General features: G+C 70.4%; 50 protein-coding genes (2 of these 50 only partly in view). 16 read left to right on the top strand and 34 right to left on the bottom strand.

From position 1 onward, the window contains the following. A protein-coding gene (locus tag AB0F72_RS00785; protein WP_360422946.1) for a hypothetical protein crosses the window boundary here: on the top strand, positions 1-349 show its 3' end. The gene continues 737 nt to the left of window position 1, outside the view; the window shows 349 of its 1086 coding nt (coding positions 738-1086); the start codon falls outside the window, past its left edge; its stop codon occupies positions 347-349. A 79-nt stretch (positions 350-428) separates the two neighbouring features. Then, on the top strand, positions 429-1151 hold the full coding sequence (locus AB0F72_RS00780) for an SDR family oxidoreductase (RefSeq protein WP_360422943.1): 723 nt from the start codon (positions 429-431) through the stop codon (positions 1149-1151). Positions 1152-1195: 44 nt separating this feature from the next. On the opposite strand, the gene AB0F72_RS00775 is transcribed toward AB0F72_RS00780, so the two are convergent. Then, the gene (locus AB0F72_RS00775) at positions 1196-2923 is read right to left on the bottom strand and encodes an alpha/beta hydrolase (RefSeq protein ID WP_360422940.1); all 1728 of its coding nucleotides are present in this window, start codon (positions 2921-2923) and stop codon (positions 1196-1198) included. A gap of 115 nt (positions 2924-3038) precedes the next feature. Beyond that, positions 3039-3743 carry a SemiSWEET transporter gene (locus tag AB0F72_RS00770; RefSeq protein ID WP_360422937.1) on the bottom strand — a complete coding sequence of 235 codons (705 nt, stop codon included), beginning with the start codon at positions 3741-3743 and terminating at the stop codon, positions 3039-3041. A gap of 154 nt (positions 3744-3897) precedes the next feature. Here AB0F72_RS00770 and AB0F72_RS00765 point away from each other — a divergent pair, with 154 nt between their 5' ends. Continuing rightward, the gene (locus AB0F72_RS00765) at positions 3898-5061 is read left to right on the top strand and encodes a hypothetical protein (protein ID WP_360422934.1); all 1164 of its coding nucleotides are present in this window, start codon (positions 3898-3900) and stop codon (positions 5059-5061) included. Positions 5062-5369: 308 nt separating this feature from the next. Here the strand turns inward: AB0F72_RS00765 and AB0F72_RS00760 are convergent, their stop codons facing one another. The 10 genes from AB0F72_RS00760 to AB0F72_RS00715 all read right to left on the bottom strand — a co-directional run bounded on the left by AB0F72_RS00760 (position 5370) and on the right by AB0F72_RS00715 (position 19466). Beyond that, positions 5370-5918 carry a GNAT family N-acetyltransferase gene (locus tag AB0F72_RS00760; RefSeq protein WP_360423800.1) on the bottom strand — a complete coding sequence of 183 codons (549 nt, stop codon included), beginning with the start codon at positions 5916-5918 and terminating at the stop codon, positions 5370-5372. Then, a complete protein-coding gene (locus AB0F72_RS00755; RefSeq protein ID WP_360422931.1) occupies positions 5918-7903 on the bottom strand; it encodes a penicillin acylase family protein in 1986 nt (661 codons plus the stop codon). Before AB0F72_RS00755 ends, AB0F72_RS00760 begins: the two co-directional genes overlap by 1 nt. Continuing rightward, positions 7900-10107: a GNAT family N-acetyltransferase gene (locus AB0F72_RS00750; RefSeq protein ID WP_360422929.1), complete on the bottom strand. Its 2208-nt coding sequence runs from the start codon at positions 10105-10107 to the stop codon at positions 7900-7902. The genes AB0F72_RS00755 and AB0F72_RS00750 overlap by 4 nt, the downstream gene beginning before the upstream one ends. Then, a complete protein-coding gene (locus AB0F72_RS00745) occupies positions 10104-11393 on the bottom strand; it encodes a SidA/IucD/PvdA family monooxygenase (RefSeq protein ID WP_360422925.1) in 1290 nt (429 codons plus the stop codon). The genes AB0F72_RS00750 and AB0F72_RS00745 overlap by 4 nt, the downstream gene beginning before the upstream one ends. Further along, entirely contained in the window at positions 11393-12838 is a 1446-nt protein-coding gene (locus AB0F72_RS00740) for an aspartate aminotransferase family protein (RefSeq protein WP_360423797.1), read from the bottom strand. The genes AB0F72_RS00745 and AB0F72_RS00740 overlap by 1 nt, the downstream gene beginning before the upstream one ends. Positions 12839-13104: 266 nt before the next feature. After that, entirely contained in the window at positions 13105-14745 is a 1641-nt protein-coding gene (locus tag AB0F72_RS00735) for a beta-1,3-glucanase family protein (RefSeq protein ID WP_360422923.1), read from the bottom strand. A 129-nt stretch (positions 14746-14874) separates the two neighbouring features. Beyond that, positions 14875-16386 carry an alpha-N-arabinofuranosidase gene (locus tag AB0F72_RS00730; protein ID WP_360422920.1) on the bottom strand — a complete coding sequence of 504 codons (1512 nt, stop codon included), beginning with the start codon at positions 16384-16386 and terminating at the stop codon, positions 14875-14877. Between the two features lie 19 nt (positions 16387-16405). Continuing rightward, complete coding sequence (locus AB0F72_RS00725) at positions 16406-17251, bottom strand: carbohydrate ABC transporter permease (RefSeq protein ID WP_360422917.1); 846 nt, start codon at positions 17249-17251, stop codon at positions 16406-16408. Continuing rightward, entirely contained in the window at positions 17248-18171 is a 924-nt protein-coding gene (locus tag AB0F72_RS00720; protein WP_360422914.1) for a sugar ABC transporter permease, read from the bottom strand. The genes AB0F72_RS00725 and AB0F72_RS00720 overlap by 4 nt, the downstream gene beginning before the upstream one ends. Then, on the bottom strand, positions 18171-19466 hold the full coding sequence (locus tag AB0F72_RS00715) for an extracellular solute-binding protein (RefSeq protein WP_360422911.1): 1296 nt from the start codon (positions 19464-19466) through the stop codon (positions 18171-18173). Before AB0F72_RS00715 ends, AB0F72_RS00720 begins: the two co-directional genes overlap by 1 nt. Before the next feature lie 321 nt (positions 19467-19787). Here AB0F72_RS00715 and AB0F72_RS00710 point away from each other — a divergent pair, with 321 nt between their 5' ends. Then, entirely contained in the window at positions 19788-20816 is a 1029-nt protein-coding gene (locus tag AB0F72_RS00710; RefSeq protein ID WP_360422908.1) for a LacI family DNA-binding transcriptional regulator, read from the top strand. A gap of 82 nt (positions 20817-20898) precedes the next feature. Here AB0F72_RS00710 and AB0F72_RS00705 read toward each other — a convergent pair whose 3' ends face one another. The 4 genes from AB0F72_RS00705 to AB0F72_RS00690 are packed head-to-tail and all read right to left on the bottom strand — an operon-like array spanning position 20899 to position 26822. Next, a complete protein-coding gene (locus tag AB0F72_RS00705; protein ID WP_360422905.1) occupies positions 20899-22290 on the bottom strand; it encodes an OFA family MFS transporter in 1392 nt (463 codons plus the stop codon). A gap of 9 nt (positions 22291-22299) precedes the next feature. Continuing rightward, complete coding sequence (gene ligD, locus AB0F72_RS00700) at positions 22300-23256, bottom strand: non-homologous end-joining DNA ligase (protein ID WP_360422902.1); 957 nt, start codon at positions 23254-23256, stop codon at positions 22300-22302. A 10-nt stretch (positions 23257-23266) separates the two neighbouring features. After that, positions 23267-24985 carry an acyl-CoA dehydrogenase gene (locus AB0F72_RS00695; RefSeq protein ID WP_360423794.1) on the bottom strand — a complete coding sequence of 573 codons (1719 nt, stop codon included), beginning with the start codon at positions 24983-24985 and terminating at the stop codon, positions 23267-23269. Between the two features lie 43 nt (positions 24986-25028). After that, positions 25029-26822, bottom strand: a complete 1794-nt coding sequence (locus AB0F72_RS00690) for a sensor domain-containing diguanylate cyclase (protein WP_360422899.1) — start codon at positions 26820-26822, stop codon at positions 25029-25031. A 167-nt stretch (positions 26823-26989) separates the two neighbouring features. On the opposite strand from AB0F72_RS00690, the gene AB0F72_RS00685 reads away from it, so the two are divergent. After that, complete coding sequence (locus AB0F72_RS00685; protein ID WP_360422896.1) at positions 26990-28756, top strand: alpha/beta-hydrolase family protein; 1767 nt, start codon at positions 26990-26992, stop codon at positions 28754-28756. Here AB0F72_RS00685 and AB0F72_RS00680 read toward each other — a convergent pair. The 4 genes from AB0F72_RS00680 to AB0F72_RS00665 form a co-directional block, all read right to left on the bottom strand. Continuing rightward, positions 28753-29319, bottom strand: coding sequence for an antibiotic biosynthesis monooxygenase (locus AB0F72_RS00680; RefSeq protein ID WP_360422893.1), 567 nt, complete (start codon positions 29317-29319; stop codon positions 28753-28755). The genes AB0F72_RS00685 and AB0F72_RS00680 overlap by 4 nt on opposite strands. A gap of 317 nt (positions 29320-29636) precedes the next feature. Beyond that, positions 29637-30677, bottom strand: a complete 1041-nt coding sequence (locus AB0F72_RS00675) for an oxidoreductase (protein ID WP_360422890.1) — start codon at positions 30675-30677, stop codon at positions 29637-29639. A 23-nt stretch (positions 30678-30700) separates the two neighbouring features. Beyond that, on the bottom strand, positions 30701-31336 hold the full coding sequence (locus AB0F72_RS00670; protein WP_360422887.1) for a response regulator transcription factor: 636 nt from the start codon (positions 31334-31336) through the stop codon (positions 30701-30703). Next, positions 31288-32568, bottom strand: a complete 1281-nt coding sequence (locus AB0F72_RS00665) for a sensor domain-containing protein (protein WP_360422884.1) — start codon at positions 32566-32568, stop codon at positions 31288-31290. The genes AB0F72_RS00670 and AB0F72_RS00665 overlap by 49 nt, the downstream gene beginning before the upstream one ends. Before the next feature lie 108 nt (positions 32569-32676). Between AB0F72_RS00665 and AB0F72_RS00660 the strand changes: the two genes are divergently transcribed. Beyond that, positions 32677-33672 carry an acyl-CoA desaturase gene (locus AB0F72_RS00660; RefSeq protein ID WP_360422882.1) on the top strand — a complete coding sequence of 332 codons (996 nt, stop codon included), beginning with the start codon at positions 32677-32679 and terminating at the stop codon, positions 33670-33672. Here AB0F72_RS00660 and AB0F72_RS00655 read toward each other — a convergent pair. Then, complete coding sequence (locus AB0F72_RS00655; protein ID WP_360422879.1) at positions 33669-35408, bottom strand: pyruvate dehydrogenase; 1740 nt, start codon at positions 35406-35408, stop codon at positions 33669-33671. The genes AB0F72_RS00660 and AB0F72_RS00655 overlap by 4 nt on opposite strands. A 400-nt stretch (positions 35409-35808) precedes the next feature. On the opposite strand from AB0F72_RS00655, the gene AB0F72_RS00650 reads away from it, so the two are divergent. The 6 genes from AB0F72_RS00650 to AB0F72_RS00625 all read left to right on the top strand — a co-directional run bounded on the left by AB0F72_RS00650 (position 35809) and on the right by AB0F72_RS00625 (position 42310). Beyond that, positions 35809-36744: a CDP-alcohol phosphatidyltransferase family protein gene (locus tag AB0F72_RS00650; RefSeq protein ID WP_360422876.1), complete on the top strand. Its 936-nt coding sequence runs from the start codon at positions 35809-35811 to the stop codon at positions 36742-36744. Positions 36745-36948: 204 nt separating this feature from the next. After that, positions 36949-37338, top strand: coding sequence for a hypothetical protein (locus tag AB0F72_RS00645; protein WP_360422873.1), 390 nt, complete (start codon positions 36949-36951; stop codon positions 37336-37338). Between the two features lie 23 nt (positions 37339-37361). Further along, positions 37362-38966, top strand: a complete 1605-nt coding sequence (locus tag AB0F72_RS00640) for a phospholipid carrier-dependent glycosyltransferase (RefSeq protein ID WP_360422870.1) — start codon at positions 37362-37364, stop codon at positions 38964-38966. A gap of 52 nt (positions 38967-39018) precedes the next feature. After that, complete coding sequence (locus tag AB0F72_RS00635) at positions 39019-40644, top strand: GMC family oxidoreductase (protein WP_360422868.1); 1626 nt, start codon at positions 39019-39021, stop codon at positions 40642-40644. An 8-nt stretch (positions 40645-40652) separates the two neighbouring features. Then, positions 40653-41594, top strand: coding sequence for a helix-turn-helix domain-containing protein (locus AB0F72_RS00630; RefSeq protein ID WP_360422865.1), 942 nt, complete (start codon positions 40653-40655; stop codon positions 41592-41594). Continuing rightward, positions 41591-42310 carry an SDR family oxidoreductase gene (locus AB0F72_RS00625; protein WP_360422862.1) on the top strand — a complete coding sequence of 240 codons (720 nt, stop codon included), beginning with the start codon at positions 41591-41593 and terminating at the stop codon, positions 42308-42310. Before AB0F72_RS00630 ends, AB0F72_RS00625 begins: the two co-directional genes overlap by 4 nt. 696 nt (positions 42311-43006) lie before the next feature. Here AB0F72_RS00625 and AB0F72_RS00620 read toward each other — a convergent pair. Further along, complete coding sequence (locus AB0F72_RS00620) at positions 43007-44113, bottom strand: MBL fold metallo-hydrolase (protein ID WP_360422859.1); 1107 nt, start codon at positions 44111-44113, stop codon at positions 43007-43009. A gap of 64 nt (positions 44114-44177) precedes the next feature. Between AB0F72_RS00620 and AB0F72_RS00615 the strand changes: the two genes are divergently transcribed. From AB0F72_RS00615 to AB0F72_RS00600, 4 genes are all read left to right on the top strand, one after another. Then, positions 44178-44756 (top strand): hypothetical protein, encoded by a 579-nt coding sequence (locus tag AB0F72_RS00615; RefSeq protein ID WP_360422856.1) that lies wholly within the window; start codon positions 44178-44180, stop codon positions 44754-44756. Between the two features lie 23 nt (positions 44757-44779). Beyond that, on the top strand, positions 44780-46246 hold the full coding sequence (dgt, locus tag AB0F72_RS00610) for a dGTP triphosphohydrolase (RefSeq protein ID WP_360422853.1): 1467 nt from the start codon (positions 44780-44782) through the stop codon (positions 46244-46246). A 111-nt stretch (positions 46247-46357) separates the two neighbouring features. Next, a complete protein-coding gene (locus tag AB0F72_RS00605; protein WP_360422850.1) occupies positions 46358-47047 on the top strand; it encodes a hypothetical protein in 690 nt (229 codons plus the stop codon). Beyond that, positions 47044-47385, top strand: coding sequence for a transcriptional regulator (locus tag AB0F72_RS00600; RefSeq protein ID WP_360422847.1), 342 nt, complete (start codon positions 47044-47046; stop codon positions 47383-47385). The genes AB0F72_RS00605 and AB0F72_RS00600 overlap by 4 nt, the downstream gene beginning before the upstream one ends. A gap of 73 nt (positions 47386-47458) precedes the next feature. Here AB0F72_RS00600 and AB0F72_RS00595 read toward each other — a convergent pair whose 3' ends face one another. The 12 genes from AB0F72_RS00595 to AB0F72_RS00540 all read right to left on the bottom strand — a co-directional run. Next, complete coding sequence (locus AB0F72_RS00595; RefSeq protein ID WP_360422844.1) at positions 47459-47734, bottom strand: hypothetical protein; 276 nt, start codon at positions 47732-47734, stop codon at positions 47459-47461. A gap of 131 nt (positions 47735-47865) precedes the next feature. Then, positions 47866-48789 (bottom strand): YegS/Rv2252/BmrU family lipid kinase, encoded by a 924-nt coding sequence (locus AB0F72_RS00590; RefSeq protein ID WP_360422841.1) that lies wholly within the window; start codon positions 48787-48789, stop codon positions 47866-47868. Positions 48790-48809: 20 nt separating this feature from the next. Beyond that, positions 48810-49007, bottom strand: a complete 198-nt coding sequence (locus AB0F72_RS00585) for a hypothetical protein (protein WP_360422838.1) — start codon at positions 49005-49007, stop codon at positions 48810-48812. A 26-nt stretch (positions 49008-49033) separates the two neighbouring features. Next, positions 49034-49606: a GAF domain-containing protein gene (locus AB0F72_RS00580; protein WP_360422835.1), complete on the bottom strand. Its 573-nt coding sequence runs from the start codon at positions 49604-49606 to the stop codon at positions 49034-49036. 49 nt (positions 49607-49655) lie between these two features. Continuing rightward, positions 49656-50540, bottom strand: coding sequence for a DNA-3-methyladenine glycosylase 2 family protein (locus AB0F72_RS00575; RefSeq protein WP_360423791.1), 885 nt, complete (start codon positions 50538-50540; stop codon positions 49656-49658). A gap of 287 nt (positions 50541-50827) precedes the next feature. Next, positions 50828-52036 (bottom strand): Pecanex-like protein 1, encoded by a 1209-nt coding sequence (locus tag AB0F72_RS00570; RefSeq protein WP_360422832.1) that lies wholly within the window; start codon positions 52034-52036, stop codon positions 50828-50830. Between the two features lie 39 nt (positions 52037-52075). After that, positions 52076-52852 (bottom strand): DUF4142 domain-containing protein, encoded by a 777-nt coding sequence (locus AB0F72_RS00565; protein WP_360422829.1) that lies wholly within the window; start codon positions 52850-52852, stop codon positions 52076-52078. A gap of 20 nt (positions 52853-52872) precedes the next feature. Continuing rightward, on the bottom strand, positions 52873-53583 hold the full coding sequence (locus AB0F72_RS00560; protein WP_360422826.1) for a hypothetical protein: 711 nt from the start codon (positions 53581-53583) through the stop codon (positions 52873-52875). 222 nt (positions 53584-53805) lie between these two features. Beyond that, a complete protein-coding gene (locus tag AB0F72_RS00555; RefSeq protein WP_360422823.1) occupies positions 53806-54579 on the bottom strand; it encodes a hypothetical protein in 774 nt (257 codons plus the stop codon). Further along, positions 54576-55259: a sigma-70 family RNA polymerase sigma factor gene (locus tag AB0F72_RS00550; protein WP_360422820.1), complete on the bottom strand. Its 684-nt coding sequence runs from the start codon at positions 55257-55259 to the stop codon at positions 54576-54578. Before AB0F72_RS00550 ends, AB0F72_RS00555 begins: the two co-directional genes overlap by 4 nt. 546 nt (positions 55260-55805) lie before the next feature. Further along, the gene (locus AB0F72_RS00545; RefSeq protein ID WP_360422817.1) at positions 55806-56786 is read right to left on the bottom strand and encodes a hypothetical protein; all 981 of its coding nucleotides are present in this window, start codon (positions 56784-56786) and stop codon (positions 55806-55808) included. Then, a protein-coding gene (locus AB0F72_RS00540) for an SMC family ATPase (protein ID WP_360422815.1) crosses the window boundary here: on the bottom strand, positions 56783-57671 show its 3' end. Its footprint extends 1601 nt past the window's final position; 889 of the gene's 2490 nt are visible here — the last part of the coding sequence; its start codon lies beyond the right edge, outside the window; it ends in the stop codon at positions 56783-56785. The genes AB0F72_RS00545 and AB0F72_RS00540 overlap by 4 nt, the downstream gene beginning before the upstream one ends.

Raw genomic sequence — 57671 nt, 5'->3', positions numbered from 1 at the left:
CTGGGTCGCCGACCGCCCGGACCGGGTCGGCTTCGCCCGGCTCGGCCAGGTCCACGACGCGGTGGTCCGTGCCGCCGGCCGCTATCGGCGGAGGCCCCGGCCGGTCCCGCCCTCGGTCCCGGCCGGCCTGCGACGGCTGCTCCGCGCCCGCGCCCGCCGGGTGGTCGACGGACCGGCCCGGATCGACGACCGGCAGCTCTACGCCACGCTCGGCCGGCGGCTCGAGGCCTGCGCCGCGGCCGCCCGGTCCGACCGTTCCCACCAGCGGCGGGCCGCCGCCACCGACCTGGAGTACGCGCTGGACTGGCTCGCCGGCGCCGAACTGGAGCTGCCCCGCGACCGCCGGTGACCGCCGTCACTGTCACACCCTCGTGCGCCGCCTCGTCCCTCTCCCGACACCGTGCGGAAGCGGCTACTAGGGAGCAGCGATGAAGGTTGTAGTGGTAGGCGGGACCGGGCAGACCGGGAAACTTCTTGTCGAGGCCCTGCGCGCCCGGGGTCACGAGGCGGTGCCGGCGTCGCCGTCGACCGGGGTCGACACCATCACCGGCGACGGGCTGGCCGAGGCGCTCGACGGCACGGACGTCGTGGTGGACGTGACGAACCCTGCCTCGCAGGAGGAGACCGCGGCGACCGAGTTCTTCCGGGTGTCGTCGGAGAACCTGATCGCCGCGGAGAGCAAGGCCGGCGTACGGCACCACGTGGCGCTCTCGATCGTCGGGTTGGAACGGGCCACCGACCTCGCCTACTTCCGGGCGAAACTCGCCCAGGAGGCGACGGTGAAGGCCGGCGGCGTGGACTGGACGATCGTGCGGGCCGCCCAGTTCTTCGAGTTCCTCGGCCCGATCCTCGGCGCGAACACCTCCGGCGACGAGATCCGGCTGGCGCCGGTCAAGGTCCAGCCGATCGCGCTGGCCGACCTGGTGGAGTTCCTGGTCGAGACCGTCGAGGCGGAGCCGGTGAACGGCACGGTCGAGGTGGCCGGCCCGGAGGTGATCGCGCTCGACGAGATCGGCCGCCGGCTGGCCGCTCCGGGTCAGCGGGTCACCTCGGACGGCAAGCCGTTCTTCGGGGCCGACATCCCGGTGGGCGCGCTGGTGGCCGGCCCGGGCGCACGGCTCGGAACGACCACCCTGGCGGCCTGGCGCTGAACCGCCACATGGGGGCGGCTTTTGGCGCCGCCCCCGTGCGGCCGTCAGCCGAACAGGCTCCCGGTCAGGACCGAGACCGGCTTGGGCGCGACGACCGGCGGCAACTGCTTGCCCGGCTCGACGGACATCGTGGACAGATCGCCGCTGTCCGTGTCGAGCGGCTTGGTGAACGGCTGGTGCCCGGCGCGGCAGATCGTGCCCTTGGCCGGCAGCTTTCCGGCCAGCAGGTACGAGTCGATCGCGGCCGTGACGCAGGCGCCCGAGCCGTACGCGGTGTGTCCCCAGTTGTCGCTGGTGAGCAGCCGCGAGTTGGGCAGCAGCTTGCTCGACGAGACGGAGGCGGCGTAGTTCGTGGCCGGGTCCCAGTAGTTGCCGACGACCAGCACCGGCTTGGCCGTCCGCTTGTTGAACGGCCCCCGGTACGCGTCCTCGTCCCGGACCTTCCAGGTGTTGCCGGCACACTGCACGTCCGTCCAGCCCCACGGGCGGCCGAAGTACGGCGCCTTCAGGTCACGGACGGCGGTCGCGGACGGCCAGGAGCTCGCGTACTTCGGGTGTGTGCCGTCGGTGCAGATCACCGCGCTCTGCGACTCGTAGCTGTTGTCGTACGGGAAGTCGTACCCCTTCGCCCGCGCGGTCTGGATCCGCAGTGCCACCGCCGCCTTGCCGGCCGCCGCCGCCGAGCCACCGCTCATCGCCGCGCTGATCTCGGCGGCGATCCCGGTGGCCTCCTCGCCGGCCCAGCCCGAGTAGAGCGAGCCGAGCACCCCGCCGATGAAGTCGGCGTAGGTGACCCGGTACGTGCCGAACTCGTCCTCGATCACCAGCGGCTTGGCCCGCAGCTTCTTCGCGATCGCCGCGAAGTTCTTGACCGGGTCGCCGGCCGCGAACGCGCAGTACTTCTCGCCGGCCTTGTCACAGCGCTTGAGCAGCTCGACGAGCGCCTTGTGCGCCCCCTCGGCGGACCGCATCCGGGCGTCCAGGATCTGGCCGCCGCTCTTGCCGGCGCCGACCCACTGCCGCGGGTCGATGTTGCCGTCGACGGCGATCGCCCGGAACCGGTCCGGGAACATGTTCGCGTAGTACTGCCCGAGCGCGGTCCCGTAGCTGAAGCCCAGGTAGGTCAGCTTCTTGTCACCGACGGCCCGGCGCATCAGCTCCATGTCGCGGGCCACCTCGGCGGTCGACACCGCGCCGGCGAGGGTCTTGCCGGTGGTCGAGCAGCCCTTGCCGAACGCCTTGGCCGCGTTGATGTACGTCGTCTCCTCCTTCTTGCCGAGCGGGAAGGCGACGTTCATTCCGGTGAGGACGGAGGTCTGCTCCTTCACCGACCGGAAGCATTTGATGTTGGCGCTGGCGCCGACGCCGCGCGGGTCCACGCCGACGATGTCGAAGCGCTCCAGCACCTGATCGCTGAGGAAGGCCGGGGCGGAGAGCGCGAACTCGGTAGACGAGCCGCCCGGGCCACCGGGGTTCAGGAAGAGACTGCCGATCTTTCGTTTCTGGTTCTTCGCCTTGATCCGCAGAACCGCGATCTCGGTCTTCGCGCCCTTCGGCTTGTCGTAGTCGAGCGGCACCTTCACGGTGGCGCACTCGGCGACGCCGTAGCACTTGTACCAGCCGAGTTTCGGCGTCTTCAGCCTGTCCAGCCGGGTCTTCTCGACCTTGCTGGTAGAGGCCGTCGTGGCCGCCGCGGCCGGGACGGACGCGCTCATGATCATTGCCAGGCCGACGAGGCCGGCGACCACCAAGCGCGATCGTGGAATCTGCATGCATTGCCCCCTTGATGTACGACGTCGGCATCGTAGGGGGACGATGCACGCCCGCGCCTCCCCCGATCGGGGACGCGAAAAGGGCCGGCTTTCGCCGGCCCTTCGGATGTCGCTGTCAGATCCCGGCGGTCGCCAGGCTGCGGGTGATCACGTCGTGCCGCCAGCACACGGTCGCCGCGGCGACCTCGCGGGTGCGGCGCGGGCGGCGGGCGAACAGCACGCCGTTGACGACCAGGGCGCTGGTCAGGCCGACGAGAGCCGACGCCCAGACCGCCGGCTGACCGGTGCCCAGGCCGTAGAGCAGCCACGACGCGCACGCCGCCGCGGCCAGCCGCCAGCGCAGCGGGGAGAGGCCGGAGAGGTCCTGGGTGCGGTCGCGCAGCAGCGACAGCGGCTGCGGGATCGCCGACACGAACGAGACGGCGGCCAGCACCGTGCCCAGCATCGCGGCCGCGGCCGGGCCGGTGACCTGCGGCAACGCGGCCAGCGCGGCGATGCCGAGGATGGCCAGCAGCACACCGCCGGCCATCGCGCCGCTGGTCGCCAGCGCCCGGCCGGAACGCAGCCGCGGCTGGGTGATCAGCAGCGCGACCAGGATCGCGAGGCCGGTCGAGGCGGCGACGACGTTCGTGACGATCTGGAACGGGTCACTGATCAGCAGACCGTACGTCACCCAGCCGACCGGCATCGTGACACCCAGCATGCATGCGGTGGCCGACAGACCGCTGGTGCGGCGACGCACGCAGGAGCGGTAGACCTGGGGCCAGGCGATGGACATGGACAGGGCCGCGCCGATGGCGCCGAAAGCGTGGGTAAGCATGATCCGTTTCTGGGTCGGGGTCAGTCGCACCGGTCCCTTCGGCCTGCTCCCGGCGCCCCTGACCGCCCGCACCCACACCGCACCCGGCGGCAACGAAGCCGCAACCGGTGAGGCGGGGTGACGGTCGCCCTCTCGCGTTTGGCACAGTGGACAGATGCTGACCGACGTGGACCTGCCCGCGCCCGGACTGCTCTGGACCCGCTGGGCGACGCTCGGCGCCGCGCTCACCGCCATCGGCCGCGCCACGGTGTGGCCGATCGACGACCGGGGCGCCGCACACGACGACGGCGACGGTGGCTGGGCCCGGTTCGCCCTGCTCGACGGCCGGCGTGCCGTTCTCTACGGCCACCACCGCGAGCACAGCGCCACCACGCACACCGATCCCCCGCTCGACCTGCTCACCGGCGCCCCCGACTGGCTGCCCTGGGCCGAGTTGTCCCCGCTCGCCGAGAACGATCGGCTGGGCTTCGTGATCTGGCACGAGAACGGCCGCTGGTCCCGGGTGCGGTACCGCGACGGCCTGCTCGACGGCATGACCGACCTGCTCGCGCCCCTGCTCACCGCGGAAAGAACGATCACCGCGCTGAGCGCGATGATCTCCGGAGGCACGCGCGAGGCCGCGTCACTCCTGCTGACCGCCGGGGTACGAGCGGAGCTGACCACCGCGGATTTCCAGGCACTTCTCGGTGACGTGGCCGACGGCGAAGCGGCGCTCGCGGTCGCGGCTCGGGCCGGGCTGCTCCCCGGCACCCGGGCGCCCCGGATCGCACCCGGCAAACGCCCGCCGATGCGCCGCGTCCGCCGGCTCAGCCAGGGCGAGCACGACCGTCTCGTCTGGGCCGCCATGCACGACGCCGCCGAGCTGCGCCGGCCCGCGCCGCCGACCACCGGCGAGCTGGACACCCTGGTCTCCTGGCTGCAGGACCGCGCGCCACAGGGCGACGGCCGCTGCACCCTGCTGGCCTACGCGGACGCCACCAGTTTCAGCTCACAACCCGGCGAGCGCCCACCGGCCGACCGTCCCGACGAGGAACGCTTCACCGCGTTCCGCCTGCTCACCGAGCTGGTCCGGACACTGCGGCGGGCCGAGTCCGACCCCCGTTACGGCCGCTGGCTCTTCCTGCGGGTGGAGACCAGCGCGACCGGGTTCAAGATCGAGCGACGGTACGACTCCTGGCCGCCCTGGTGGCACGACGACGGCGTCTCCGGCCCGTGGCGCACCAACCTCCAGGAGGAGATGGACGCCCGCCTGCCGCCCTACCGCCCCTCCTGGGTGACACTGCTGGATCCCGAGATCGCTTACCGGCCCACCCCGTGAGCCGGACCGCAGCGCGCTCAAGCCGCACCGCAAGCCCCGAACGAGCGCCGAGCCGTAGCCGAGGCCGGCAACCCGAGCGTTTTGCCTGCGTGAGCTACGGCCGCGTGGTCCGAGCCGTAGCCGACGCAGGCAAACCGAGCGTTTTGCCTGCGTGAACTACGGCCGCGCCGTCCGAGCCGTAGCCGAGGCCGGTAACCCGAGCGTTTTGCCTGCGTGAACTACGGCCGCGTGGTCCGGGCCGTAGCTGACGCCGGTAAACGGGGCTTGATCACAGGGCTGGGCTACGGCTCGGGGTCGGGGCGGGCAGGTCAGGTGTTCGCCTCGAAGTCGGCGCGGGTGAGGAAGGTCAGCCGGGCCTTCTTGTGACCCAGGTCGATCTCCGGGCCCAGCGTGAAGCCCTCGCGCTGGAGGCGGGCGATCATCTTCTCGTTGCGGATGTCGGGTTCGGCGATGATGCGCTGGTGCGCCGGGTCGGCGAAGAGGTGGCGCAGCAGGACCGGGAAGACGGCGCTCGTCAGGTGCGGCAGGTTCCGGTCGCCGGCGTCCAGCAGCAGGTGCAGGCCGAAGTCGCCGGGGCGGACCGGGTAGCACTCGCCGACCGGGTCGTGTTCCGGCTCGTATGTCTGGAAGATGCCGATCGGGCCGTCGTCCAGCAGCAGCAGGTACGCGTGGTGGGTCGCGAGACCGTCCACGAAGGCGTAGATCTCCTCGACGTCGGAGACCGCGTGCTCGGTCATGCCCCAGAAGCGGTTCCGGGGCTTCGTCACCCAGCTGTGGACCAGCTCCGCGTGCGCATGCGGGTCGAGCGGCACCATGATCAGTTCGCCCAGGCCGGGGAGTTTCTCGGAGCAGATGATCACGATTCCTCCTGCGGGACGAGACCAGGGACGAGATCAGGGACGAGCTCAGGAACGGGCTCAGGGACCAGCTCAGGGACCAGCTCAGGAACGGGCTCAGGGACGAGACGGTCCCAGTCGGTGATCAGCGGAACCAGGGCGCCGGACGTCCAGAGCGGCAACTGGTCCAGGAAATGGGGCGAGTCCGGATCGTCGGACGCGCCGAACGGCACCACCCACCGGCTGCGCTGCCGGTCGGCGACGTCCCAGACATAACGGGCGACCGGGCCGCGCAGGCACCTGTCGCTCACGCCGGTGACGCTCGACGTGTTCAGCACGCAGTCCCGGGACCCGGAGAGCCGGACCTCGGGGAAGTCCACCTCCTGCCCGGGCAGCTGGATCGGGTGGAGCAGATGCCGCTCGCCCCAGGGCGAAGCCTCGACCGAGGCCGGGTCGACGAGGGCGGCGGGGTCCAGGCCCAGGCCGAGCAGCACCCCGTCGAGCGAGTGGCCGATCCGCCCGTGCGGGTCGGTCCAGGGCGCGAAGATCCGGTCGTAACCGCACTCGGTGAAGAGCGGCTTCAGCTCCGGGCGATCCCAGAGGGCGCGGGCCACCGCGGAACGCCACGCCTCGTGCCGTCCCGCTTCGGCCGACTCGGCGGGCATCGACGTGTCCATGTGGATCAGTTCGTGCGGCACGCCTGCGTCGAGCAGGGTGCGGATCCGCCGGGCCCGGCCGGGCGGTGCGAAGTCGATGCCGTGGTCCTCGGTGTCCGGCCGCCGGTCGTTGGCGTTCACCGCGGTGTCCACGTCGAACCGGTCCATCGGCGCCCAGCCGGGCTTCCAGGAGTAGGCCGGGTCCCAGGCGGGCACCGGCACCCAGCGGTTGCGGTCGTCGCGCACCGGCACCCGGCCGGCGGCGAGTTGCACGACCCGGCCGGTGTCGTCGGTGATCAGGACGCTGTTGACCGGTTCGACCCAGCGGGACAGCGCGTCGGCCACCTGGTCGGCGGTGGTCGCCCGCAGCAGGGGAAGCAGCGCGTCGAAGCCGAGGTCGGAGGCGACCCGAGCGGGCGTCCGCAAGCTCAACGCCGGCCCGGAGGCGCCACCCCCCGGAGCACCACTCACCGAAACACCGTCACTCACTGAAGCGCCACTCACCGAAACACCGTCACCCGCGGCGTCGCCGAAGGAGATGACCGGCCCACGAGCGGTCTCCACGATGTCCACCGCGACCGGGTCGGCACCCCGTACCGAAATGGTCTCGTGCAGGGTGACCACCGGCTCCCAGCCGGTCGCGCCGCGCGCCTCGAGCCCCGCCGGCGTCGCGCGCAGTTCCTCGATGTAGAGATCCTGATAGTCGGCCATCGCGTTGGTGATGGCCCAGGCCACCGAGCCGGCGTGGCCGAAGTGCTGCACGCCGGGGACGCCCGGGAAGGTCAGGCCGGCCACGTCGAACTCCGGGCAGGCCAGCCGGATCTGCTGGTAGACGCCGGGCAGTTCGAGCAGCCGATGTGGATCACCGGCGATCTCGCCGGGGACCGCCCAGGCGTTGCTCCCGGAGCCGCCCGGCCCCTCGATCGCGAACCAGGAGAGAGCAGAGGATCCGAGGGTACGTTCGACGTGCGCGCGCCACATCTTGTTGGGAAAAGTCCCGAACAGGATGTGATGTACCTGGAAGACGCCGAGCGACGACCACGGCTGCCACTCGATCCCGCCGGCCCGCACCCCGTCGGCATAGGCGGAGAGGAACGCCTTCGTCTCGCCGGAGAGTTCCGCGAAGCACCGGCGCGCGGTGTCGTCGAGCCGCGCCCGGCGCGCGAAGACGTCCCACTCCACCTCGTCGGGGCCGGCCAGGGAAGCCAGCCGGCCCTCTGATCGGAGCCGCTCCACGAGAAGCTGGCGGCCCCGATCAATCGCGGTCACCCGCCCCTGGAGGTGGGCCAGTTCGAGAACCGAGCCGGCGCGCAGGTGCGGGATGCCGTAGTCGTCGCGATAGACAGTCATCCGGCGATCGGATTCTCCAGCTCACCCGCGTAGATCAGCGAGCTCTCCTGGTCGGCGAGGTCCACCATCTGCAGGGTGTTGCGGAGCTGGAGCCGGTTCAGGCAGGAGTGCGCGAACGTCGGCCGCAGCAGGTCGAGCCGCCCGGCGATCGCCGGGTGGTCCTTCGCGTGCTCGCGGACGCAGTCGCCGGCGAGCGCCCAGAACTCGGCCCAGGAGAGCACGCCGTCGCTGTCCAGGATGCCGGCGAGGTGCCGCAGGAACCCGTCGAAGACGTCGGTGAAGAGCGCCAGCTCCTTCAGCTCGACCGAGGTGATCATGCGGATCCGCTCGACCTCCGGCGGCAGCGGCTGATCGTTCATCACCGCCACCTCCTCGCCGATGTCCTTCATGAACACCCGGGTCGGCACGTGGTTCTCCAGCACCAGGATCAGGTTCTCGCCGTGCGGCATGAACGCCAGATCATGCTGGAGCAGGCAGTGCACGATCGGCCGCAGGTAGGCGCGGAAGTACGTCGCCACCCACTGCGACGCGCTGATCCCGGACTCCCGGATCAACGCGGTGACCAGCGCTTTCCCGTCCCGGTCGCGGTGCACCAGGCTGGCCATGGTGGCCAGGCGCTCGTTCTCGGCGAGCCGCGGAAGCGGGCTCTCCCGCCACAGCGCGGCGAGCATCTTCGTGTACGCGCTGGGCGTGCCGGTCCGGTGATAGGCGTCCCCGGTGTACCCGGCCGAGGCCAGCTCGCGCAGCACCTGGAAACCGCAGGCACGCAACTCCTCGTCGCCGTGCACGAGGTTCGCGACCCACTCGTTGATCGGCGGCGTGACCTGCATGTACTTCGGCGACAGCCCGCGCAGGAAGCCCATGTTCTGCACGGCGATCGCGGTCTTCACGTAGTGCCGGTCCGGCCGGTCGATGTTGAAGAACGTGCGGATCGACTGCTGTGCCCGATAACGATCGGCGCTCTCGTCGAGCGGGACGATCGCGCGGCGGGCCACCTCGGGGGCGAAGGTGATCGCGAGCTTGTGCTCCCACTGCCACGGGTGGACCGGCAGGTAGCGGTAGTCGGCCGGGTCCAGCCCGCGCGAGCGCAACTGGCGCTCGTAGTGGTCGAGCTGTTCCGCCCCGAACTCCGCGGCGAACAGCGAGCGCTCGTCACCCTCGTACACGAAGATGCTCTCGCTCTTGAGGACCGCCACCCAGCGCAGCCGCACCGGCCGGCCGGCCTCCGGAGCGAACGCCTCGTGGTCCTTCAGACCGAAACCGATCCGTCCGTTGTTCGCCACGAAACCGGGGTGGCCCTCGGTCATCGCCGCTTCGATGGTCTGGAAATCGGCGTGCACCAGGTCATCGGCGGTCTCCCGCCGGTGGGTCAGCTTCCAGGCGGTGCCGGCGAGCGTCGCGGAGATCTCTTCGAGGTACGTGCCGAGCAGCTGCTCCGGGATGCCGAGGGTCTCGCGCAGCCCGGAGATGAAGTCGAGCGCGTCGAGCGGACCGTCGAGGGAGGCCGGGTCGACGATCCAGTGCTCCATCGGAAGCCGGCGCGCGCTGAACCGGATATTTCCAAATTTGTACGTGCTCTCGCCGACCTGCTCCGGCTCGATCAGCCGCTCGTGGCTGAACTCCGCGAGCGCCTTCGCGATCAGCCGCCGGTTCGCGATCTCCATGGTCGCCGGGTTCAGGTGCGGGACGCTCATCTCGTACGCGGCGCGGGTGCAGAAGCTCAGCCGGGCCACCTTGTCGTGCAGCTGAATGTGCCGCTCCTCGACGAAACCGGCCTCGGCGTTCTTCCGGGCGATCGCCTCGTTGCGCACGTCCGGCTCCACCACGACCCGGTCGATCCGGGAGTCGGCGAAGCAGAAGTCCATCACCGCGCGGAACACCGCCGAGGTGAGACCGGACCGCTTCCGATCAGAGGAAGGCGGCGCCACCAGCACGTGCATGCCGATGTCGCCGGGCCGCACGTCGTAGTGCTCGGCCAGCTCGCTGTGCGCCGGATCGTAGGTCTCGGCCAGGAAGATCGGCGTTCCGTCGTCGTCCAGCCCGAGCCACGCGTGGTGGTGCGGGTTGTCGGCGATCTTCTGGTACTCCTCACGCACCCGTTCCGGGGTGGCGCCCTGCAGCCCCCAGAAGTGCGAGCGCGGGTGGGTCACCCACGCGTGCAGAAGGTCCAGGTCGCGATGGAGATCCAGGGGTACGAGGTTCATGACGTCACCAGTTGACGGGGGATGTCGGCGGTGGGGGCGCCGAACTGCTGGAAGGCGATCGACTGCTCGATCTTGTAGATCTCGCGGCCGGTGATGCCCTTGAGGATCACCGAGTTGCGGTACGGGCCCATGCCGAGGTCGGGGGCGTTGACGCTGTGCGTGTGCTCTTCGGCGTTCTGCACGAACACCTCGTTGCCGGCGACGTCGACCGCGTAGTCCACTGCCACGTCGAAGCGGCCCTTGGCGTCCCAGCGGATCCGGTCGCGGACCGGCTCCAGGAAGGACGGGACGCGCGGGGCGTACCCGGTGGCGAGCAGCAGGCCCTGCGTCGTCGCGGTGAACGAGCGGCCCTGCTCCGCGTGGTGCAGCGCCAGCGTGTAGCGCTGCTCCGCGGAGTCCCAGATCACGCCTTCGAGGGCGGTGTTGGTGAGCAGGGTGGTCGGCACCGGTCCGTGCAGGCTCTTCGCGTAGAGCGTGTCGTAGATGGTGTCGACCAGGTCGGCGCTGATCCCCTTGTAGAGGTTGCGCTGCTCACGGCCGAGCCGGTCGCGCGTCTCGATCGGCAGCGCCTGGTGGTAGCGGATGTACTCCGGCGAGGTCATCTCCAGGGTCAGCTTCGTGTACTCCATCGGGAAGTACCGGGGCGACCGGGTGATCCAGCTGAGGTGGTAGCCGTACGTCTCGATCTCGTTGAGCAGGTCGAGGTAGATCTCGGCGGCGCTCTGCCCGCTGCCGATCACCGTGATCGAGTCGAGGGCCTGCAGCTTCTCCTTGTTCGGCAGGTAGTCGGCGCTGTGCACGTACGGGCCCTGGTCGACGACGGCCGGGACGCGCGGGGCCGTGCCGATGCCGAGCACCAGCTTGCGCGTCCGGAACGTCTCACCGGTCGCGGTGTGCACGAGGTACGCCTCGCCGTCGTGGGTGACCGTGTCGACGCGGGTGTCCCAGTGGATCGACGGCAGCTGCTTCGCCACCCACTTGCAGTACTCGTTGTACTCCGCGCGCAGCGGGAACCAGTTCTCCCGGATGTAGAACGGGTAGAGCCGTCCCACCTGCTTGAGGTAGTTCAAAAAGGAGAACCGGGAGGTCGGGTCGGCCATCGTGACCAGGTCCGCCATGAACGGCACCTGGATCGTGACGCCGTCCAGCATCAGCCCGGGGTGCCAGTCGAACTCGGACCGCTGCTCCAGGAAGACGCCGTCCACATCGGGCAGGTCGGCGGTCAGCGCGGCGAGGCCGAGGTTGAACGGCCCGACGCCGATCGCGACGAAGTCATGGGTACGCATCAGGCCATCACCGCCGCAGTCGTGGTCTCGCCGGAGAGCCGGTGCCCGATCCCTCGGATCAGGTCCAGCACGTCTTTCAGGTTGCCCATCGTCGTGTTCGGGTTGAGCAGGGTGAACTTGAGCCAGTAGTGGCCGCCCACCGTGGTGCCGGCGACGATCGCCTGCCCGTCCCGGAACAGCTCCTGCCGCAGCCTCGGCATCAGCTCGTCGCAGGCCTCGACGCTCATCGGTTCCGGGCGGTACCGGAAGAGGATCGTGCTGAGCGTCGGCTCGGTCAGCACCTCGAAGTCCGGGTCGGTGCGCAGGTGCTCCCAGGCCTGGTGCGCCCGGTCGACCACGGTGTCGAACATGTCGCCGATCTGCTCGGAGCCCATCGTCCGCAGGGTCATCCAGAGCTTCAGCGCGTCGAAGCGGCGGGTGGTCTGCAGGCTCTTGTCGACCTGATTCGGCACCGTCGCGGTGCGCGGATTCAGGTAGTCGGCGTGCACCGCGATCCGGCGCATCGTCTCGCCCCGGCGGATCACGATCGCGCTGGAGCTGACCGGCTGGAAGAAGCTCTTGTGGAAGTCGACGGTCACCGAGTCCGCCTGCTCGATGCCGTCCAGCAGGTGCCGGCGGCGGGTGGAGACCAGAAGGCCACATCCGTACGCGGCGTCGACGTGGAACCAGATGCCCCGCTCGGCGCAGATCGGGGCGATCGCGGCGACCGGATCGATCCGCCCCAGGTCGGTCGTGCCGGCGGTGGCGACCACGGCCATCGGGAGCGCGCCGTCACGGCGTACCCCGTCGATTGCCGCCGCCAGCGCACCCGGATCCATCCGCCCGTCGCCGTCGGTCGCGACAGCGACCACGGCGTCCGCGGCCAGGCCGAGAATGCCGGCCGACTTGACCACGCTGAAGTGGCTCTCGGCGGTCGCGAAGATCCGCAGCCGGGACAGCACGGCGTCCCGCGGCTCGTCGATCCCGGCCAGCGTCTCCTCGCGGGCCAGGAGCAGCGCCTGCAGGTTCGACTGGGTGCCACCGCTGGTGAAGATGCCGTCGGCGCCCGGGCCGAAGCCGATGCGCCCCGCTGTCCAGTCGATCAACCGGCGCTCGATCAGGGTGCCCGTCGCGCTCTGGTCCCAGGTGTCCACCGAGGAGTTGACGGCGGAGATCAGGACCTCGGCGCTGAGGGCGGGGATGGCTACCGGGCAGTTCAGGTGCGCCACGTACGTCGGCTCGTGGAACCAGATGGCGTTGTCCAGATAGAGCCGGGCGACCTCGTGCAACGCGGCGCCGGTGTCACCGAGCGGACGATCGAGGTCGACGGCGTCGACCTGAGCCTGAAGATCGGTGACCGATGCACCGGAGTACGGCTGCCGCACTGCCTTCACCCGGTCCGCCAGCAGCGCCGATGCATGCCAGACCCCCGACGTGTAGCTGTCGAGAGTGGACCCGGAGAACAGATGCGGGGACGCGAACCCCTCCAACGTGGCCTCCACTAATAAGGTAAACCTTACCTAACTGAGGGGAGGCTAACCGGCCGGACTCGGGTTGGAAACTTGATCGGGTCGCGTCGGGGGGCGACGGCCGGGTTCGGCGCGGCCGGAACATGCCGCGACCAGCGGATCGACCCCGGCACAAGAATTCTGTGAGGGACGGGTGATTCATCCCATAATGCGGGTGTGGAGCCCACCGTGTAGGACAGTGGGCTCCATCGATAGCTGTCGGGTCAGAACGCGGTAAGCGTGATCCCCGCCGCCTGGGGATCGCCGTCGTGCACCAGCGACTCCTGGTTCTGCACGTCGTCGAAGGCGAACGCGTACGCCTTGCCGTCGACCATGTTCGCGTGGATCTCCCGGGCGTAGACGTTGGTGAGTTCGCCCTGGTAGAAGTCGGTGGCGGTGCCGCTCGGCTGGGTGTCGAGGCGGCCCAGGGTGGTGCGCTGGAGAGCCGCGCACAGCGTCCGGGCGATCGGGCCGACCACCGCGTCGTTCGGCGCCGCCAGAGCCCCGTCGCAACCCCAGACGTTCGCGGTGGAGGGCTTCGTGAACGACGCGACGGTCTTCCCCGCGGTGTCCGTGAAGCTCAGGACGTCACCGCTGGTGCGGCCCAGGTACTTCACGCCCGGCTGATCGGTGAACGGCACCACGGTGAGCGTCCTGTCGCGGTAGGCGGACCACGCGCTCGTGATGTACGGATCGAGGTAGGACGGGCTCATCAGTCCGGCGTCGGCCGCCTTGCCCGGTGCCAGCACGCGCAGCACGGTGCCGTCAGAACCGGTCACAACGCTCTTCGCGAACGCCGAATCGGCAGTGATCGCGTCGATCACCCGCTGCCGGCCGCCCGGCTTCACCTCGCCGGTCCGGATCGTCCGGGTCCCGTTGCTCACGCTCACCACGTGCGGGACCGCGAACATGTCGACCTGGGAGCTGTTCAGCCAGAGGCCGGAGTCGTTCAGGGTGAACTCGCTCCAGTCGAAGAGGATGTCGCGGTTCGGGTCGCCGCCCGCCCACGGGGCCGGCTGCACCAGGCCGCCGGCGGTCACCCGGAAGTCGAGCTTGCGGCCGAAGCTGAAGTAGATCCGGCCGGAGAGGTTCTCCGGGATCTGGATCGTGGTGGATCCGTTGATCCCGGGCCCGGGGATGGAGACGTCCGGAGCCGGAGCCGGGACGGCCCCGCCGCCGGTCCATGGAGTGAACGTCCCGGACTTCTCGGCATAGCCGAGCTTGCCGGTCGTCAGGTCGGTGCCGAGTACGTAGAGGTAGACGTCGTCGTCGCGGCCGCTGTCGTTGGTGACGGTCAGCGGGAGGAGCCCTTCGGCCTTTTCCGGATTCGTCGGATTCGCGCTGGCGGGGGTCGCGGCCGGCGCGGTCGCGGCCGGCGCCGTGGCCGACGCCGTGGGAGCTGTCGCGGCGGGGGCTGTCGCGGCGGGGGCTGTCGTCGCCGGGACTGTCGTCGCCGGGACCGTCGCGGCGGGGGCTCCGCCGCAGGGCGCTCCGTTCAGCCTGCAGTTCACCGGCTGGCCGCCGCTGCCGACGAACCCGAACGTCACCGTCCCGCCGACCGGAACAGCGCCGTTCCACGAGCGGTTCGTGAACGTCCGGTGGCTCCCGGAAGCGGCCATCTCCGCCTCCCAGAAACTGCCGATCGACGACCCGGCGGGCAGATCGAATTCCACCGTCCACGACGTCATCGCGGACGCGCCGGTATTGCTGATCGTCACCTCGTCCTGCCAGCCGCTCCCCCAGTCGGCGACCGTGCGGAGGCTCGCTGTCGGTGCGGCGGCCGAGGCCGGCAGGGCGATCCAGGTGGTGGCGAGGGCGGCCGTGGTGGCCGCGGCTGCCAGGACGAGACTTCGTTTTCTGGGCATGGGGGTGCCACCCTTCGAAGAATGAACAATCGGGGACGATCGCCATTATTCAAAGGGCGGCACCGGAAAATCGCGCTGTTTAAGGTCCCTTTAATGCGGACGTTTTTCCCACCGGCCGATAACAGTTTTTCAGGAGCGGGTCAGGCGGACCGCCGACCAGGAGACGCGCGGAAGGACCAGCGTCACCGAACCCGCGTCGGCGGTGACCGCGTCCAGCGGACGCAGCGTGACCCGCTCCGGCTCGTCCCGGGTGTTGCCGGCCCGCACGTCGTCGTCGGTCAGCGTCCACGACTCGGCCATCGTCAGGCCGGTCCCGAACGCGCTCAGGTCCACGGTGAACGCGACCGGCTGCTCCTGGTCCCGGTTCACCGCGAAGACCACCACGTCGCCGGTGGCCGGGTCGTGGGTGGCGACGGCGTCGATCACGGGTGCCTCGCCGTACCGCGCGGTCTCGTACACCGGGCTCTGGATCTCCAGGCGGAGCACGTTTCCCTTGGCGAGCGCGGCGGTCCGGGCGAACGGGTGGAAGATGGTCTGCCGCCAGGCCGGTCCGCCCGGCTCGGTCATGATCGGGGCGATCACGTTGACCAGCTGCGCCTGGCAGGCGGCGGTGACCCGGTCGCTGTGCCGGAGCAGCGAGATCAGCAGGTTGCCGACGACCACCGCGTCCGCGACGTTGTACTGGTCCTCGATCACCCGCGGGGCGATCTCCCACTCCTTCGGGAGCGGCGCGCTCTGGAAGCGGGACAGGTACCAGACGTTCCACTCGTCGAACGACAGGTTGATCTTCTTCGTGCTCTTGAGCCGGGCGCCGACCGCGTCCGCCGTGGCCACGATGCTGTTCACGAAGTGGTCCATGTCGACCGCGCTGGCCAGGAACGAGCCGAGGTCGCCGTCGTGCTCCTCGTAGTACGCGTGGCAGGACACGTAGTCGACCACCTCGTACGCGTGCTCCAGCACCGTCGACTCCCAGGAGCCGAACGTCGGCATCGCCGAGCTGGAACTGCCACACGCCACGAGCTCCAGATCGGGCTCGGCGGATCGCAGCGCCCGGGCCGTGGCGGCCGCCAGCAGCCCGTACTCCGCAGGGGTCTTGTGTCCGGTCTGCCAGGGCCCGTCCAGTTCGTTGCCGAGGCACCAGAGCTTGATCCCGTAGGGCTTCTCCGCGCCGTTGGCGCGACGCAGCTCGGAGAGATGCGTCCCCTCCGGATGGTTGACGTACTCGTGCACGTCGAGTGCCTCCTGCACGCCGCGGGTGCCGAGGTTGACCGCGTACATGATCTCGACGTCGGCCTTCTCGGCCCACTTGGCGAACTCGTCGATGCCGACCTCGTTCGTCTCGATGCTGCGCCAGGCGAGATCCCGGCGGCGGGGCCGCTGGTCGACCGGCCCGATGCCGTCCTCCCAGCGGTATCCGGAGACGAAGTTGCCGCCGGGGTAACGCACCATCGTGACGCCCAGCTCGCGGGCGAGGGCGAGCACATCGGTGCGGAAGCCGTCCTCGTCGGCGAGCGGGTGAGACGGCTCGTAGATCCCGGTGTAGACGCAGCGACCCATGTGCTCGACGAACGATCCGAAGGTACGGCGGCTGACGGGCGCCACCACCGAGACAGGGTTCAGTGCGACACGTGCCTGAAGCATGTTGTTCCTTAGAGGAGAGTCACTTGACGGCGCCGACGGTGAGGCCACCGCGCCAATGCCGCTGGAGCAGCAGGAAAGCCGCGATGAGGGGCACGATGGCCACCAGCGAACCGGCCACGATCACGTTGAAGAGCGCCGCTCCGCCGTTGCCGATGGTGGCCGACATGTACCAGGTCCGCAGGCCGACGGTGAGCGGGTAGAGCTGGTTGTCGCTGAGCATCACCAGCGGCAGGAAGAAGTTGTTCCACGACGCGACCATCGTGAAGAGCAGCACGGTGACCAGGGCCGGCCGCATCGCCGGCAGGGCCACGCTGCGGAAGACCCGGAACTCGCCGGCGCCGTCGATCCGGGCCGCCTCCAGCATCTCGTCCGGGATCGAGTCGTGGGTGTAGACCCGCAGCAGGTAGACGCCGAACGGGTTGAGCAGCGACGGCAGGATCACCGCCCAGATCGTGTCCACCAGGTCCAGCTGGGCCATCAGCAGGTACGTCGGCAGCACCAGCGCGGTGGCCGGCACCATGATCAGGCCGAGCAGCAGGGCGAAGAGCGCACCCCGGCCGGGGAAGCGCAGCTTGGCGAACGCATAACCGGCCAGCGCCGAGACGATCGTCGCGCCGATGCCGCTGAGCACCGCGTACATCGCCGAGTTGCGCAGCCAGGTCAGATAGATGCCGTTCTCCTGTGTGAAGACCAGCTTCAGGTTGTCGATCAGGTGGAAGTCGGCGAACCAGAGCGGCGCCGAGCCGAACAGGCCGTCGTTGTCCTTCGTCGCGGCGACCAGCAGCCACCAGAACGGCAGCAGGAAGTAGAGGGCCATCAGGCCCATCACGACGTGGGCCGCTACCGAGCCTCGGGAAGCCTTCATCGCAGCGCGCTCCGCTTCCGGGTGGCGAACAGGAAGATGTACGACCCGACGAAGACCACCGCACCGAGCAGGAACGAGATCGCGGCCGAGTAGTTGTACTGCTGGAACGAGAACGCCTGGTGGAAGGCGTACAGGTTCGGTGTGTAGTGCTGGGTGATCGCGCCCGGGTTGAGCGGCTGGAGGATCAGCGGCTCGGTGAAGAACTGCAGCGTCCCCATGATCGTGAAGAGGGTGGCGAGGATCAGCGCCGAGGCGATCATCGGCGTCTTGATCCGGAGCGCGATCTGCACCGCGCCGGCGCCGTCGATCCGGGCCGACTCGTAGACCTCCTTGGGCAGGCCCTGCAGCGCCGCGTACAGAACGATCATGTTGTAGCCGGCCCACTGCCAGGTCACGATGTTGCCGAGCGAGCCGAGCACCACGCCGCTGGAGAGGAAGTCGAAGCTGAGCGGCCCGGTCTCCTTGCTGTAGAGGAAACCCCACATCAAGGTGCCGATCACCACGGGTACGGCGTACGGCACGAACGCCGCCAGCCGGAACACGCGGGAGAACCGCGACGTCGCGCCGTCGATCAGCAGCGCCGCGACGAGCGCGATCCCGATCATCAGCGGGGTCTGCACCAGGCCGAAGAGCAGCACCCGGACCACGCCCTCGCGGACCAGCGGGTCGTCGAACGCCTGCTGGTAGTTGTCCAGGAAGGCGAAGACCTCGCCCTCGACCAGGGTGGACCGGTAGAGGCTGAGCTTGAGCGCGTACCCCATCGGTAGCAGCAGGAACGCGACGAGCAGCACCGCGAACGGGAGCACGAAGAGCCAGCCGGTGGCGGCCTCGCGCCAGTGCCGCCGCTTGTTCGCCGGTGCCGGGGCGGGGCCCGCGGCCGCCGGAGCGGCAGCCGCGGACTTCGTCTGGACCTCGGTCATTACTGAACCTTGAAGCCCTGCTGGGTGGCGTACTGGGCGATGTTGGCCTGCGCCGTGTCGATCGCCGCGGTCCAGGACGTCTTCTTCTCGATCGCCTGGCCCAGCCCGGTGGTCAGCTGGTTGAAGTTGTAGCTGTTGAACGGGCTCCAGGCGAACTCACCGATCGCGTTGTACGCCGGCACGAACACCTCGTTGACCTTCTGGCCGCCGAAGAACTCGTACTCCTTCTTCATGAACGCGTCCGACTCCAGGATCGGGGTGGCGGTCGGGAAGAGGTACGCCTCGTCGATGCCGATCTTCCAGGCGTCGGTGTTCGTGGCGCCGAAGATCTCCTTGGCCACGGTGGCGGCCTGCTCCGGGTGCTTGGTCTGGTCGGTCACGGCGAACGACGAGCCGCCCCAGTCGCCCTGCGCGTCGGCGCCGGCGGTCCACTGCGGCAGCGGTGCGGCACGCCACTTGCCCGAGGTCGTCTTGGCGACGCTCTGCAGGTAACCGGGGCCCCAGCCGGCCGCGATGTAGGTGGCGTACTTCCCGGACGCGAGTCCGTTGTAGAAGTCGGTCGTGCCGTACGCCGTGGTGTCGGCGAGGCCGGCGTTGACCATGCCCTCCCAGTACGTCAGGACCTTCTTGGTCTCCGCGTTGTTCACGGCGACCGAGATGGTGCCCGGGTCGGCGATGTCGTAGGTGTAGGGCTTGGCGCCGGCCTGCCACTGCAGCCCGGTCAGGAAGCCGCCGTCGCTCGCGCCGAAGTCGGTGATGAAGCTCTTGCCACCGGAGGCGGACTTCAGCTTCTCGGCCTGCGCCTTGTACTCGTCCCAGGTCGCAGGCACGGTCAGGCCGTACTTCTGGAAGATGTCCTCGCGGTAGAGCAGCGCCATCGGCCCGGCGTCGACCGGGATGGCGTAGACCGAGTCACCGGTGCTGACCTGCTTCCAGGCCCAGTCCACGTAGTTGGACTTGACGTCGTTGGCGCCGTACTTGCCGAGGTCGACGAGGTGCTTGGTGAGCTGGAAGGTGGGGATCTCCTGCAGCTCGAGCATCGCCACGTCGGGCGCGCCCTTGCCGGCCTTGAGCGCGGTCTGCAGCTTGGTGTACTGGTCCTGGCCGGCGCCGGCGTTCGTCCACTCGATCTTGATGTCGGTGTGCGTCTTGTTGAACAGGTCGACCACGCCCTGGAACGACGGGTACCACGCCCAGACCTTGATCGTGACCGGTCCGTCGGCCTTGGTCGCCTCGTCCGCGCCACCGCCGCAGGCGGCAAGGGTCACCGCGGTCAGCGTGGCGACCACCGTCACGGCCGACCGGCGCAGTTTCCGCCCTAGACTAGAGTTCCTGACGTTCACTGGGTCCTCACAGAGTCAGTCGATAAGCGTCGGGTCAAGGCCGGTTCGCGGTGCTGGCACACCGCGACCGGCCATCATTCACGTTCCATCGGTTCCGGTTGCATCGGTTCCGGTTGCGTCAGTTCACGTTTGCATTGATTCACGTTGCATGTATGAACGAGTTGCTACGCTTTTGCAGCGCTGCAAAACACAGCATGCACGGACGTCCAATCGACGGCAAGGGGTAACCTGCCGGAAACTTGGCGCACGCGGGAAGCCGCAAAGGGGGGCACATTGCGTCGGGAGGTTACTCTGCGTGACGTGGCGGAGCTGGCTGGTGTTTCCAGCCGGACCGTCTCGAACGTGGTCAACGGGTACGCGAACGTCACCGAGCGGACCCGTGTCCGCGTCCAGCGCGCCGTCGAGGAGCTCGGTTACCGGCCCAACGTGCTGGCCCGGAACCTGGCGCAGGGCCGGTCCGGCCAGATCGCCCTGGTGGTGCCGTACCTGGACACGCCCTACTTCGCCGAGCTGCTGCAGAGCGTGATCCGGGCGGCCCGCGCAGGCGGGTACAACGTGCTGATCGACCAGACCGACGGCGACCCGGAGCACGAGCGCGGCTTCATCGCCCACGGCTCGCGGCGGCTGCTCTTCGACGGGGTCGTCTTCAGCCCGCTCGGCCTCGACCAGCAGGCCCTGGCCGACCGGGACCCGGCCCTCCCGCTCGTCATCCTCGGCGAGCGGGCCAGCGACGGCACGTTCGACCACGTCGGCATCGACGACGTGGCGGCCTCCCGGCAGGCCACCGAGCATCTGCTCGACCTGGGCCGGCGCCGGGTGGCGGCGATAGGCGACCAGCCCTACGCGACGGGGGAGGCGGCGCAACTGCGTACCCGGGGATTCCGCCAGGCGCACGAGGGCCGCGGCCGCCCGGTGCACGAAGATCTGATCATCGGCACGCCGCGGTTCAACCGGCCGGACGGCGCTCGCGCCATGGCCGACCTGCTCGACCGGGAGAACCCGCCGGACGCGGTCTTCTGCTACAGCGACCTGGTCGCTCTCGGCGCGATCCACACGATCCTCGCGCGCGGGCTGCGGGTGCCCGAGGACGTCGCGGTGATCGGTTACGACGACATCGAGGACGGCCGGTACTCGAACCCGACCGTCACCACGATCTCGCCGGACAAGGAGTGGATAGCGACCACTGCGGTGGAGCGCCTGCTGCTGCGGATCGGCAGCGCCACCCCACCGCCCGGCCTGGAGCTGCGGGCCCCGCACAGACTGATCGTGCGGGAGTCGACTGCCGGCAGGGCCGGCTACTGAAACAGCTTCGACGCCGTGATGACCGTCTGGATGATCCCGTAACCGAGCAGCACGCTGACCAGCGCCCAGGAGACGAAGAGCCTCATGCCGCCTGCACCTCCTCTTTCATGGCGGGCTCGTGGTACTTCGAGGGCACCGGGCGCACCAGCAGGTTCGCGGCGAACCCGACGGCCAGCAGCGCGACCATGGTGAACAGCGCCGGCCGGTAGGCGTCCGCCGTCAGCGTCCCCGGCTTGCCCTGCGCGTCCAGGAACCCGTTGATGATCAGCGGTCCGGCCACCCCGGCCGCGGACCAGGCGGTCAGCAGCCGGCCGTGGATCGCCCCGACCTGATAGGTGCCGAACAGGTCCCGCAGATAGGCCGGAATCGTGGCGAACCCGCCGCCGTAGAACGACAGGATCACCCCGGCCAGCAGGACGAACAGCGCGGTCGCCGCGGGGCCGACGGTGGCCAGCAGCGCGTACAGGATCATGCCGCCGCCGAGGTAGAGCATGTAGATCGGCCTGCGGCCGATCAGGTCGGACGTCGACGACCAGACGAACCGGCCGGCCATGTTGAACAGTGACAGCACGCCGACGAAACCGGCCGCCGCGGAGACCGCGACGCTGGAGACGCCGTCCTCCCGGAAGAAGTCCTGGATCATCGGGCTGGCCTGTTCCAGGATGCCGATGCCGGCCGTGACGTTGCAGAACAGCACGATCCAGAGCAGCCAGAAGGCACGGGTCCGAATCGCGTTCGCCGCCGCGACCTGTGCGGTCGTGACCAGCGGCTTCTCCCGTACCGAAGCGGGGTCCCACCCTGCCGGGGACCAATCAGAAGCGGGCACCCGGATATTGATCACGCCGAACATCATGATCAGGAAGTAACCGATGCCCAGGGTGAGGAAGAGCGCGGTCAGCGCGCTGCCGTCGGCCACCGAGGTCGCGACGTTCGGGTCGTAGCCGCTGTCGTAGAACGACATGAGCTGCCGGGAGAGCGGCCCGGCGATCAGCGCGCCGCCGCCGAATCCCATGATCGCCAGACCGGTGGCGAGGCCGGGCCGGTCCGGGAACCACTTGATCAGCGTGGAGACCGGCGAGATGTACCCGATGCCCAGCCCGATCCCGCCGAGCACGCCGTACCCCAGGTAGAGCAGCCAGAGCTGGGTGGTCGCGATGCCGAGCGCGCCGATCAGGAAGCCGGACGCCCAGAACGAGGCGGACACGAACATCGCCTTGCGCGGGCCGTTCGCCTCCACCCAGGTTCCGCCGACCGCGGCCGAGAGGCCCAGCATCACGATCGCGATGCTGAAGATGACGCCGATCGCTGTCTGACTGGTGTCGAAGTGCTGGACCAGGGAGTTCTTGTAGACGCTTGTCGCGTACACCTGGCCGATGCACAGGTGAACCGAGAGCGCGGCGGGCGGGATGAGCCAGCGGCTGTACCCCGGCGGAGCAATGGTGTGCTCGCGGTCTAGCGCGGAGAGCAGGGCCATCGCAGCGCCCTACCCATCGTCATCAGTCGATAAACCTTCCCGGTCGGCCCACTCCAGCAGCGTGTCCAGGGAGAACGCTTGATCGTCGATCGTCGCGTGCAGGTCGCCGAGCTCGGCGAAGCGGGCCGGCACGGTCCGGATCGTCAGGTCCTGCGGCTCCACGTCCGGGATCTCGTCCCAGCGCACCGGGGTGGAGACGGTGGCCGAGGGGACGCCGCGCACCGAGTACGCGCTGGCGATGGTGTGGTCCCGCGCGTTCTGATTGTAGTCGATGAAGAGCGACGCCGGGTCCCGGTCCTTGCGCCACCAGGTGGTGGTCACCTCGTCCGGCACCCGTTTCTCCACCTCGCGGGCGAACGCGAGGGCCGCCCGGCGGACCTCCGAGAACCCCCAGCGCGGCTCGATCCGGACGTAGACGTGCAGCCCCTTGCCGCCGGACGTCTTCGGGTAACCGGTGATCCCCAGCTCGTCGAGCACCTCGTGGACCACCCCGGCCACCTTGCGGACCGTGCCGAACGGGCAGTCCGGCATCGGGTCCAGGTCGATCCGCCACTCGTCCGGTTTCTCGGTGTCCGCCCGCCGGGAGTTCCACGGATGGAACTCCACGGTGGACATCTGCACGGCCCAGATCACGTCGGCCGGCTTGGTCACGCAGAGCTCGTCGGCGTGCCGGTGGTAGCGCGGGAAGGTCACCCGGACCGTCTCCAGCCAGGGCGGCGCGCCGTTCGGCACCCGTTTCTGGTGCACCTTCTCCCCGGCCAGCCCGTCCGGGAAGCGGTGCAGCATGCAGGGCCGCTCGCGGAGCGCGCGGACGATCCCGTCGCTGACCGCCAGGTAGTACTCGACCAGGTCGAGCTTGGTGGCGCCGAGCTCCGGGAAGTAGATCCGGTCCGGGTTGGAGACCCGGACGTCGTAGTCGCCGACTTCGATGACAGTTGCTCTACCTACAGAGGCTTTACCGGCCATGTCATGAAACCTAGCCGAGCCAGGCCTCCTTCATGTCCAGAAGAAGAGTGTCGCCCGACTCCAGCAGGTCCAGCATCGGGGAGATCCGGGGCAGCTCATGGGTCACGAAATACCGCGCGGCCAGGCGTTTGCCCTCGTAGAAGTCGCCCTCCTTGCCGTCCGCGGCACGCCACTGCTCCAGCCAGATCCAGGCGACCACGAGATGCCCCGCGGCGTCGAGATACGCCGTCGCGTTCGCCAGCGCCCGCTCCGCGTCCCCCGAGGCCCACAGCTTCGCTGTGGTCCGTGCCAGGCGATCGGCTGCCTCCGCCACCGGCCTTCCCAGATCATTGGGTACGGCCGAAGCGGTCGCCCGGATCCGATCCAGCAGCAGGCCCAGTCCCGCCCCACCCTTCATGGTCACCTTGCGGCCCAGCAGGTCGAGCGCCTGGATCCCGTCGGTGCCCTCGTGGATCGAGTTGAGCCGGTTGTCCCGGTAGAACTGCTCGACCGGGTACTCGCGGGTGTAGCCGTACCCGCCGTGGACCTGGATGGCGTGATCGTCGGCGAGCCGGCACCACTGCGACGGCCACGCCTTGACGATCGGGGTGAGCACGTCGAGGAGCAGGTCGTTCTCCTCCGACGACTCGTCGACCAGCTTCGCGGCGTAGAGGATCAGCGCGAGACCGCCCTCGACGTACGACTTGGAGGCGAGCAGCATCCGCCGTACATCCGGGTGTTGAATGATCGGCACCGCGGGCGCCAGCGGGTCCTTGCCGGCGACCGGCCGGCCCTGGGTGCGCTCCTTGGCGTAGTCGAGCGCGTGCAGGTACCCGGTGTAGCCGAGGGCGACCGCGCCGGCCCCGACGCCGATCCGCGCCTCGTTCATCATGTGGAACATGTACTGGAGGCCGCGGCCCTCCTCGCCCACCAGGTACCCGGTCGCGTCGTCGAAGGCGAGCACCGTGTTGGTGGTCCCGCGGTATCCCATCTTGTGGTTGAGCCCGGCCAGGGTGACGCCGTTGCGCTCGCCGGTGTCCAGGTTCTTCTTCGGCACGATGAAGAGCGACAGGCCCTTCACGCCGGCCGGCGCGCCCGCGACCCGGGCCAGCACCAGGTGGATGATGTTCTCGCTGAGCTCGTGGTCGCCGGCCGAGATCCACATCTTGCTGCCGGTGATCCGGTAGTTCTCGCCGTCCCGGACCGCCTTCGTCGTCACGTCCGACAGCGACGATCCGGCCTGCGGCTCGGACAGGCACATGGTGCCGGTGAACCGGCCCTCCAGCATCGGATGGACGAACCGGGTGATCTGTTCCTCGGTGCCGTGCGCCAGCAGCAGATGCGCGTTCGCCGAGGTGAGCATCGCGTACGAGCTGGTGCCGGTGTTCGCGGCCTGGAACCAGAGGAAACAGGCCCGCTGCACCACGAGCGGCAGTTGCAGCCCGCCGTGCTCGGCGTCCACGGTCCCGGCGATCAGCCCGGACTCGGCGAAGACCTTCAGCGCCTTCGCCACCTCCGGGATGATCTCCACCCGCTCGCCGTCGAACGTCGGCTCGTTGAGGTCGTTCTTCCGGTTGTGCGGCGCGAAATCGCGCTCGGCGATCTGCTGGGAGACCTCCAGGAACGCGTCGAACGTCTCCCGGGAGTGGTCGGCGAACCGCTCCCGCGCGGTCAGCGACTCCACATCGAGCCATTCGTAGAGCAGGAACGCGAGATCTCGCTGGGAGAGCACCTTGGACACCGCTGCCACCACCGTTCGTCGGAAAACTCCTTGCACACAGTGTGCACTAAGTTCAGCCCGACGCGCGGTGCCTGCCCACCCGGCCGTGCTCGCCACCCACCCGGCGACCGCCGCCGGCGTGCTTGACCGCGTACATCGCGTGGTCCGCGGCGCGCAGCGCGGCATCCGGGTTCTCGGCCGCCGGCGCGAGGTGCACGCCGATGCTCGCGCCGATCCGGATCTCCTGTCCGGCGATCCGGAACGGCAGCTCCAGGACGTATCGGATCCGGCCGCTCATCGTCGCCGCGTCCTTCTCCGACAGCACGCCGGGCATCAGCACCACGAACTCGTCGCCGCCCACCCGGGAGAGCACATCGGTCTCCCGGACGCACGCGGCGAGCCGGTCCGCCACCTGACGCAGCAGTTCGTCGCCGACCTCGTGCCCGTACGCGTCGTTGACCGGCTTGAACCCGTCCAGGTCCACGAAGAGCACCGCGACCGGGGCGTCCGACAGCGACGAGCCCAGCGCGTCCTGCATCCGCCGCCGGTTCGGCAGGCCGGTGAGCGGGTCGTGCTGCGCCTCGTGCGCCAGCCGCTCGTGGAAGGCCTTGGTCTCGGACACGTCCCGTGCGTTGATCACCACGCCGTCCAGCGACGGATTGTGCAGCTGATTCGAGGCGGTGAAGTCGAACCACCGGTATTCGCCGTCGGCCGAGCGGATCCGGCACTGCAGCCGGATCGCGCCGTCCGGCTCGTCGAGCAGCCGGCTGAGCCGCTCGCGCATCTCCGGCTCGTCGTCCGGGTGAACCAGTTCGAAGACGCTGTGCCCGATCAGCGCGCCGGTCTTGAAGCCGAGCACGGCCTGCGAGCTCGGGCTGCTGAACACGATCCGGCCCCGGCCGTCGAGCACCGAGACCAGGTCCGGCGCGTGCTGGATGAGCGCCTGGAACCGCTCGTCGGCCCGGCGCCGCTGCACCTGGGTGCGGTAGCCGAGCACCGAGATGCCGGCCACCCCGATCAGCAGCATCGCGAGAAGCGTCAGGTTCAGGGTCTGACTGCGGGCGTGCACCACACCGTCGAACGAGGACTTGGTCTGCGTCCGCACGTAGGACCAGCCGCTGGGCAGGCCGCCGTAGACGATCGCGATCATGTCGGTCTTGCCCGACCTGTACTCGACGAACCGCACTCCGTCGGCGCCCAGCTCGGCGCGGACCGCCGGATCGATCCGGGTGCCGATCAGGGTCCTGTCGCTGGACGCCCCGACCACGCCGGCGCTGTCCACCACGACGGTCTGGTGCGCCTGGGTGGAGAGCCGAACGAGGTAGGTCTGCAGCGAGGTCTTCTCGACCTGGTTGAGGCCGATCAGGTAACCGATCACCGAGTCGTTGACCTGGACCGGCACGGCCACGGCGGCCAGCGCGGTCCCGTTCACGGTCATCACGCTGGAGAACCCGGCCTGCCCCTGCGCCAGCTGGGCCCTCATCGGCGCCCAGCCGGCGTCGCCGGCGGGCGGCAGCCCCGACTTGCGGCTCGCGGTGAGCACGTTGCCGTCCATGTCGGCGGTGAGCAGGCCGTACTGGAACGTCGTGCTCTTCGCGGCAGCGGCCGTGAGGGCGCCCCGATCCGCCGCGTTGTTCCGGCCCAGGTCCAGGGGGTGCGCGGCGAGGATCGAGGAGAGCTCGGCGGCCGAGTTCACCTGCAGCTGGCCGGTGAGCGTGCCGTTGTTCGTTCCGAGGGCACTGCTGTCCGCCCGGTGCACCGTGTCGGCCGCGCGCAGCGCCGACCGGTTCACCAGAAAGCCGATCACTCCGGCGGCGGCCAGCAGAAGCACGCTGACCACCACCGCGATCCAGTTACGCAGGCGCATTGGTGTCCCTCCTCGGCGCATCTGATCGGCAGACCGAACACGGACTGAACGAATCCCACCTAGGGGCTTCGCCAGGGGAGAACTCGGGGAAAAGGGGGCGGCGCTTCCGGTCATCGACCCACGATGATGGGGAGGCAACAGTGCGTCGTCGATGAACGGAGCACCGCATGCGCAGACAGGTGGTCGCGTCGCCTCCCGGGTGGCTCACCCCGCTCCGTGCCCGGATCCCGGCGCCCCGGCGATCACCGGAGGGCCAGGCGCCTCCGCCCGACGGGGGTGTGCCGAAGGTTCAGGGTGCGCCGAAGGTTCAGGGTGCGCCGAAGGGCCGGCGGATCGTCCGGACCGGCCTCACCCTCACCGGCGCCGCGTTCGCCGCCGTCTTCTTCTGCCTCGCCTTCACCCCTTCGCTGCTCCCCCGCGCCTGGTTCCTGCAGGGTGTGGTCGCCGGCATCACCGCGGCGACGGGTTACGCGCTGGGCACCGCGATCGGCGCGCTGGTCCGGGTGCGGCTGCGGTTCAGCGAACGGACGGTTCGCCTCGCGTGGCGGGCGCTGTTCTCCCTCGTACCCCTGCTGTTCCTGTTCTTTCTCTGGCTGGGCACCCGGTGGCAGCGCGAGCTGCGGGTGCGGCTCGGCATGCCGCAGGCGCAGGAGCACGACGTCTTCCGCACCCTCGGCGCCGGCCTGCTCACGTTCGCCGTGATCCTGCTCGTCGCGCGCAGCCTGCGGCTCGCCACCCACGGCTGTGCGCTGGTCTTCCGGCAGGTCGTCCCGAATCGCGCGGCCTACTGCGCGGGCACCGTGGTGGTCGCGCTGCTCAGCTACAGCGCGCTGGACGGCCTGGTGATGGCGCAGCTGTTCACGATGGCCGACCGGTCCGCGGCGGTGGTCAACAGCGGCACCGGCACCGGCGTCCTGGTGCCGACGTCGTCGCTGCGCTCCGGCGGCCCCCGGTCGCTGGTGGCCTGGGACTCGCTGGGCCGGCAGGGCCGGGCGTTCGTCGCCGGCGCGCCGAGCACCGCGGAGCTGACCGCGTTCGCCGGCCGGCCGGCGCGCGAGCCGATCCGGGTCTACGCCGGTCTGACCTCGGCGGACACCGTCGAGGAGCGGGCCGCGCTGGCGGTCCGCGAGATGGACCGCACCGGCGCGTTCGACCGTGCGGTGATCGCGATCGTCACGCCCACCGGCACCGGCTGGGTGGACAACAAGGTCACCCGCTCACTGGAGTACATGTACGCCGGCGACACCGCCCTGATCTCCATGCAGTACTCCTACATGCCGAGCTGGATCTCGTTCTGGGGCGACCGGTCGGACGTGGCCGGCAGCGCGACCGCGCTGATCGACGCGGTGCGCGGCAGGTGGGCCGCGATGCCCGCGACGACCCGGCCCAAGCTGCTGCTCTTCGGCGAGAGCCTGGGCACCTACGGCCTGGAGAAAGCGTTCGGCTCGGCGGCCGCCCTGGCCGGCGGCTCGGACGGCGCGCTCCTGCTCGGGCCGACCTTCGCGAACCCGGTGCACCGGCAGCTGACCGAGGAGCGTGCCGCCGGCAGCCCGGTCTGGGACCCGGTCTACCCGGACCTGCCGATCGAGTTCGCGGAGAACGCGGCGACCCTGCGCGCGCCCACCGGCACCCGGCCGAAAGTGGTCTACCTGCAGAACGCGACGGACCCGGTGGTCTGGTGGAGCTGGGATCTGTTCTGGAAGAAGCCGGAGTGGCTGACCGGCAAGCGCGGCCCGGACGTCACACCGGACATGCACTGGTACCCGGGCGTGACGTTCTGGCAGACCTCGTGCGACCTGCTCTTCGCGAACAAGGCGCCGACCGGCCACGGTCACGTCTACAAGTCCGAAACGGTCGACGGGTGGGCCGCGCTCGCCCCGCCGCCGGGCTGGACGGTTTCGGACACGCTGCGCCTGCGGGCCCTGCTCGGTTAGCGCTTGAGCCAGGATTGCAGCAACCGGGTCACCCTCGGCAGCACGAGATAGGTCATGATCGGTGTCAGCACCAGCGTGCTGACGAGCGTCTTCAGCACCGTGTTCAGCGCGCCCAGGTGCGGCGTCAGCAGGTACGCGGAGAGCAGGCTGACCGGGAAGAACCCGAGCCAGATGGTGACCGCCTGCTTCCAGCGCGGCGGTGCGGCCGGGGCCGGGCCCGGCTCGTCGATCGCCAGCTCACGCGGCGGGTCGAACCAGCCCTCGATCCCGGTCCGGCGCTCCACCCGGGTGTGCTCGACGAAGCCCTCGGCCGAGGAGAGCCACCAGCGGCGCTGCTCGGACTCCTCCCAGTCGTGCAGGGCCTCGGCGTCGGCGAAGCGGTAGAGCATGTGCCACTCGGACGAGCCGACCTCGGGCCGTACCCACCCGGTGCCGAGGAATCCGGGGAACGTCTCGGCCAGCGACGCGCCGGCCCGCACCCACGCTGCCATCTCGGCGGCCCGCGCCGGATCGACACGGCGGGTGATGGCGACGGTGACAGCGAGCTGCGGCGGAGACTGCATATCCCATATTGTGGTACGCCCGTGTTTCCGGCAGGCTTCATCCCGCCGATCAGTGCCGTGCCACACATCGCGGGCGCGCGTCCCCTTGACCCGAGATCCCCACGCAGGCCCAAACCCCACCCCGCGTGTGGAAATCGGGCGCGCTCCGCACCCCAACGCCACACGCAGCCGTGGGGACACCCCGCGTGTGGAAATCGGGCGCGCACCGCACCCCAACTCCACACAGCCGTGGGGACACCCCGCGTGTGGAAATCGGGCGCGCACCGCACCCCAACTCCACACGCAGGCGTGGCCCCCACGCCGGGCGGGGAGCGGGGTCAGCGCCTCAGACGGGCGATGCGGCCGGCTTCTCCGGAGGCCCAGCAGGAACCGTCCGGGGCGCAGGCGACCGCGTCGAAGCTGCCCGCGTCGAATCGCCGCCAGCTGACCCCGCCGTCGAACGAGACGTCGCTGCCGGTGGGGCCGACCGCCAGCGCGGCACCCCCGCGCCCGGTCCACGCGACGCCGGAGCGGTACTCGCCCGGCACCGTGCGGGACACGGTCCAGCGCCGGCCGCCGTCCCGGCTGACCGCCGAGCCGTCCGGGGCGGCCGCCGGGGTCACGTAGTCGCCGCCGACCGCGAGCCCCTGCCGCCCGTCGCGGAACGCCAGGCCGTAGACGCCGGCGCTCGGCCCGCCCGGGATCGGCGTCTCGCTGACCGACCAGCTGCGGCCGCCGTCATGGGAGGCGAAGACCCGCGAGACGGACGCGCCGCCGGTCGCGAACCAGGCGTGACGCCCCTGCGTGACCAGGCACGTGCCGCTGGCGGCGAACGCGAACTCGCCGGGCAGCGCGGCCGGCATGCCGCCGGTCGGCCGGACCTGCCAGGTACGGCCGCCGTCGCGGGTGGCGAGGATCCGGAACTTCCCGTCGACCGGGTCGGAGAGGGCCAGCCCGTTCCGGCGGCCGGAGAAGTCGAGGCAGTCGTAGAACGCGACCGGGTCGGTGTTGCGGAACGACTCGCTCCAGGTCCGGCCGCCGTCCGAGGTCCGGTACACCCGGGACTCCTCGCCGGCGCCGATGGTGAGGGCGACGGCGGTGCGCGCGTCGAACGCCTCGATGTCGCGGAACTGCAGCGCGGCCGCGTCCGCCGGGCCCACCGAGGACCAGGAGCGACCACCGTCGATCGTCCGCAGCACGGTTCCGGCCGAGCCCGCGGCCCAGGCGACAGTGGAGCTGACCGGGGCGAGCCCGCGGAACCGGGCGGTGGACCCGGTGTCGGTGAGCTGCCAGGAGAGACCCGGGCCCGGGGTGAAACCGGTGCTGCCGAGCATGACGAGAGCTAGGGCTGGGATCGACAACTTTCGCTGCAATGTCATGTCCGCAACCTACCGGAGCGGGCTCAGACGTTGAGGTACGCCAGCACCGCCAGCACCCGGCGGTGATCGTCGTCCGAGGGCGGCAGTCCCAGTTTCGTGAAGATGCTGCTGATGTGCTTGCTGACCGCTTTCTCCCCGATGAAGAGCTTCCCGGCGATCGCCCCGTTCGACCGGCCCTCGGCCATCAGCCCGAGCACCTCCCGCTCGCGGGCGGTCAGCGCGGCCAGCGGCTGGTGCCGGGCCAGCAGCTGGGACACCACCTCGGGGTCCATCGCTGTGCCACCGGCGGCCACCCGGCGCACCGCGTCGATGAACTGGGCCACGTGCGAGACCCGGTCCTTGAGCAGGTATCCGACCCCGCCCTTGCGGTCGCTCAGCAGCTCGCGGGCGTAGAGCGGCTCGACGTGCTGGGAGAGGACGAGCACCGGCAGGCCGGGCACCGCCACCCGGGCCGCGATCGCCGCCTGCAGGCCCTCGTCGGTGAAGGTGGGCGGCAGCCGCACGTCCACCACCGCCACGTCGGGTTTCTGCTCGACCAGGGCCGGCAGCAGCGACGGTCCGTTGTCGACCGCCGCCACCACCTCGAAGTCGTACGCCTCCAGCAGCCTGGTCAAGCCGTCTCGGAGGAGGGCGAGATCTTCGGCGATGACAACGCGCACGGCAGCTCCATGGTCACGACGGTCGGTCCGCCCGGAGGGCTGGACAGGCTCATCGTGCCATCGAAGGCAGCGAGACGGCGTTCGATACCCCGCAGGCCGGTCCCGGCGTCCGGGTCGGCACCGCCCAGGCCGTCGTCGCTGACCCGCATGGTGAGCATGCCGTCGCTGTGCCAGAGCTGCACCTGGACGCTGTGCGCCAGGCTGTGCCGGGTCGCGTTCGCCAGCACCTCGGCGACCGCGAAGTACGCGGCGGACTCCACCGGCGTGTCGAGCCGGCCGGCCACCGCCGCGCCGACGCTCGTCGGGATCGGCAGGGCCATCGCCAGCGCCCGGACCGCACCTTCCAGTCCCCGCTCGGCGAGCACCGGCGGGTGGATGCCGCGGACCAGGTGCCGCAGCTCGACCAGGGCGTCCGAGCTGGTCTCGCGGGCCTCGGCGAGCAGCTTGCGGGCCATCGCCGGATCCGCGTCGACCAGCTCCTCGGCCAGCCCGATGGTCATCCCGAGCGCGACGAGCCGGGCCTGCGCGCCGTCGTGCAGGTCCCGTTCGATCCGGCGCAGCTCGGCCGCCTGCGAGTCCAGGTTCTCGGCGCGGGTCGTGGTCAGGTGGCTGACGCGCAGGCGCAGCTCGGCGTTGCGGGTCGGCGCCAGGAAGAGCCGGGTCAGCCAGGCGTCGGCGCGCCGCAGGTAGGGGGCCATCGCCAGCCCGATCGCCAGGATCACGGTGCCCTGCGGCAGCGACAGGAACCCCTGGCCGACGGTCTCGATCGGCCAGACCACGCCGTAGCCGTACTCCCCGGTGCCGAGCCAGATCCAGAGCGGCAGCAGCACGATGCCCTCGATGCCGTAGAGCGGCACGGCGAGCGACAGCACGCCCAGCACCAGCCCGGCCACCGCGCCCGGGAGCAACCAGGCGAAGTCCCGCCAGGTCGCCGGGTCGGTGACGATCCACCGGTACCGGACGAGCAGGCCGCGTGACGGCGGCCCCGGCCGGTACGGGCGGGCGATCGGCATCCCGAACGTCGCCGCGAGCCGGCGCGACAGCCGGGCCCGGAACCGGATCAGCGCGGTCACCAGCGGCAGCAGCACCAGACCGATGCCGAGCACCGGGGTCAGCACCAGCGAGAGCACGAACAGCACGAAGAGCGGAATGTTCGTGATCGCCAGGGCCACGCTGAGCACACCGCCGGCCACGGCGCGGACGCCGTCCCGTATCCAGTCACGCGAGTCCATGTCCTCATCCTGGCCCGTGCCCGCCAGTGTGTCGGTAGTGCCAGCCCTACCACCGCAAGGGGTCTGGCACTCCTGACTATCCCGCGCGCGGGAGGGACGCTGAGATCCATGACGACGACAGCCGAGACACGAGCAACCGGCAGCGACTTCGCGGAGCTGAGCCGCCGGATCAACGCGGCCGGGCTGCTCCGGCGCCGACCGGCCTATTACGCCGTGCGCCTCACCGGCGTGTCCCTCGCCCTGGCCGGCGGCTGGGCCGCGTTCTTCCTGGTCGGCGCGTCCTGGTGGACGCTCGCCGTGGCCGTCCTCCTGGCCGTGGTCTTCGCGCAGACCGCACTGGTGGCGCACGACCTCGCGCACCGGCAGGTGTTCCGCACCAACAAGCCCAGCGCCCGGGCCGGCCTGATCGCCGGCAACCTGGCCATCGGCATGTCCTACGGCTACTGGATGGACAAGCACACCAAGCACCACGCCAACCCGAACCACGACGACCTCGATCCGGACGTCGGGCCGGGCGTGCTGGTCTGGAACGCCGAGAACGCGCAGGGCTTCGTCGCGAAGTACCAGGCGTACCTGTTCTTCCCGCTGCTCACCCTGCTCGGCCTGTCACTGAAGAAGGACAGTGTCCGCGCGCTCGTCAACGGCACGGTCAAGCGGCCGGTTCTGGAGGGCACGCTGCTGGCCGTTCACTTCGCCGCCTATCTCGCGGCCCTGGCGCTGGTGCTCAGCCCGCTGCAGGCCCTCGCGTTCCTGGTGGTGCACCAGGCGGTCTTCGGCGTCTACCTGGGCATGACGTTCGCCCCGAACCACAAGGGCATGCCGCACCCGGACGGCACCGAGGACTACTTCCGCAAGCAGGTGCTGACCTCCCGCAACGTCCGTGGCGGGTGGCTGGTCGACACGGCGCTCGGCGGGCTCAACTACCAGATCGAGCACCACCTGTTCCCGGCCATGCCGACGCCCAACCTGCGCAAGGCCCAGCCGGTGGTGCAGCGGTACTGCGCGGAGATCGGCGTGCCGTACGAGATCACGAGCCTCACCGATTCCTACGCGCAGGCGCTGCGCCACCTGCACGAGGTCGGCGCGGAGCTGCGGAGGAATTAGCGAGGGATGTTCCGCAGGTTGGTCCGGGCCAGCTTCAGCATCTGGCCCACCCCACCGCCCAGCACGGTCCGGCCGACCGCGAGCGCGAAGCCGGCCGCCTCCTCCTTGGTGACGTGCGGCGGCAGCTCCAGCGCGTTCGGGTCGGTCACCACGTCGAGCACGGCCGGCCCGTCGTGATCCAGGAATTCCCGCATCGCGCGGCGTAGTTCGGCCGGCTTCTCCACCCGTACCCCCAGAATGCCCGCACCCCGGGCGATGGCCGCGAAATCGACCGCGTCGTGGTCGGTCTCGAACGGCGGATCGCCGGCCACGAGCATCTCCAGGCGGACCATGCCCAGGCTGGAGTTGTTGAAGACCACCACCTTGACCGGGAGGTTGTGCAGTTTCGCGGTGAGCAGCTCGCCGAGGAGCATCGCCAGCCCGCCGTCGCCGGACATCGAGACGACCTGCCGCTCCGGGAAGACCTTCTGGGCGCCGAGCGCCTGCGGCAGCGCGTTCGCCATGGTGCCGTGCACCCAGGAGCCGAGCAGCCGGCGGCGCCCGTTCGGGGTGATGTAGCGGGCGATCCAGCTGCAGCACATGCCGGTGTCGGCCGTGAAGATCGCGTCGGAGGCGGCCTCCTCGTCGAGCACCGAGGCGACATATTCCGGATGGATCGGCGTGAGGTGCTCGACGTCGTGGGTGTACGCGCCGACCACCCGCTCCAGCTCCTCGCTGTGTTTCGCCAGCATCCGGTCCAGGAAGTCCCGCTTCTTGCGGTTCAGCTTCGGCAGCAACGCGCGGATCGTGGCGCCGACGTCACCGGCCACGCCCTGGTCGAGCGGGGTGCGCCGGCCCAGCCGGGACGGGTCGATGTCGATCTGGACGGTGTTCTTCCCGGGCAGGAACTGACGGTACGGGAAGTCGGTGCCGAGCAGGAGCAGCAGGTCCGCCTCGTGGCTCGCCTGGTAACACGCGCCGTACCCCAGCAGGCCGGACATGCCGACGTCGAAGGGGTTGTCGTACTGCAGCGACTCCTTGCCCCGCAGGGTGTGCCCGACCGGCGCGGACAGCACGTCGGCGAGCGCGAGGACGTCGTCGCGGGCCCCGGCCGCGCCGATGCCGCCGAAGATCGCCACCGTCTCGGCCTGGTTGATCCGCTCGGCCAGCTCCTCGATCACCTCGGGCGCCGGCGCGCCGATCACCGGGCCGGCCGCGCGGTGGGCCGTGCCGGTCTCGTTCACGGCGTGCTCGGCGAGCACGTCACCGGGCATCACCAGCACCGCGGCGCCGCGCTTGCCGATCGCCTCCTGGATCGCCACCCGGGCCATCCGGGGCATCTGCTCCGGCGACGACACCAGCTCGGTGAAGTGGCTGGCCTGCCCGAACAGCTGCTTCGGGTCGGTCTCCTGGAAGAAGCCGGTGCCGATCTCGGTGGAGATGATGTGCGAGGCGATCGCCAGCACCGGGGCGCCGGAGCGGTGCGCGTCGAAGACTCCCTGGATCAGGTGCGTGTTGCCCGGTCCGCAGCTGCCGGCGCAGACCGCGAGCCGGCCGGTGAGCTGTGCTTCCGCCGAGGCCGCGAACGCCGCCGCCTCCTCGTTGTGCATGTGCACCCACTCGATCGCTCCGCTGCGCCGGATGGCGTCGCTCAGCGAGTTGAGGCTGTCCCCCACGATCCCGTAGATCCGCTCGACCCCGGCCTGGACCAGCACCTCGACAAATTGGTCCGCAACCGTCTGCTTCGTCCCGAACATCCCCGTGCCTCCCGGCCCCGCTTCCTCTGGCGGATCTGCGAATACCCCCGCGCCGGGCGGCCCGAACGGGACGTGCGTCTCACTCCGGGCGTCAGCCTTCCGCTGCCTCTTTCGTACGCGGACCCGGCGCGCCGTTGTTGATGAGGGGGAAAAGGAGGCCTCCCGGGGCGGGTGGGCGTAAAGTCGATGGACCGGCCTGAGGGCCGGACGACGCACAGGGTTCATCCGGGTCACCGGGTGGGCGCGGGCGCCTCCGTTCGTCGGCGGCGACCGCAGACGAAAGTCGCCGGCACGGCGGCGATTACCGCAGGGCGAAAGCAGCGTCACTGCAGGTGATGGCCCTTGTGGTACCGGCGTTTTATTTGGTGTTCGCATAGGATTAAGGTCTAGAGTGCCGCGCGTGAAGGTGACCTTGCAGGAGATCCGGGAGCGGACCTACAAGCCGGTTGACGCGTGGTGGACCGTGCTTCTGGTCGACCCGCTGGCGTCCCGGTTGGTGCGTCTGGTCGCGCCATACCGATGGATCACGCCTAACGTTCTGACCCTGCTCGCGACCGTGATCGGCGTGGGCGCGATGGTCTTCTTCGCCATCGGCGACCGCTGGGCGCTGGCCGCCGGTGCCCTGATGTTCCACCTGAGCTTCGTCGTCGACTGCATGGACGGCAAGATCGCCCGGCTGAACGGGACCGGCACGATCTTCGGCCAGTGGCTCGACTTCGTGCTCGACCGGGTCCGGGTCTTCTTCTGCGCGGTCGCCCTCTTCGGCGGGCAGTACGTGCAGACGGACAACGTCGCCTACCTCTGGATGATGTCGGTCGCGGTCTTCCTCGACCTCTTCCGGTACCTGAACGGCCAGCAGATGGCGAAGGTCCGCCGGGTCATGCGGGAGCAGATCGAAGCCCTCCAGCCGCCGGTGGACCCGGCCGCCGTGACCGCCGGCATCGCCGCCGAGACCACCGCCGCCGAGACCACCGCCGCATCTGTCGCCGCACCGGCCGGCACGCCGTCGCTGCGCCGCCGGGTGGGCGACACCCTGCGCCGCAACCGGATCCGCACGCACCTGTTCAGCGGCATCGAGTACGAGATGTTCGTCTTCATCGTCGGTCCGCTGCTCGGCCTGGTCATCCCGGTGACCATCCTGGCCGGCGCGGGCCTGCTCGTCTTCGAGCTGTTCCTGATCCTGCGTCTGCTCCGCGCCTGCCAGCAGCACCCGGCCAAGCTGGCGGCGGCGGAGGCCGCGTTCGCGGCACGGCAGGCACCGGCCGAGACCGAGCTGATCGCGGCCGAGATGCCCGTCACCGGCGTCTCCCCGACGGGCGTGCCCACCACCGTCTGAGTCACCGCCTTCCAGGAGCACCCCCGGCGTCGTCAGCCGGGGGTGCTCCCGTTTTGCACCCGGCCGGCGATCCGCCGCCTCCGCGCCCTGCCGAACGGGAACGTGCGCGAACGGGAACGTGCGCGAACGGGAACGTGCGCGAACGGGAACGTGCGCGAACGGGAACGTGCGCGAACGGGAACGTGCGCTGACGAAGGGACTGCCATGAACCGGGAGAACGTGCCGCTCACCGTGAAGCTGCGCCTGATGAGCGCGAACTCCGGACGGCCCGTGCCGGGTTACCGGGTGAGCCTGTGGCACTGCGACAGCGCGTCCGGCGGCGAGCAGACCAGCGACAGGTCCGGCTGGGTGGCCTTTCCCAGCGCCTTCCCGGGCGAGTCCGCCGGGCACTGGCCGCACATGCACTTCGAGGTCTACCGGGACAGCCGGGCCGTGCACGCGGCCCAGCTGGTGCTGCCCGGCGACGGCCGGCATTCCGCCACGATGAGCCTGGCGTCCGACACCTGCTTCGCCGGCGGCTGGCCGCTGGAGATCCCGTCGATGACCGGCGACCCGAACCGCGGCCTGGTCGCCACCCGAACCGTGGATCTCTGAAGGCGGGCGGTTAGATTGGCGCGATGCCGCGCCGCCGCCTGCTCCACCTGCTGGCCGTCGTCGCGCTGCTCGGGCAGATGGCGTTCGCGATGGTCACCACCGCGGTGCAGCAGTCGCCGACGATCGACGAGCCGGTCTACGTCGCCACCGCCGAGGTCTACCGCCAGCAGCACAGCCTGCGCTACAACCCGGAGCACCCGCCGCTCGGCAAGCTGTTCCTGGCGGCCGGGCTGGCGTTCGCCGACGCGAAGCTGGACCCGGCGTACCAGGGCGACCAGACCCGGCTCGGCCGGCACCTGCTCTACGAGAGCGGCAACAACCCCTTCCGGGTGATGCTGCTGGCCCGGCTGCCGATCATCCTGCTGACGCTGCTGTTCGGACTCGTGGTGCTGGCGTTCGCCCGGGACCTGGCCGGCGGACTCGGCGGGCTGCTCGCCCTCGCCCTGTACGCCTTCTCCCCCGACGTGATCGCACACGGCTCGCTGGCCACGCTGGACGTGCCGGCCGCCGGTCTGCTGCTCGTCGCGTTCTGGACGGCATGGCGGGCACGCCGGCGGCCACTGGTGTATCTCCCGTTCGCGGGTGCGGCTCTGGGTGCGGCACTCGCTACCCGGATGAACGTGCTTCCCGTCGTACCCCTGCTGGTCCTGCTCGCCGGGGTCTCGATGTGGAAAGCGCAGGCGGACCGCCCGGAGCGACGCCGGCGGCTGCTGCTGGCCGGCGGCGCGGCGCTCGGGGTGGGCGTGATCGCGGTCGCAGTGGTCTGGCTCTGCTATCTGGCCGTCGATCCGCGGCTGCGCTGGACCACCCCGGCGAACCTCGCGCATCCCGGCGGGCTCACCGGCTTGGCGGTGGAACTGCTGCCGTTCCCGCAGGCCTACCGGGACGGGATGCTTCTCCAGTTCACGTTCGAGAACCGGCAGTTCAACGGATTCCTGCTCGGTGAGGCGTATCGAGGGTCGCGGTGGTACTACACCCCGGTGGCGCTGCTGATCAAGACACCGCTCGGGATGCTGGCGCTCTGGGCGGCCGGCGCGATCACCATGCTGGTGCTGCCGCGGCTGCGGGCGGCGGCTCTCTATCTGCTGCCGGTGTCGGCCGTCCTGCTGCTGGTCACGATGACCGGCGCCCGGAACTTCGGCACCCGGTACGTGATCTTCCTGCCGATGTTTCTCGCCGTGGCGGCGGGGACCCTGGCGCTGCTGCGGCCGCGATGGGCGCACCTCACGACCGGGGTGCTGGTGGCGACCGTCGCGGCCGGCTCGCTCATGACATTCCCGACTTATCTCCCTTATTCCAATATTGCGTTCGGTGGGACGTCGAATACCCACAACAACCTGCATGACGCGAACGTCGACTGGGGCCAGGACCTGCCCCGCCTCAGTGCCCGGCTGAAGACGGCGTACCCGGACGAGAAGGTCTGGCTCGTCTACAAGGGCGCCGGCGTCCCGTCCTACTACGGGATCGTGGCCGGCGACCCCTTCGACGTGCCCGAGCAACAGGTCCGCGGCCTGCTGGTGGTCTCCGACTCCCGGGTGGCCCTCGCCACCGGCCGCCTCAAGCGCCTGATCGAGTCGAGCACCCCCGTCGACGAGGTGGGTCATTCGATAACGATCTATCGGAGGTAGTTCCCCGGCTGCGGGCCTTCCGGTTACTCGCCGGTAATGCTTAGGTGAAGCGATGACGCATTACGACATCGTCGTCGTCGGCAGCGGCTTCGGCGGCAGCGTCAGCGCCCTGCGCCTGGCGGAAAAGGGATACCGGGTCGGTGTGCTCGAGGCCGGCCGCCGATTCACCCCCGAGACACTGCCCAAGACCTCCTGGGACCTGCGCAACTTCCTCTGGGCCCCGCGCCTCGGCATGCGGGGCATGCAGCGGATCACGTTGCTCAAGGACATCATGGTGCTCTCCGCGGCGGGTGTCGGCGGCGGCTCGCTGGTCTACGCGAACACGCTCTACCGGCCGCCGGCCCCGTTCTTCGCCGATCCGCACTGGGCCGGGATCACCGACTGGGCGGACGAGCTGGCGGTCTTCTACGACCAGGCGTCGCGCATGCTCGGCGTCACCGAACAGCCCACCATCACCCCGTCCGATGTGGTGATCAAGCAGGTGGCCGACGACATGGGCGTCGGGCACACGTTCCGGCGCACACCCGTCGGCGTCTACTTCGGTGAGCCCGGCAAGACCGTGCCCGACCCGTACTTCGGAGGCGCCGGACCCGAGCGCACCGGCTGCGTCGAGTGCGGCAACTGCATGATCGGCTGCAAGGTCGGCGCGAAGAACCGGCTCGACGTCAACTACCTCTACCTGGCCGAGCGGGCCGGCGCCGTGGTGCACCCGGACACCGAGGTGACAGCGCTACGCCCGGGCTGGCGCCTGGAGACCACCAACGGGTCCTTCACCGCCGATCAGGTGATCCTCGCGGCCGGGGCGCTCGGCACCCAGCGGCTGCTGCATGCCATGAAGGACACCGGGGTGCTGCCTCAGCTGTCGGACCGGCTGGGCGAGCTGACCCGTACCAATTCCGAGGCCCTGCTCGGCGCCGCCGTCAAGGACGTGCCCGCGGAGCCCTTCTCCCGGGGCATCGCGATCACGTCGTCGTTCCACCCCGACCCACACACCCACATCGAACCCGTCCGCTACGGCCCCGGCAGCAACGCGATGGGCCTGCTCTCCACCCTGCTCGTGGACGGCGGCGGGCGGATCCCACGGCCGCTGCGGTTCCTCGGGCAGGCGCTGCGGCACCCGGTGATACTCGCCCATTCGCTGTCGGTGCGGCGGTGGAGCGAGCGGACCATCATCGCGCTCGTCATGCAGTCGGTGGACAACTCGCTGACCGTACGGCGTACCCGTCGCGGGCGTCTCACCACCTCGCTCGGGCACGGCAAACCGAACCCGGTCTGGATCCCGGTCGGCCACGAAGCGGTGCGCCGTCTCGCCGACCGGATCGGCGGGTATCCGGGCGGCACCGTGGGAGACATCTTCAACATCCCGCTCACCGCGCACATCCTCGGCGGCGCCACGATCGGGGAGTCGGCGTCGTCCGGGGTCGTCGACGCGTACCACCGGGTCTGGGGCTACCCCGGGCTGCACGTGGTGGACGGCTCGGCGGTCCCGGCGAACCTCGGGGTCAACCCGTCGCTGACCATCACGGCCATGGCGGAGCGGGCGATGTCGCTCTGGCCCAACAAGGGGGACGAGGACCCGCGCCCGGCGCCCGGAGGCGAGTACCGCCGCCTGACGCCGGTGCCGCCCCGCTCCCCCGCCGTTCCGGCCCACGCGCCGGCCGCCCTGCGCCTGCGATGATCCACTCGGTGCCGCTCGAAGCGGTCGGCACGCCGTGCTTCACCGTCACCGGCCGGCCGCACCCCGGCCTGCGCGGACACGTGCTCTCCTACGGCGGGTTCCGCAGCGACGCGCCGATCGGGCACCGGGTGCTGCCGATCAACATCCCGGCGCTGATCATCGACATCACCGGCGCGGGGCGGGTGGTCACCGGGGCGCTCGGTGCGGCCGTCGTCTCCCGGCAGGTGCGCTGGGGGCACGGGGTCACGGTGGGGTTGAGCCCGGCCGGCGTGCGAGCGGTCCTCGGCGTGCCGATGCGGGAGATCGCGGGGCGGTCGGTGCCGCTCGTCGACGTGCTGGGCGACGGCGGGGAATCAGGCGACGGCGGGGAATCGCTGGCGGCGCGGCTGGCCTCGGTGCCGGACTGGGGTGGCCGCTTCGCCGTCCTGGACGAATGGTTGGGCCGACGGGTCTCCTCCTCGCGCATGTCGGATTTGTCGGACAGATGGGCCGCGGAAGCCTGGTACCGGTTACAGGGCGACCCGCGCCGGTTGGCGGGTGACTCGGCTGCGGCGGGAGCGGGGGCTGCGGAGGGAGCGGGGGCTGCGGCGGGAGCGGGAGCTGCGGCGGGAGCGGGGGCTGCGGCCGTGCGGGTAGGCGCTGTCGCGGCAGCGGCCGGCGTCGGGCGGCGCCGGCTGGAGACCGTCTTCCAGCGCTCGATCGGGCTCACCCCCGGCACGGTCGCCCGGATCGCGCGCTTCCAGCGCGCGATCACGATGGTTGCGGCAGGCACGGAACTGTGCCGGGTCGCCACCGATGGCGGGTACGCGGACCAGGCGCACTTCACCCGAGAGGTACGCGCGCGGTGCGGGGTCACGCCTACCGAACTCCGCGGGATCCTCCGATCCGCCCTGCCCGCGCGCATTCCTTCAAGACCGGGCGGCCACCGTCTCCGTACCGTCGGGTCATGACATCCCTCACCGGCAGGACGGCGCTGGTCACCGGCGGATCACGCGGCATCGGCCGTGCCGCGGTCAGGCGCCTCGTGAGCAGCGGCGCCCGGGTCGTCTTCACCTACCACGTGGCCGCCGCCGACGCCGAATCCCTCGCCGCCGAGACCGGCGCCGAACCGGTCCGCTGCGACCAGGCCGACCTGGACACCCTGCCGGGCATCTTCGCCCCGGTGCGGGACGGCCTGGACATCCTGGTCAACAACGCCGCCGTCAGCCAGTCCCGCCCGATCACCGAGCTGACACCCGCCGACTTCGACCGGATGATGACGATCAACACGAAGTTCCCGCTCTTCGCGATGCAGGCGGCGATCCCGCTGCTGCGCTCCCCTGGCCGGATCGTCAACATCTCCACGCTGAACACCGTGATCCCGGCGGCGGGAACCGCCCTCTACAGCGCCAGCAAGGCCGCGCTGGAACAGTTCACCGCCGTGGCCGCCCGCGAACTGGGCCCCCGCGGCATCACCGTGAACACCGTCTCCCCGGGCGCCACCGACACCGACATGCTGCGCGCCGCCAACCCACCCGAAGCGCTGCCGCAGACCGCCGCGGTCACCGCCCTCGGCCGCCTCGGCACCCCCGACGACGTGGCGGCGGTGGTCGCCTTCCTCACCACCCCCGACGCGGGCTGGCTGACCGGCCAGAACCTCCGAGCCACCGGCGGCCTCCTGATCTGACCCGAGCCCACCCGATGTCACAGCCGGTAACCGGCCACCGCGGAGCGCCGCTGCTTTGCGTCACTCTGTGGGGCCTGGGGCGTCCACGGGTTTCCGGTCAGCGCGGCAGTCACCTCGGTTGCCGGCACTCCGAGTGACAGGCACGCTCGCTGACGGGCCGTCGACCTCCCAAACCGACCCGAACTCCCCACGCGCCGCGGAACGGGACTGTGCCGCGGAAACACAGGCGCGCGTGAGGGCCATGCGGCATCGTTTCAGCGCGCGGCATCGCGGACGAGGACGGGTGAGGGCACACACAACGTCATCGTGAGCCCTCACCGATGCCAGGGCAGGGGCGTGGGCACACGCAGGGCTTCGGTGTGCCGCTGTCGCTGCGGCCCGAGCTTCGGTGTGCCGCTGTCGCTGCGGCGCGAGCTCCGGTGTGCTCTCGTCCCGGTGCCTGCACCGCATCGTGTGCCCCGACCCCGCTGCCGGACGGGCATCGGAGCCGGCGCGCGGCTTCCGTGTTCGGCCTGCGTCTGTGGTCGGTCCGGGGCGGGACTGACAGGAAAGGGGCGCGACCACTCACGCACGCCGCCCGGGGCGTGGCGCGCGTTTCGGACGCGCCAGCGGCCGGCGTGCCGCCCCGGGCACCTCGGCGGGAGCTGCGGTCCGCACGCACCACCCCGCTGCGAACGGAATGTGACGTTGATCTTTTCAGGCGATTTGCTGCCACCAGCCGTCGACGGGCGGGGGGTTGTCGACGTCGACCCGCTCGCCGGGCCGGGGGACGGCCAGGGTGACCCCGCGCGCCTTCGCCTCACGCCAGGTGCGGTCGGCGGGCTCGGACCAGTCGTGCAGGGCCAGGTTGAAGGTGGCCCAGTGCACCGGGATCATCAGGCCGCCGCGGACGTCGACATGCATGGCGACGCCGTCCTCGGGGAGCATGTGGATGTCGGGCCAGGCGTCACCGTAGGCGCCGACCTGGACCAGTGTGGCGTCGAACGGGCCGTGTTCGGCGCCGATGTCGGCGAATCCGGGGAAATAGCCGGTGTCGCCGGAATAGAACACCTTGCGCGTCGGACCGTTGATCACCCAGCTGGCCCAGAGCGTCTCGTCCCGGCTGAAGCCACGGCCGGAGAAGTGCCGGGCCGGCGTCGCCACCAGCTCGACCCCGTTGACCTTGGCTTTCTCGTTCCAGTCGAGCTCGATGATGCGGGTGGCCGGGACGCCCCACTTCTCCAGGTGGGCGCCGACGCCGAGCGGCACCAGGAACGGCGCGGCCTGCAGGTCGACCAGGTTCTGGATCGTGGTCATGTCGAGGTGGTCGTAGTGGTCGTGGGAGATCACCACGGCGTCCAGCGGGGGCAGCTCGCGCAGCGGCAGCGGCGGCTCGTGGAGGCGGCGCGGCCCGCCGAGGCGGGACGGGGAGCAGCGGTCGCTCCACACCGGGTCGAGCAGGATGCGCCGCCCCTCGATCTCGACGAGTGCCGACGAGTGGCCGTACCACGTCACGTGCAGCCCGGACGCGTCCTGCCCCGGCGCCGGCGTGACCAGCGGGATCGGCTGGTGCGGGTGGCGCGCCTCGCGGCCGGTCAGCGTCGCGGCGGCCACCTTCGGCATCGACGCGGCCGTGATCATGGTGGCCGGCACGGTGTTCCGGAACTTGCCGCCGGAGAACTGCGGGGACTCCTCGATCCGGGCGCGGCGCTCACCGCTGGCCCGGGCTCCGAGCTGCGCGGGGACGTCACGGGCGGCCCACACCGCCGCGGCGCCCAGAGCAGCCAGAGCCAACACGGTACGGGTACGCGCTCGCTTCGCCATGCCCACCAGTCTGACCGCCCCCTGCCCTGCCCGGCCACCGCGTCCGGCATGAAACACTCGCCGCGTGACGCTCGACACCCTTCAGGCTCAGCAGCAGCTCATCATCCGGCAGCGGATCCGCTTCATGGTCAACCAGTACGAGGTGCACGCCGTCTCCCCGGACGGCCGGGAGGCCGGCGTGCTGGCGTTCGCCCAGCAGAAACGGCTCGCGTTCAAGGAGCAGGTGACCCTCTACACCGACGACACCAAGCAGCAGCCCCTCCTCGGCTTCAAGGCGCGGCAGGTGATCGACCTGGGCGCGACGTACGACGTGACGGACGCGTACGGCCAGCCGATCGGCCTCTTCAAGAAGAGCTTCGCGGCGTCCCTGCTGCGCTCGACCTGGGTGCTGGAGCAGCCCGGATACGGCGAGATGGTCGGCCAGGAGCGCAGCATGCTGGTGGCGGTGCTCCGCCGCTTCATCGACTACCTGTCCTGGCTGCCGTACCACTTCGACTTCACCATCGCCGGCCGCCCGGCGTTCTCGGTGGTGCGCAAGTGGGGGCTCCGGGACCGGTTCGAGGTCTCGATCCACGACCCGCACCTGGACCGCCGCCTGATCGTGGCGATGGCCGTTGCCCTGGACGCGCTGCAGTCGCGCTAGCAGGCCCCGGTAACCTGCTGCGGATGGACGATCCCCGTGCTCAGCGCCTTTTCGGCGACAGTCTCGTCGCTCCCGGCGACCTCGCGTCGAGCCCTTTCCGGGTGGACCGGGACCGGATCGTCAGTTCGCCGTTCCTGGCCCGCCTGGCCGGCGTCACCCAGGTGATCAGTCCGGGCGGGGCGGGCCTGCTCGTGCACAACCGGCTCACCCACAGCCTCAAGGTGGCGCAGGTGGGGCGGGCCATCGCGGAGCGGGTCCGTGCGTCGGATCCCGATCTGACCGACAAGTTGGGCGGCTGCGACCCGGACGTCGTGGAAGCGGCGGCGCTCGCCCACGACCTGGGGCACCCGCCGTTCGGGCACCTGGGCGAGCGGGTGCTCGATCAGCTGGCCCGGCACCGGCTGCGCCTGCGGGACGGGTTCGAAGGCAACGCTCAGTCGTATCGGATCGTGACCAGCACCGAGGTGCGGGGGCAGGCGACGATCGGGTTGAACCTGACGAACGCCGTCCGGGCGGCGATCCTGAAATATCCGTGGACGAGGCGGGAGCACCCGGATCCGCATCCGCGTTTCATGGATCCGGCGCCGCGGGGCGCCGCGGCGGTCCCGGACGATCCGGACGGCGGGTCGCTGAAGTTCGGGGCGTATTCCACCGAGATCTCGGACATGCGGGCGGCGCGGACGCCGTTCGCCGGGCGGGTCGCCGACTGGCAGCAGACGGTCGAGGCCTCCGTCATGGACACGGCTGACGACATCGCGTACGCGATCCATGATCTGGAGGACGTCCACCGGGTCGGCGTGCTGCAGCAGGGCGCGGTCGCCACCGAGTTGATGGCCTGGCAGCGCTGGGGCGCCGAGACTGATCTGACCCGGGCAGGCGGCGCCATCGAGTCCCTTCGCCGGCAGCTTCATCGCAAGGACGGCTGGATCGCCGACGACGACGCTTTCGCCGGCGCCGTGGAACTGGTCCGCGCCGAGCTCGTCGACGGCTTGCTGGCCCGCCCGTTCGACGGCTCGATCGAGGCCGAGGCCAGGGTCGCCGCCTTCTCCGCGAACTGGACCAGCCGCCTCGTCGACGCCATCGAGCTGATCGGCCAGCCCGCGATCCGGAGCGGTCACGTCCAGCTGTCCCGCGCGCAGTGGCACGAGGTGCAGGTCCTCAAGTTCGTGCAGAACCGCTTCGTCCTGGAACGCCCCGATCTGGCCCTGCACCAGCGCGGCCAGGCACGCCTCCTCGCCTCGCTCGTGGAAGCCCTCCTCGCCTGGCTCACCGACCCGGACGAAGAGCAGCGTCTCCCCCGCCGCCTTCGCGACCTGGTCGAACTCGCCGAGGCCGAACTGCCCACCGGCACCCCGGAACGCCTCACCCGCGCCCGCGGCCGCGCCGTGATCGACTTCGTGGCGGGCCTCACCGACGGCCAGGCGGTCGGCCTGATGGAGGCCCTCTCCGGACGCTCCCGCCAGCTGTGGACCGACGCTTTCGTCCTCTAGAAGCCTCCAGAAGCCTCTAAAAGCCTCTAGAAGCCTCTAAAAGCGGCACCCGAGTGTGCCAACCTCTTTCAATCACTGGCGCCGATTGGTTGGCGATGGAAACCTATTGGCATGACAACTGATGCGGTACCTGCCGACGGTGACCCGCGCCGCCTGCTGGCCGATGTGCGCGCCCTCGCCCACCGGGTGCGCGTCGACCAGCGGATGACCTGGGCCGCGCTGCTCGTGCTGGGTGTGATGACGCTCCTCGCGATCCCGTTCGACTGGTTCGGCATGCGGGTCGACTGCGGCCCCGACGGCGGCTGCACGTTCGCCCGCCGGGGCATGCTGTACTACTGGCCGCCCGCGATGGTGCTGGCGTACGGGACCATCACCGTCTGCTACCTCCGGGCCGCCCGGGCGCGGGGACTGGGCGCCCGGGTGCTGCCCTACGCGATCACCGGCGCCGTGACGACCCTCGTGTTCCCCGCCGCGTGGCTGGCCGTGCATCTGTACTTCCAGAGTCACCCCTATCCGGACGGCCCCCTCCCGTACTGGTATTTCGTGCTGGACCGGCTGGTCATGCCGTGGGGCATGGTCGGGGTGGCGCTGCTGGTGCTGGCCTGGCTGGAACGCAACCGGGCGCTGGCGCTGTTCACCGTCGGTTACCTGGTGCTGGTGCTGCTGGTGTTGCCGATGAACTTCGGCTTCGGCCCGCCCCACTTCGGCATCCGCGCGGGAATGGCGGTGCCCCAGCTCATCGCCGGGATCGTGCTGCTGCTGGGCGCGTTCGGCTTCGCGCGCGCCGGCCGGCGGCGGTGAGCGCCGTGACCGACACACCCGGCCCGGACGCCGACCACCCCGTCCTCGGGCTGGACGACGTGGTGCACCAGCGGGTCCGGCTCGGCATCCTCACCATCGCGCACGAGGCACGCCGCGTCGAGTTCGGTTACCTGCGCACCCAGCTGGACCTGACCGCCGGAAACCTCTCCAAGCATCTGAGCGTGCTGGAGGCGGCCGGACTGATCGACGTGGAGAAGGGCTACGAGGGCCGCCGGGCCCGCACGTGGATCACCCTCACTCCGGCCGGCACGACCGCGCTGGCCGAGGAGATCAACCGCCTGAAGCTGCTGATCGCCCGGGTGGAGACCACCGGCTGACCGCCCCGGCGGGGTGCCGCCCCGGCGGGTGCCGGTTTCGGGCCGGCCGCGGCGGCACGACCCGCGGGGCGCGTCAGCGGGCCAGGTGGAAGCCGGCGGCCAGCAGGCCGATCAGGACTATCGCGGCGCCGGCGGCTAATCGGATGGTGTGCGCCCAGGCCACCCGGCGGTTGGCGCGGACCGCGTGCTTGGCGGCGGTGACCTCGTGCCACGCCGCATGGGTGCGCCCCAGACGGTAGGCGACCGCCAGCACGCCGCCCACCGTCAGCACGGCGCCCACGTAGGGCGCGGCGGGTGGCAACGGACGGCCCTCACTCAGCAGGAGCGAGGCGACGCTCGGGTATGACATGTGGACCTCCTCAGACGAAGCAGTGACAGCCAGTCTGGGCGCGGTCCGCAGGAACAATCCAGAGGATTCAGGGGCGAATACCGACAGGAACGAAACGCCCGTGCACGGACGGATACGAACCTATCTGTCGCCTATTGGTCACTTGAATCGTCAGTGCTTTCGGCAGGCACGCAGACCCGGACCGCTGCGGGCACGACCGAGGCCGTGAACTTGCGGGTCTTCGCGCGGGCGCCGCCGTCGAGTTCGTATTCGAGCTCGGATTCCAGCTTCACATCGACGCGCTGCGCCCGGGTCATCCGGACGAAGGGCGAGTTGTCGGAGCGGCCCACCGCCATCGTGCCCAGCGCCCGCGCCCACTGCAGGGCGCCCTGGGCGGTGGCCACGCCCACGTCCAGCCAGCCGTCGTCGGGCACCGCGTCGTCAAAGGCCCGGATGCCGCCGGTGATCGTGCCGACGTTGCCGATCAGGACGCAGCTGGCCTCGTCGTCGAACCAGTCGGCGCCGTCCACCTTGATCTTCGCTCGCGGGGCCTCGCCGTTGACGTGGCGGATGCCGGTCCAGACATAGGCGAGCTTGCCGAGGCGGTCCTTGAGCGCGCCGTCGGCGTCCTTGATCATTGCGCCGTCGAAGCCGACGCCGGCCATCACCGCGAAGTGCTCGCCACCGAGTCTGCCGAGGTCGAGGCTGCGCCGCGCACCGTGGAAAGCGATGTCGACGGCCTGTTCGAGATCGGTCGGGATGCCGAGGTTGCCGGCCAGCAGGTTTCCCGTGCCGGCCGGCATGATCGCCACCGGGATCTTGCTGCCGCCCTTCTCCGTGGCGAGCACGTCGAGGGAGCGCTGCACCATGCCGTCACCGCCCCAGACGATCAGCAGGTCGACTCCGGCGTCGATCGCCTTACGGACCTTCTTGGGGGCTTTGCGGCTCTTCGGCACTTCGAACCAGAGCAGTTCCTCGACGTCCTTGCCGGTGATTCGCCGGCGCAGTTCGTCGAGTCCGCCACCGAGATTCTTCCGCTGGTGGGCAACGACGGCGATTCTGCGGGGGGTACGCATGTCGCCGCCGTTACCCAGAATCAGCGGAAGCTGAAACGGCGGCGCTTCTTCCGGCCGAACGTGTTCTGCAGCGTGTCGGCGCCCTGGCGCAGCAGACGGGTGCCCCGGCTGGCGCCGCGACGCCGCTCGATGGTGTCGCTGAGCTTGCGGGCGCCGGCGGCGCCAAGGGGGACAAGGATGGCGGTCAGGATCAGTTTGCGGGCGAAGTTCCAGATCATGCCGGTGTAATACCCAGCTTTGAAGATCAGTTCACGGTGTCGCGCATGCGTTGTTCGGCGGCCGCGCTGCGGATCACCATGAGACGCAACTCCAGTTCGTCGGCGACGATCGACGCCAGGTGCTCCAGCGCCTTGAGCTGGCGCTGGCCGGCGTCCCGTGGGCGGCTGTCGATGACGTTGACGGTGCCGAGACGGTACCCGTCGTGGGTGCGGATCGGCGCGGCGGCGTAGAAGCGCAGGCCCAGCTCGCCCCGGACCAGCGGATGGTCCAGCGTGCGCGGGTCGACGGCCGCGTTGTTGATCACGTAGACGTCATCCTGGGCGATCACCGACGCGCACAGGCCGGGCTCCTTGCCGACCTCGCGGACACCGGGCAGGCCCTGGCACGCGGCCAGCCAGACCCGGTCCTGCTCGACAAGCGAGACCGTCGCGATCGGAGTCTCGAAGATGGCGCCGGCCACGAAGGCGATCCGGTCGTAGGCGTCCTCGACCGGCTGGTCCACCATGCGGTACCGGCGTACCGCCGCGAGACGGGCCTCCTCGCTGTCCCGGGGCCCGACGTTGTCGAGATATTCGTAGGCGTTAGACGACACTGTCATGGACGCCAGCCTATGTCCTCAGCACGCTGAACGTCGCACAGGAAGTCAGTCAGAAACGGGCGAACGACCTGATCGGCATCCGCGGTCCGAACTTCGGGGCGCCGATCCCGCCGAGGGAGAAAAGGTCACAGACCCGGCCCCGGTGCCCGCGGAACGGCTCCAGCAACTCGAGCATCCGCTCGTCGGTGCCGCGGGCCTCACCGGCGAGCGCCCAGGCCACCGTGTTCGGGATGTGGAAGTCGCCGACGCTCACCGCGTCGGCGTCACCGAACGCGTACCGCACCACCTCGGCGGCGGTCCACGGGCCGATGCCGGGCAGCGCTGTCATCCGGCGGGTCGCCTCGGCCGCGCCGGCGCACTCGTCGAGCCGGGCGGCGACAGTCGCGGCACGCAGCAGGGTCTGTGTGCGCCGCTGCTCCACGCCGAACGGGTGGAAGGTCCAGTAGGGCGTCGCCGCTATCGCGGCCGGATCAGGTGGGAGCACGAGATCTGCCGGGCCGGGCGCCGGCTCACCGAAATGACGGCAGATTGCGCGGTACGCCCGATGCGCCTCCTTGCCGGTGACCTTCTGCTCCAGGATCGCGCGCAGCAGCCTCGGGAAGACCTGACCGGTGGCCGCCAGACGCACTCCGGCGAACGTCCTGGCCAGGCGGTTGACGAGCGGGTTCGCGGCGGCCAGCTCGGCGAAGCCGGTGAGGTCGTCACGCAGCCCGGCGATCGCGTCGGCGCGGTCGACGATCCAGCCCGCGCCCGGACCGTGGCCGGTCGCGATCAGCTCGCCGGCGGCGCGGGCCAGATGCAGGGTGGCCGGCCCGTCCGGGGTGCGCGCGGCCATCCAGAACTCGCCGTCCCGCAGAACGCCGCACGGATCGTGTTTCGGCACCAGCAGCGGCCGCACCGATGCGCCGAAGTGGTAACGCTCGGGCGGCGTCATCCGGCGGGTCACGGTCACCGGGCCACTATGCCACTCCGGCCTGGATACGGGCAGGCCGATGGCCCTGACCTTGCTCCGGGGTCAGGGCCATCGGGCGGTGATCCGGACACCCGAGAAGGTCCGGTCACCGGAGTGCGGAGTGCCGCCCGGTGGTGGCCGGGCGGCCCGTCGCGTTTTCCGTCCGGCAGGGGAAAGGACGGCCGGCTGCGCCGAAGGGGGGTCCCGGACGCGAGGTCCGGTTCGGCGACGCCGTGCGGCGGTGTTCTCCGCGTCTGGTGGTCGTACGGTCAGCCGCGCACGCGGATCCGCACCGAGTCGAAGGCGGGGGTCTGGTTGGCGCGCTCCATCATCGGCGTACGGTGCGAGCCGTCACCGGCCCACGAGGAGCACTGGAACGTACCCGCCTCGGGCAGGCCCGGCACCTGGATGGAGACCGTGTCCGGGGTGGCGCCGCCGCGGCTGTCCTCGGTCGCGACGAAGAACGCCGGGACCGGGTCCGGTGCGGGCGCCTGGTTCTGGCTCTGCAGGATCCGGCACGCGGTGTGGAAGTGACCGCGGACCAGGCCGCCCTGCAGGACGCTGCTCTCCACGTAGTAACCGCCCTGGCCGGCCGCGAGGAAGCGGTCCCGGATCAGGTTGCGGGTGCTGACCTGGAGGGTGAACGGGGTGTTCACGTTGACCTGGCGGGGCGCCCGGGTGATCAGCAGCGTCGGGTTGTTGGCGGCCGCGCCGACCTCACCGAACTCGGTGGAGACGCACCGGTTGCCCTTCTGGAAGCCGTCGTGCGCCTCCAGGTCGCTGGTCTCGCAGCTGTTGGTCAGGATGCCGAGACCGGCGCCGGGCGGCGGAGTGGTCTGGCCCTGGGTCGGCTGCGGCGCGGGCTGCTCGGTCTCCTCCTCGGCCGGCGGCTGGGTCTCCTCAGCCGGCGGAGCGGTGGTCTCCTCCTCGGCCGGCGGCTGGGACTCCTCCCCGGCGGGCGGGGCGGTGGTCTCCTCCTCGGCCGGCTGGCTGGCCTCCTCCGACGGCACGGCGCTGGGGTTCCCCCCGTTGTTGTTGCCGCCGTTGTTCCCGCCGTTGTTGTTGCCGCCGTTGTTGTTTCCGCCGCCGTTGCCGCGGCGGCGGGCCTGGGTGGTCGCCTCGACGGCGCCCTCCTCGTTGGCGACGTTGTTCATCACCCACGTGCGGCACCGGGCCCGGACCTCGGCAGCGGTGGCCACGTCGCCGGCGCCGTCGTCGGCGTGCTGCGTGACCCGGCCGTTGTTCGTGGTGTACGTGCCCCGCCGGGTCTCCGTGGAGAGGTCGACCTGGTTCGGGGCGGCCAGGTCGTCACAGGCCGCCAGTGCCCTCTTCGTGGTGCGGTCGGTGCTGGCGTTCGAGACCTGGGTGACGGTCACGATGCCGCCGAACGCGACCAGCGTGGCCGCGACGGCGATGATGCGGCGCCGACCGCTGAACCACGTCGGGGAACTGGCGCGCCGGTACTTGGACCTTCGCATGGGTGACACCTTTCTTGGTCGCCGTGGGCGATTCGAGACCTAGCGCGCCCGGAAGATGCGCATGGTCGTGATAACCCCGACCACCAGTGCGGCGGCGAGGACGAGCAGGATGACGGTGTTGCTGAGGCCCGGAACGCTTCCGCCCTCGGTGGCCGCGACGAGCATCTGGTTGTCGACCGGAACCGGACCCTGACCCGCGGCGGCGGCCGGCGCCGGCGCGGTGGGGAGTGCCGCGTAGTCGACGATGCCGCTGCTCTCCAGCAGGGTCATGTGCGTCATCACGAACTGGTTCGTCTGCTGGGCCAGCTTGCGGACCGAGTCGTTGCGCGTGGTGGCGCGGATCGTGGCGATGGCGGGGAAGATCTTCCCGTGGGCCGCCCGGAGCCGGTCGATGAAGATCTGGTCGAACTGGGCCGGCGTGGGCGCCGTGCGCATCTCGTTCAGCCAGGCCTGCTGGTCGCCGTTCGGCTGGTTCGGCAGGCTGATGCCGAGCTTCTTGGCGACCGCGCGGTCCAGGTTGTCGAGCGCGACGTGCTGCTTGGCGATCTCCGCACCGATCTTGACGACGGCCGGGTTCTCCGACTTCTCCTGAGCCATGTTGCCGGCGGGGACCTCCCAGAGGCCGGCGAGCCGGACCTTGATGACGAAGTCCCGGTCGGCGGCGGTCACCACGCCGGCGCCCTTGTCGGTCAGTCCGGTGTTCGGGGGGATCGGGACCTCGTCGTCGGCGTGTGCCACCCCGGCCGGCGTGAGCAGGAACGCCAGGGAGAGAGCCACGGTGCCGACCAGCCATCGGGGGATGCGGCGGGCCTTCATTTCTCCTCCAACCTCGGCGATCAGTAGCTGTAGTCGCTGCCGGCGTCCGCGGGCTCCTCGGCGTCCGCGTCGGCGTCGGCCTCGTCGTCCGCGGGCGGCGCGACCGGCTTGGAGATCTTGGGAAGGCAGGTCAGGTTCTTGGTGCCTTCCGGGGTGATGACGAACCAGGTGCCGCTGACGTTCTGGCCCTTCCACTGGCCCGGCTTCTTGTCGCCGATGTAGCGGTAGAGCGGCCAGCCCTTGAGGGTCAGCTGCTTGGTGCCGTCCGCGCGGGTGACCGTGCCGACCAGCTTCTCGTCGACGCCGTCCAGCGCGGGCTCACCGTCGTTGGTGATCGCCGGCGGCCAGATCTCGGCGCAGTCGCCGTTGCAGTTCGACTTGGCCGGGTCGTCGGAGTCCTTGTCGAACCGGTACAGCACGAAGCCGTCCTCGTCCTGCACCGTCTCGCCCATCTTCGCCACCTTGGTGGCGGTCAGCTGCTGCGTGGCGAGCTCTTCGCTGATCTCCGGGGCGTTCGCCTCGCCGCCGCCGGGAGCGGCCTCGGCGGTGGACTCGGGGTCCGCCTCCGCGGTCGACTCCGGGTCGGCCTCGGCGGTCGCGCCCGGGGACGCGGCGACCTCGTTGGAGGCCGGCTCAGCCGCGTTGCCGTAGTCGGCAGCCGCGTTGCCGTATCCGGCCGGGGCGCAGCCGGGCAGTGCGACCACCGCCGCGAGTGCTGCACCGACAACCATCAACTTCCGCTTCTCCGGTACCACTGGCCCTCCAGCTGATTAATGGCGCTGCCATTTCCAGGCTGTAGTACGGAGTGGGTGCGGTGGCGGTTGAACATTCGGCTCGATCAAATCGGAGAAATTTCCTTTGAACCATCCGGACGCGGCATACGTAAACAGATGACCGATCCGCGAAAAAGGGCCCGGCCGCTGATGCGGCCGGGCCCTTTCGTGTTCGGACGGTCACGGAACGCGAACGAGAGTCTCCCCCGGGCCGTTCGCCGTGATCTCCTGCACCTGGAGGTGCGCGATGTCGTCACGGGCCGTGCCGGTGACCGCCTGCAGCAGCAGCGGCGACGGGTTCTCCGCGGTGCCCCAGCCTTTCGCGCCGATGTCCCAGCTGGCGAGCAGCTCGGCCGTGCCGTCGGTGCGGACCGCGTAGAGGCCGCACTTCTTCGGGCCGGTGATGTTGGAGACCGCGAAGGAGACCTGGGTGCCCCAGTCCTTCTTCTCCAGGCCGACCGCCATCGCCACACCGGTCCGGGCGTCGGTGCCGCTGAACGGCTCACCGGGCAGCGGGGTGCCACCCAGGCCGACGCCGTCCGAGTTCGGCAGCGGGTCGAGCTGGCTGCTGGAGCTCTGCGCGCCGGTCTCCGGAGCGGTGGCGTCGTCACCGAGCCACGCGCCACCCGCGAAGAGCGCGCCGATCGAGAGCATCGCGAAGATCACGACGGCGGCGGCCAGCGAGTAGAGCCGGCGACTGTTCGCCTTGCGCCGCTCGGTCCGCACCTCACGGAGCATGTTGTTGAGCAACTGGCCGTCGCGCTCGGACTGCTCGGCGGCGACGAGCGCCTCCGCGTCAACGGTCGCCAGCACGTCCGCCACCTGGACGAAGGACTCCAGCTCGTACGCACACTGCGGGCAGTCGATCAGGTGGTCCTCGAACTGGGCCGCACCACGGTCGTCGAGGATGCCGAGCGCGTACGACGCGACGTCGTAGTGCTGGTCCTGTGTCATTCCGTCACCCCCCGCTGCGCGAGAGCCGACCGCAGAGCCCGGAGAGCGTAGTAGACCCGTGACTTGGCCGTCCCGAGCGGGAGGTTCAGCGCCTCCGCCGCCTCGGGGACGGTCCGTCCGCGGAAGTACGTCTCGATCAGAATCTCCCGGTGCGAGTGGCTCAGCTGCCGGAGCGCGTCCGACACCGTCATCGACTGCAGGACCTTGTCGGTCTCGTCGGACGTGGTCGGGAAGCTCTCCAGCTCACGATCGTACGTCTCCGCGGGGCGGGCGTTGGCGCTGCGGTGCTCGTCGATGGCGATCCGCCGGGCGACAGTGACCAGCCAGGGCCGCAGGGACTGCTGGCCCTGCGCGCCGAGCCGGTGCGCGTTGCGCCAGGCCCGCAGCAGGGTCTCCTGCACGATGTCCTCGGCGCGCTGCCGGTCACCGCCGGTCAGCCGCAGCACGAACATCAGCAGCGGGCCGGCGTGCTCCTCGTAGAGCATCTTGACCAGCGTGTCCTCGTGGCTCGGACTGCCGCTCGGAGTGGCTCCGTGCCGCGGCGCCTGTCGCGGGATCACCGTGCCCTCGTCGCGTGAGTGACTGCCACCGTCGAGAGCCTGCCACCTACCACCGGAGTGTTGCCGTGCCATCACACGCACCCTCTCCGGCGCGAGCCGATCCTCGGCCACCGCATGCATCGATACCTCCGCCCGGACCTTTCCCCGTCGCCTGATGTACGGCTGGGGGGCCCTGCCGGGATCAAAGCCGGCGCGAGATTTTCCGGGGCACTCGGTCTCAACGGTCCTCCGCTGCGATCGTGATCGTGAAGGCGCACCGGTCGGAGATCACCCTCCGTATTGATCTACGACGATTCGGACGCCAGGTAAGGCGGAATGATACTCAGTGACAACCGAACGTAGACATGGTCCTGAGAATAATTCTCTCGGACGCGGGAGAGCGCGATCTCGTAGCGTGAACCTACGATTTCGTAGCGTCGATCGGATCGCGTAACAAGTGGTGAAAGGCGGGGTCCGAGAACCGTTCGGGTGACCCGCTAATGCCACTCGGCCCTATCCTGTGACCGCCCCACCGGGAGCGCTCCCATTTCCCGATGGCGCTGCTGGAGCGCTTCTCCGCTCCTATTCGGATCATCCTCCCGGACGCCCCGTATGGTCAACTTCGCGCGTTCTGGAAAGGCGACCGTGCACGATCACACAGGCGGTCCCACGTGCCGAGATCGAAGATCAAGAAGTGAGACGGGTCCGGGCGGTCTCCCGGGCGAGCGCGCGGTGCAGCACCCGGGCGTCACCGAGCATCGCGCGCAGCCGCCGCTCCAGCCCGGCGATCGGCACCAGGTTCTGCGGCGCCCGCGGATCCTTGTAGGCCGACGACGCGAGCCGCGGCAGTGTCGCGCCGGACAGGTCGGCCAGTTCGATCGCCTGATCCGGGCTGAGCTCCGGCGAGCACTCCACCCGCACCACGCCGGACCACGGCGCCCCGGACGAGCCGGGCAGCCGCAGGTACCACGACCAGCCGCCCCAGACTGTCTCGATCTTGAACACCGGGGTCCGCTGGGCCTGCCGGAGTCGTGGCACCACCGCCTGCTGCGCGGCCGGGAGGTACTGCTTCTGCTGGGTCTTGATGTACCCGATCGTGCGCGGCAGCTGACGCCGGCTCCGGAGTGGACCGTCGACGATCAGCAGATCGGCCCCGTCCGAGCCACCGTCCCGGGCCACCGTCGAGATCTCGATCTCCAGGGCGGTCAGCGGCGGCTGCACGGCGGCCGGCAACTTGCTCGCCTCGCCCGTGCCGCTGACCCGGTGCACCTCGTAGCGCACCGAGCCGGCGACCAGGTCGCTCACCGACGGACTGGCGGTGAAGAGGCCACGCGCCACTCGCGCACCGGCCAGTTCGGCGACGCCACGGCCCAGGTCGCAGCGGACCACGCCGGCCGCGTACGAGGCGGCGAGACCGGCGTAGGACGTGCCGTCCTCCTCGGCCGTCCACAACCCGGCGTCGTTGCGGCGCACGCCGTCGACCAGGAACACCACGTCCGGCGCACGGACCGACGAGGAGACGTCGATCGGCGCCCACTCGGCGGCGGGCACCTCCACGTCGACGTCGACCTGCTGCGAGCTGGAGGACGACGGGCCGTCGCCGCCGCCCTCGCCCTCGAACGACGAACCGTAGGAGGGATCCCACGCGTCCACGAACACCCTGGTCACATGCCCACCCTTTCGACGTGCGCGGTCCGCGCGTCCTTGTGCACCTCGAACCGGACCGGCACCCGCTCGGCGAGCGCCTGCACGTGGGTGACCAGGCCGACCATCCGGTCACCACGGGCCGCCAGGTTCTCCAGGGTCGCGGCCACCACGTCGAGGGTGGCCGCGTCCAGGGTGCCGAAGCCCTCGTCCAGCACGATCGACTCCAGGCTCGCCGCGGTCGTGCTCATCCCGGCCAGCTGCTCGGAGAGGGCGAGCGCGAGCGCCAGCGACGCCTGGAACGTCTCACCGCCGGACAGGGTGCGCACGCCGCGCTTGAGCCCGGCGTCGTGATGGTCCACCACGAAGAACTCGCCCTTGTCGTGGACCAGCTCGTACTGCCCGTTGGTGAGCTCGCGCAGGATCCCCGATGCGCCGTCGACCAGCAGGTCAAGGGCCTCCTCGAGGAGCCAGCGCTCGAAGTTGTTCGCCCGCAGGTGCCCGGCCAGCGATTTCGCGACCCGGCCCTGGAGCTGCAGCCGGTTGCGCTGCTCGGCGGCCTCGTCGGCCTGCTGCCGCCGCTCGGCCAGACGCTGCCAGGCCGCCTCGGCCCGCTCGGCGGCGACCGCGGCGGCCCGGATCAGCCCGGCCTCGGCGTCCACCGAGGACACCGTGAGGTCCGCCTCGGTGAACAGGTCGACGATCGCGCCGTGCGCGCGGACCGACGCGGCGTGCGCGGCCGTGACCGCGGTGTCCGCCTCGGCCCGGCCGGCCAGCCGGGTCTCGTACTCCCCGCGCGCCCAGCCGACCAGGGCCTGCCACGCGGCGGCGAGGTCGTCCCGGTCGGCCGGCGGCGGCACGAACCGGGCCAGGCCGTCCCGGGCCGCGTCGAACGTGCGCCACGCCGTC

This window comes from Actinoplanes sp. NPDC023936 (assembly GCF_040639325.1).
Lineage (GTDB): Bacteria > Actinomycetota > Actinomycetes > Mycobacteriales > Micromonosporaceae > Actinoplanes.
Note: the sequence above shows the minus strand (reverse complement) of the source record. Positions and strands in the feature narration are given on the sequence as shown.

Bases quoted from the DNA above. Each gene is read 5' to 3' on its own strand.
- AB0F72_RS00780 (WP_360422943.1), top strand. From the start codon at position 429: ATGAAGGTTGTAGTGGTAGGCGGGACCGGGCAGACCGGGAAACTTCTT.
- AB0F72_RS00775 (WP_360422940.1), bottom strand. From the start codon at position 2,923: ATGCAGATTCCACGATCGCGCTTGGTGGTCGCCGGCCTCGTCGGCCTG.
- AB0F72_RS00770 (WP_360422937.1), bottom strand. From the start codon at position 3,743: ATGCTTACCCACGCTTTCGGCGCCATCGGCGCGGCCCTGTCCATGTCC.
- AB0F72_RS00765 (WP_360422934.1), top strand. From the start codon at position 3,898: ATGCTGACCGACGTGGACCTGCCCGCGCCCGGACTGCTCTGGACCCGC.
- AB0F72_RS00755 (WP_360422931.1), bottom strand. From the start codon at position 7,903: ATGACTGTCTATCGCGACGACTACGGCATCCCGCACCTGCGCGCCGGC.
- AB0F72_RS00750 (WP_360422929.1), bottom strand. From the start codon at position 10,107: ATGAACCTCGTACCCCTGGATCTCCATCGCGACCTGGACCTTCTGCAC.
- AB0F72_RS00745 (WP_360422925.1), bottom strand. From the start codon at position 11,393: ATGCGTACCCATGACTTCGTCGCGATCGGCGTCGGGCCGTTCAACCTC.
- AB0F72_RS00735 (WP_360422923.1), bottom strand. From the start codon at position 14,745: ATGCCCAGAAAACGAAGTCTCGTCCTGGCAGCCGCGGCCACCACGGCC.
- AB0F72_RS00730 (WP_360422920.1), bottom strand. From the start codon at position 16,386: ATGCTTCAGGCACGTGTCGCACTGAACCCTGTCTCGGTGGTGGCGCCC.
- AB0F72_RS00725 (WP_360422917.1), bottom strand. From the start codon at position 17,251: ATGAAGGCTTCCCGAGGCTCGGTAGCGGCCCACGTCGTGATGGGCCTG.
- AB0F72_RS00720 (WP_360422914.1), bottom strand. From the start codon at position 18,171: ATGACCGAGGTCCAGACGAAGTCCGCGGCTGCCGCTCCGGCGGCCGCG.
- AB0F72_RS00705 (WP_360422905.1), bottom strand. From the start codon at position 22,290: ATGGCCCTGCTCTCCGCGCTAGACCGCGAGCACACCATTGCTCCGCCG.
- ligD (WP_360422902.1), bottom strand. From the start codon at position 23,256: ATGGCCGGTAAAGCCTCTGTAGGTAGAGCAACTGTCATCGAAGTCGGC.
- AB0F72_RS00690 (WP_360422899.1), bottom strand. From the start codon at position 26,822: ATGCGCCTGCGTAACTGGATCGCGGTGGTGGTCAGCGTGCTTCTGCTG.
- AB0F72_RS00685 (WP_360422896.1), top strand. From the start codon at position 26,990: ATGCGCAGACAGGTGGTCGCGTCGCCTCCCGGGTGGCTCACCCCGCTC.
- AB0F72_RS00680 (WP_360422893.1), bottom strand. From the start codon at position 29,319: ATGCAGTCTCCGCCGCAGCTCGCTGTCACCGTCGCCATCACCCGCCGT.
- AB0F72_RS00675 (WP_360422890.1), bottom strand. From the start codon at position 30,677: ATGACATTGCAGCGAAAGTTGTCGATCCCAGCCCTAGCTCTCGTCATG.
- AB0F72_RS00665 (WP_360422884.1), bottom strand. From the start codon at position 32,568: ATGGACTCGCGTGACTGGATACGGGACGGCGTCCGCGCCGTGGCCGGC.
- AB0F72_RS00660 (WP_360422882.1), top strand. From the start codon at position 32,677: ATGACGACGACAGCCGAGACACGAGCAACCGGCAGCGACTTCGCGGAG.
- AB0F72_RS00655 (WP_360422879.1), bottom strand. From the start codon at position 35,408: ATGTTCGGGACGAAGCAGACGGTTGCGGACCAATTTGTCGAGGTGCTG.
- AB0F72_RS00645 (WP_360422873.1), top strand. From the start codon at position 36,949: ATGAACCGGGAGAACGTGCCGCTCACCGTGAAGCTGCGCCTGATGAGC.
- AB0F72_RS00640 (WP_360422870.1), top strand. From the start codon at position 37,362: ATGCCGCGCCGCCGCCTGCTCCACCTGCTGGCCGTCGTCGCGCTGCTC.
- AB0F72_RS00635 (WP_360422868.1), top strand. From the start codon at position 39,019: ATGACGCATTACGACATCGTCGTCGTCGGCAGCGGCTTCGGCGGCAGC.
- AB0F72_RS00625 (WP_360422862.1), top strand. From the start codon at position 41,591: ATGACATCCCTCACCGGCAGGACGGCGCTGGTCACCGGCGGATCACGC.
- AB0F72_RS00620 (WP_360422859.1), bottom strand. From the start codon at position 44,113: ATGGCGAAGCGAGCGCGTACCCGTACCGTGTTGGCTCTGGCTGCTCTG.
- dgt (WP_360422853.1), top strand. From the start codon at position 44,780: ATGGACGATCCCCGTGCTCAGCGCCTTTTCGGCGACAGTCTCGTCGCT.
- AB0F72_RS00605 (WP_360422850.1), top strand. From the start codon at position 46,358: ATGACAACTGATGCGGTACCTGCCGACGGTGACCCGCGCCGCCTGCTG.
- AB0F72_RS00595 (WP_360422844.1), bottom strand. From the start codon at position 47,734: ATGTCATACCCGAGCGTCGCCTCGCTCCTGCTGAGTGAGGGCCGTCCG.
- AB0F72_RS00590 (WP_360422841.1), bottom strand. From the start codon at position 48,789: ATGCGTACCCCCCGCAGAATCGCCGTCGTTGCCCACCAGCGGAAGAAT.
- AB0F72_RS00585 (WP_360422838.1), bottom strand. From the start codon at position 49,007: ATGATCTGGAACTTCGCCCGCAAACTGATCCTGACCGCCATCCTTGTC.
- AB0F72_RS00580 (WP_360422835.1), bottom strand. From the start codon at position 49,606: ATGACAGTGTCGTCTAACGCCTACGAATATCTCGACAACGTCGGGCCC.
- AB0F72_RS00575 (WP_360423791.1), bottom strand. From the start codon at position 50,540: ATGACGCCGCCCGAGCGTTACCACTTCGGCGCATCGGTGCGGCCGCTG.
- AB0F72_RS00570 (WP_360422832.1), bottom strand. From the start codon at position 52,036: ATGCGAAGGTCCAAGTACCGGCGCGCCAGTTCCCCGACGTGGTTCAGC.
- AB0F72_RS00565 (WP_360422829.1), bottom strand. From the start codon at position 52,852: ATGAAGGCCCGCCGCATCCCCCGATGGCTGGTCGGCACCGTGGCTCTC.
- AB0F72_RS00560 (WP_360422826.1), bottom strand. From the start codon at position 53,583: ATGGTTGTCGGTGCAGCACTCGCGGCGGTGGTCGCACTGCCCGGCTGC.
- AB0F72_RS00555 (WP_360422823.1), bottom strand. From the start codon at position 54,579: ATGACACAGGACCAGCACTACGACGTCGCGTCGTACGCGCTCGGCATC.
- AB0F72_RS00550 (WP_360422820.1), bottom strand. From the start codon at position 55,259: ATGCATGCGGTGGCCGAGGATCGGCTCGCGCCGGAGAGGGTGCGTGTG.